Consider the following 57,154-nt stretch of genomic DNA (forward strand, 5'->3'; position numbering starts at 1 on the left):
GCGTCAGCTCAGACAACCCGGCTTTAACTGACACACCGCCATCGCGGGCAAGCCCGCTCCCACAGAATCATTGTCCGCCGCAGGATGTGTGAATGAACGCCAAACCTGTGGGAGGGAGCTCTGCTCGCGAAAGCGTCAGCTCAGACAACCCGGCTTCAACTGACACACCGCCATCGCGGGCAAGCGCGCACCTACAGAATCATTGTCCGCCGCAGGATGTGTGAATGAACGCCAAACCTGTGGGAGGGAGCTCTGCTCGCGAAAGCGTCAATTCAGACAACCCGGCTTCAACTGACACACCGCCTTCGCGGGCAAGCGCGCTCCCACAGAGTCGTGACTAACCGCAGGTTGTGTGAAACGACGCAATCTGTGGGAGGGAGCTCTGCTCGCGAAGGCGTCAGCTCAGATAACCCGGCTTCAACTGACACACCGCCATCGCGGGCAAGCCCGCTCCCACAGAATCATTGTTCGCCGCAGGATGTGTGAATGAAACGCCAAACCTGTGGGAGGGAGCCCTGCTCGCGAAAGCGTCAATTCAGACAACCCGGCTTCAACTGATACACCGCCTTCGCGGGCAAGCGCGCACCTACAGGTTTCCGGGGGGACGGTGATTGATAAACCAAACGCATCAATCGATGAAAACATAGCACTTATCGTTTCAAAGTGTGTCGAGCAAACTCCGCGGTCATAAAGCGCTGACAAGCACAATTAACAAGATCGCTGGAGACACAATCATGCATGGCTCACCCCATCCACGGGCGGCGTCCGCCACCTCCAAGGCCGGTGCCGTTTTTCGGGTCACCTCGGGCAACTTCCTCGAACAGTTCGACTTCTTCCTCTTCGGCTTCTACGCCACGCACATCGCCGCCGCGTTCTTCCCGGCTTCCAGCGAATTCGCCTCATTGATGCTGACCTTCGCCGTGTTCGGTGCCGGGTTCCTCATGCGCCCGCTGGGCGCGGTGATTCTCGGGGCCTACATCGACGACGTCGGTCGCCGCAAAGGGCTGATCATCACCTTGTCGATCATGGCCAGCGGCACGCTGCTGATCGTGCTGGTGCCCGGTTACGCCAGCATCGGCCTGTGGGCGCCGGCGCTGGTGTTGCTCGGTCGCCTGTTGCAGGGCTTCTCGGCCGGTGCCGAACTGGGCGGGGTGTCGGTGTACCTGGCGGAAATGGCCACGCCAGGCCGCAAAGGCTTCTACACCAGCTGGCAGTCCGGCAGCCAGCAAGTGGCAATTGTCGTCGCCGCCGCGCTGGGCTACGCCCTGAACCAGTGGATGACCTCGGCGGAAGTCGCCGATTGGGGCTGGCGCATTCCGTTCGCCGTGGGTTGCCTGATCATCCCGTTCATTTTTCTGCTGCGCCGCAGTCTGCAGGAAACCGAAGAATTCAACGCCCGCGTCCACCGTCCGACCATGGGGCAGGTGATGAGCACCCTGTTGCAGAACTGGCGCGTCGTCGTCGCCGGCATGCTGATGGTGGCGATGACCACCACTGCGTTTTACCTGATCACCGTTTATGCACCGACCTTCGGCAAGACCGTGCTCAACCTGAGCACCGCCGACGCGCTGCTGGTGACCCTGCTGGTGGGCGTGTCCAATTTTGTCTGGCTGCCGATCGGCGGCGCCCTGAGTGACCGTTTCGGCCGCAAGCCGCTGCTGCTGGCGATGACCCTGCTGACCATTGTCACTGCCTACCCGGCGTTGTCGTTCCTGGCCCAGGCGCCGAGCTTCGGCCACATGCTCGAAGTGCTGCTGTGGTTCTCCTGCCTGTATGGCTTGTACAACGGCGCGATGATCCCGGCCCTGACCGAAATCATGCCGGTGGAAGTGCGCGTGGCCGGTTTCTCGCTGGCCTACAGCCTGGCGACGGCGGTGTTCGGCGGCTTCACCCCGGCGGTGTCGACCTGGCTGATTCACCTGACCGGCGACAAGGCCGCACCCGCCTACTGGATGACCTTCGCTGCCATCTGCGCGCTCGGCGCAACTCTGGTGCTGTACCGCAACATCTCCGCTCGCCCGCAACTGGCGGTCTGATCAATCCCTCGTCTTTCAAGGGCAATAACAATGAAAAACCTGCTTAAACCCCTGGCAACCTTCAGCTTGGCCTGCCTCGCTTTGCATGCCACCGCCGACGCTGCCGAGCTCAAGGTGATGACCTCCGGTGGCTTCACCGCCGCGTACAAACTGCTCGGCCCGCAATACGCGGCGTCGAGCGGCGACACCCTGGAAACTATCCTCGGCCCGTCGATGGGCAAGGCCCCGGAAGCGATTCCGAACCGCCTGGAACGCGGCGAGCATGCTGACGTTGTGATCATGGTCGGCTATGCGCTGGACGAGCTGATCAAACAGGGCAAGGTCGATCCGGCCTCGCGGGTGGAACTGGCGGATTCGCGGATCGGCATGGTGGTCAAGGCGGGCGCCGACAAGCCGCAGATCGGCAGCGACGCCCAGCTCAAGGACGTGCTGCTGAAGGCCGATTCCATCGCCTATTCCGACAGCGCCAGTGGCGTGTACATCGAGAAGGAGCTGTTCAGAAAGCTCGGCGTGCAGGACCAGGTCGGCCCCAAGGGCAAGATGATCGAGCGCATCCCGGTGGCGTCGGTAGTTGCCAAAGGTGACTATCAGGTGGGCTTTCAGCAGGTGGCCGAATTGTTGCCGGTGCCGGGCGTGATCTACGTCGGCAAGATCCCGGAAAACGTGCAGTCGGTGACCCGTTTCGCCGCCGGTATTCCGCGCAACGCCGAGCACCCGCAGGAAGCGAAGGCGCTGCTGGAGTATCTGTCTTCGGCCAAGGTGCAGCCGCAAGTGCAGGCCACCGGGCTGGACTCAGTGCCCCGTTGAACGGTGCGGCATTGACCTGACCAGTTGCTGCAATTCGATGGCCGCGGGCGTCAATGTCCGTCCGCGGCGCTGGATCAGCCCGACACTGCGCATCACCTCGGGCTCGATCAGCGGCACGCTGGCCAGGATCGGATGATCAGCGCCGGGCATGGCAATCGACGGCACCGCCGCCACGCCCAGCCCGGCTTCGACCAGGCCGATCATGGTGGTGACGTGGCGGGTTTCGCAGATGCCCGGTTTTTTCGGGTGCACGCGCATCAGCGCCTGATCCAGCATCAGCCGGTTACCCGAGGTCTTGTCCAGGCTGATGTAATCGTGCTCGTACATCTCTTCCCAACTGACGCATTCGCGGCCCGCCAACGGGTGATCGCGACGGCAGGCCACCACGTAGCGCTCCTGCAACAGCAGCTCGAAATCGACTTCCGGCGCCAGGGTGCCGCTGAAGCTCACGCCAAAATCCGCTTCGCCCGACGCCACCGCGCTGTTGACCTCGTTGGCGCTGGCGTCCAGCAGCTTGATTTTGATTTTTGGGTACAGCCGGTGAAACGCGCTGACCACCTGCGGCATGAAGTAATACGCGGCAGACGGCACGCAGGCGATGGTCACGCTGCCCATACGCGTGGAAGCGACTTCGCTGATGCTCATCAGGGCGATGTCCAGATCGTCGAGCATGCGCTCCACCTGCGGCAGAAAGGCCAGGCCCACTGTGGTCAGGCTGACCTTGCGCGTGGTGCGCTCGAACAGTTTGACGTTGAGCGCCGACTCCAGCTTTTCGATGCGTCGGCTCAAGGCCGGCTGGGTGATGCGAATGGCGTCGGCAGCCTTGCGGAAGCTGCCTTTTTCGACGACGGCACGAAAGGCCTGCAGGTCGTTGAGGTCGAAATTGATGCTCATCGGAACGCACCGGGCATTGATAGGAGGTGTGCATCAATAGCATGATCCGTCAGCGAATTCATCCGCAGGCCGCCCGGGCCCTTGATACGTGACGGAGCAACGCGGCAATGAGCATCAACCTACAGATACGCGACCTGGCCTATTTCATGAAGATTGCCGAACTGGGCCATCTGGGCCGCGCCTCGGAAGCGCTGCATATCTCGCAGTCGGCCCTGTCCAAGTGCATCGACCGGCTGGAGGAGGCCTACGGCGCCGAGCTGTTCGAGCGGGCAGGGCGCGGCATTCGTCTGACCAGCGCCGGGCAGCTGTTGTGCGAGCGCTCGCAACTGGTCGAGCGGGTGCTGGATGAAACTCGGCGGCAGACCTCGACCATGGGCAAGGGGTTGTCCGGGGTGATCCGCGTCGGCGCCGCGGCGACCACTGCCGAGTTCGTCTTGCCCCGTGCCTGTCGCATCCTTCAGGAACAGGCGCCGGCGGTGCTGCTGGAAATGCAGATCGGCATGAACGACGTGCTTCACGATTCCCTGCGCAAGGGCGCGCTGGATATCGTGGTCGGCCCGCTGGGTGCGTTGCCGCCCGGTTCCGGCGACGAAGAGCTGACTGAGTTGCCGGTGATGGACGACGAAGTGGTGGTCGCGGCCAGCGCGCAGCATCCCTTGGCCGGTCGCGAGGTGCCGATGGCGGCGCTGTGTGAATACCGCTGGATGCTGTCGCCGCCGTCCGTGGCGACGCGGCAATGGTTGGAAGCGGCGTTCAAGGCCAACGACCTGCCGCCACCGGACGTGGCGATCGTCTCCAGCTCGCTGGCATCGATGCGCAATCTGATCGTCGAAACCGGTCTATTGAGCTTTGTTTCCCGGCGCAATCTGACGGGCGCCAGCGGCGAAGGCCTGGTCGAAGTACACAACCCGAAAACCACCATGCCCCGGCGATTCGGCATCGTCCACCGCAGCGACGCCTACCTGTCCCCGGCCACACGGCGGTTTATCGACATCCTGCAGGAGCAGGGTGGGGTTTGACCGGCGGATGCGGTTCAAACCGTGGGAGCGAATTCATTCGCGAGGGGCCAGTCCGGTCGATAGAGATGTGTCGCCAGTAATACCGCATCGCGAATGAATTCGCTCCCACAAGGTTCCCGGTTATCGCCCACCCGTGCCAATCTCCGTGGGAGGGAGCCCTGCTCGCGAAGGCATCAGGCCAGTCAATATTGTGCTGATTGATCCGACGCCATCGCGGGCAAGCCCGCATGGCCGGTGTCGGGCTGAGATATAGCTGACACCACAAAACCTGTGGGAGGGAGCCCTGCTCGCGATGGCGTCAGGCCAGTCAATGTTGTGTTGACTGATCCATCGCATTCGCCAGCAAGCCGGCTCCTACACACCGGGTTTCAACCGAAAAATATCAGCCACCACAAAACCTGTGGGAGGGAGCCCTGCTCGCGATGGCGTCATACCAGTCAATATTGTGCTGACTGACCCGACGCCATCGCGGGCAAGCGCGCTCCCACATGGCCGGTGGCGGGCCGAGATATACCTGACACCACAAAACCTGTGGGAGGGAGCCCTGCTCGCGAAAGCGTCAGGCCAGTCAGTGCTGTGCTGACTGACCCATCGCATTCGCCAGCAAGCCGGCTCCTACACACCGGGTTTCAACCGGAAAATATCAGCCACCACAAAACCTGTGGGAGGGAGCCCTGCTCGCGATGGCGTCAGGCCAGTCAATGTTGTGTTGACTGATCCACCGCCATCGCGGGCAAGCGCGCTCCTACAGGTCTTATCCAGCACGCCAACTCATTCCTCAGAAGAATGATTGGTTGAAAATTCGCTAATGGATTCAAACATTCCCGGCCGTGATACTGGCGCCGCACCCCGAATGGGGAGGCCCACAATAAAAAGCCGGAGATCACTCCATGAAACTGTCCGCTGCGCCGCTGTTGTTTCTTGCGCTTCAAGCCCCGCTGTTTGCCCATGCCGCCGATGTGCTGCCGCCGAATCTGCCCACCGTTGAAGACAGTCGCCTGTTGCCGGTGGCGACCTCCGCGCATATCTGGAACGGCGTGACGGTTGCGCCCGATGGCCGCACCTTCGTGTCCCTGACCCAATCCGAAGGCCCTGGCGTTTCGCTGGCCGAGCTGGGCAAGGACGGTCAGTTGCATCCGTATCCCGACGCGCAGTGGAACAGCTGGGACAAGAACGATCCCGCCCACCATTTCCTGCATGTCAACGCGCTGCGTATCGGTCTGGACGGCAAGCTCTGGGCGGTCGATGCCGGTAACACGGGCATCAACACTGGTGCCCATGCGGTGCCCGGTGCCGGCAAGCTGGTGAAGATCGACCTGGCCAGCGACACCGTCGAGAAGGTCTATCCGCTGCAAGGCGATGTGCAGAAGGACAACAGCTATTTCGACGACATCCGTTTCCATGGCGATCTGGCCTATCTGACCGATCCCGGCGCCGTGCGCCTGGTGGTGCTGGACCTGAAGACCGGCAAGGCGCGCACGCTGCTGGAAGGCCATGAACTGTCGATCGACCACGTGCCGATGTACGCCGACGGCCAGAAGCTGTTTATCCCTAATGGCGAAGAAAAACGCGTCGGGCTGGACCAGCTCGAAGTGTCGCCGGACGGCAAATACCTCTATTACCAGGCGATTCCAGGCCCGCTGGCGCGCATCGAAACCCGTTATGTCGACGACGCCAGCCTGGCGCCCGCCGAAGTGGCCCGGCATGCCGAACGCTGGCTGGACACCTGGAGCACCGGCGGTACGGCCATCGATGCCGCCGGCAACCTGTACGCCTCTGACGTGAACACCCGCAGCATCAAACGCATCGCGCCGGACAAGACCGTGACCACGGTGATTGCCGACCCGCGACTGATCTGGGTCGACGCGATGTGGATTCACGACGGTTACCTGTGGATGCCGGCGGCGCAGATCAACCGCACGCCTGCGACCACGGCGGGCAAGCCGTCCACCGTGCAGTACCCGGTGCACCTCTACAAAATCAAGATCGACGCGCAACCGTCGCCCATCGACCATTCCTGAACCGGGGTGAGCGCCCCGGTGCCGTGCGCCGGGGTCGCGTCTCCTCTCTGACTGAAGGCTTGACCCATGCCCCATACCATTCTGGTCACGGCGCCGAAACTGGCGGCCGCGGGCCTTGATCTGCTGCACGCCGAAGACTGCCGCGTGCTGTTCGTTGCCCAGGATAAGGGCGCGCAGGAGATTGAACGGATTCTTGCCAGCGAGCCGGTGGATGCCGTGATTTCACGCACCCTGGACCTGACCGCCAAGGCCATCGACGCCTGCCCGACCCTCAAGGTCATTTCCAAGCATGGCGTGGGGGTCAGCAACATCGACGTCGCGGCGGCTACTGCGCGCAATATCCCGGTCTATGTCACGCCGGGGGCCAATGCCCAGTCGGTGGCGGAAATGACTCTGGCGCTGATGTTCGCCGCCGCTCGCCGGGTGAGCTGGATGGACCGCGAGATCCGCAGTGGCCGCTGGTCCCGCGCTCAGGACGGTCTGGAACTGTGCGGGCGCACCCTCGGCCTGGTCGGTTTCGGCCAGGTGGCACGGCGCGTGTCTCTCGCCTGTCAGGCCATCGGCATGAGCGTGGTGGTCTACGACCCGATGCTGCCAGCCGACAGCGATCTGCAAGGCGCCGAGCGCTGCGAGTCGCTGGACGACCTGCTGCCGCGCGCTCAGGTGCTGAGCCTGCACGTGCCGCTGACCGCGAAAACCCGTGGCTTCATCGGTGCTGAGCAACTGGCGCTGCTGCCCAAGGATGCGCTGCTGATCAACACCGCGCGCGGTGAAGTGGTCGATGAAACGGCGCTGATTCAGGCCCTGCGTGACGGCCACCTGTACGCCGCCGGGCTGGACACCATGGCCGTCGAACCGCTGCCGGCCGACAGCCCGCTGCTTGAGCTGGCCAACGTCGTGCTGACCCCTCACGTCGGTGGTTCGACCCCCGCAGCACTGGCCGCCATGGCCGCAGGTGCGGCACGCAACGTTCTCGGTTTTCTCAACGGTACGCCGGTGGCGCCTTCCGCCTGCGTCAATCCCGTCGTTCTCGGCCTCTGATCAGGAGTTTTTCATGAGCACTTCCACGCATACCGAATGGCCCGTCGGCTATCGCATCAACCCCCGCGTCAACGCGATTCCGGCAGAGCTGATCGAAGCGTTCCGCGCCATTCCCGTCGCCGTGGCGGGCGACTGCATGGGCCGCAGCATCGGTGCACGCGGCCTGAAGATCTATCACGGCGATCTTTCACTGAAACTTTGCGGCCCGGCGTTTACCATCCGCGTCCGCCCCGGCGACAACCTGATGGTGCACAAGGCGCTGATGATGGTCGAGCCGGGTGACGTGCTGGTCATCGACGGCGGTGGCGACGTCAGCCAGGCGGTGATCGGCGGTCTGGTGCGGACCACGGCGCTGCGGGTGAAGCTCGGCGGCATCGTCATCGACGGTGCAGTGCGCGACCTGGAAGAACTGGCCGAAGGCATCGTGCCGGTGTTCGCGGCTGGCCACACCCATCGCGGCCCGAGCAAGGACGGTCCTGGGGAGATCAACGTGCCGGTGGCCTGTGCCGGGCTGTGCGTGTTGCCGGGTGATCTGGTGCTGGGCGACGCCGACGGGGTGATCGCGGTGCCGGCGGCCGACGTGGCTGCGCTGCTGCCCAGAACCCTGGCGCATCTTCAGCGCGAGGCGGGCATCCGCGAGACCAATGAAAAGGGCACCGCAGACCCGGAGCGCTTCAATGCGCTGCTGCGGGCCAAGGGTTTGCCTGTCTGAACCGAACCGCGTCCTCCCCGGACCGCGAGCGTTTCGGGGAGGACGTTGCAACCCTGTACAACTATAAAAAACAGGATTTGCCATGCTCATGCTTCTCAGCTGTTTGATGTTGGCCTGCTTTATCTACTTTTTGATGAGCAAGCGTCTGTCGGCTCTGACCGCGCTCATACTGATCCCGACCGCATTCGCGCTGATCGGCGGCTTCCAGGCCGACCTCGGCAAGTACGTGATCGATGGCTTGAAAATGGTCGCACCCAACGGCGTGCTGATGATTTTCGCCATGCTCTACTTTCTCACCATGACCGAAGCGGGGATGTTCGATCCGCTGGTCAGCAAGATCGTCAAGGCCGTGCGCGGCGATCCGGTGCGGATTTTCGTCGGCACCGTGCTGCTGGCGTTCATCGTCGCCCTGGACGGTGACGGGGCGACCATCTACATGATCGTGCTGTCGGCGTTCCTGCCGATCTACAAGCGTCTGGGCCTGTCGCTGCCGATGGTCTGCTGCCTGCTGTTGCAGGTGTCGGGGCTGGGCAACATGGTGCCGTGGGGCGGGCCGACGGCGCGGGCGGCCACCGCGATGCACGTCGATGTCGGGCAGATGTTCGTGCCGATGCTGCCGGCGATGCTCGCCTGCGTGGCCTGGACCTTCGTGCTGGCCTGGCTGTTCGGCCGTCGCGAGCGGGCGCGTCTGGGCGGCAGCATCGACCTCAACGGTGATTTCGCCGAGCACAAGGAACACCGTGGCGACGGCTGGCGTTTCTACTTCAACTGGGTGCTCACCGGCCTGTTGATCCTCGGCCTATGCCTGGAACTGTTCCCGCTGAGCTATATGTTCATGGTCGCTGCGTGCCTGGCGCTGGTGGTGAACTTCCCCGGTCTCAAGGACCAGCAGGAGCAACTGGCCCTGCATGCGCCGCCGATTCTTGCGGTGTCGAGCCTGATTTTTGCGGCCGGCGTGTTCACCGGCGTGCTGTCCGGCACCGGCATGGCCAACGCCGTCGCGACCGGTCTGCTGCAGGTGATTCCGGCCAGTTTCGGGCCGTACATGGCGGTGATTACCGCCTTGCTGAGCATCCCGGTGACCTGGCTGGTGTCCAATGACGTGTTCTATTTTGGTATCCTGCCGATCCTCGCCGAGACGGCTCAGCACCACGGCATCACTGCGGTGGAAATGGCAAGGGCCTCGCTGATCGGTCAGCCGGTGCATATTCTCAGCCCGCTGGTGGCATCCACCTATCTGGTGGTGAGCATGCTCAAGCTCGACTATGCCGAGAACCAGCGTTTCACCCTGAAGTGGTCGGTGATCAACTGCTTCATCCTGCTGATCGTGTCGCTGGCAACCGGGATCTTCCCTCTATTCGTTCAATAAGGTTTACCCATGAGTTGGCTTTCCGACCCTTTCATCTGGACCGCCCTGGCCCAGATCATCGCCATCGACCTGCTGCTCGGCGGCGACAACGCGGTGGTCATCGCCATGGCCTGCCGGCGTCTGCCAAGGGAGCTGCAGACCAAGGCGATCTACGGCGGCATGGCCGGCGCCATCGCGCTGCGGGTGATTTTGCTGTTCTGCGCGGTCCACCTGCTGGCGCTGCCATTCCTGAAACTGGTCGGCGCGCTGCTGCTGGTGTGGATCGGCATCAAGCTGGTGGCCCATCAGGATGACGGGGACGAGGAAATCGACGGTGGCACGCGCCTGTGGACCGCGATCAAGACGGTCATCGTCGCTGACGTGGTGATGTCGCTGGACAACGTGCTGGCGGTGGCGGCGGCCGGTGACGGCAACGTCTACCTGGTGACCGCCGGGGTGTTGATCAGCATCCCGATCATCGTGCTGGGCAGCCGTCTGGTGCTGACCGCCATGGAACGCATGCCGTGGCTGGTGCCGGCCGGTGGCGCGCTGATCGGCTGGATATCCGGCGGCATGGCGGTCGGCGATCCGATCCTGCAACCGTGGCTGCCCCAGGCCGAATGGCTGCACTGGGTCGCCAGCGCGGTCGGCGCGGTGCTGGTGTTGCTGGCAGGCTGGTGGCTGGCGCGGCGCGATCAGCAGCAGGCGGTCGCCGAAAGCCGCTGATTCAACCCTTCACAAGCGTCCCGCTGCCGAGCCCATGAGCGGCATCAGCGGGGCGTATTCAGCATGGCTGACCGGCACGATGCTGGACGCTTCCTGGGAATCGAGGAAGTCTTTCAGCGCTTCCTGATGGGTCAGCATCGCGGTGCGGATTCGCGCTCGCAAATCGCTGCACAGCCCGCCGCGAAACACGAACGGATCGTAGTAGATCGGCTCCGAGCGCCACAGCACATTGAAAGTGTCGCGGTTGATGCGGCCGCTGGTGAGGTAGGCGTCGGCGCGCACGCTGGAGACGAAGGCGGCGTCGACTTTGTGGTCGAGCAGGGCATCCAGGGACTTGTCGTGGGAGCCCGAGTAGACCACCGAGCCGAAGAAACTCGCCAACGGCATGCCGACCTGGCGCGAGAATTCGGCGTTGGGCACGACGCTGCCGGAAGTGCTCGCCGGGTCGGTCATTGCCACCCGTTTGCCACGCAGAGCGGTGAGGTCGGTGCCTTTGGTCGTCAGCAACAGGGCCTGGTAGTGGTGGCCGGCCGGAGTGAAGAAGCCGTGGCTGATGGTCAGGCTGGCGAACGGTTCGATACGCGGGTCACGCTGGTAGGCGAGGATGTACGACGCCGGGCCCAGCCACGCGATGTCCACACCGCCGGAGACGATGGCGTCGACCACGCTCTCGTAAGATGACGACGGCACGATTTCCACCGGGATGCCGGTCGCGGCGCTGAGCCTGTCGATCAGCGGGCGATGCTCCTTGAGCAGTTCTTCCATGCTTTTTTTCGGAATCACCGCGATGCGCAGGCTGCGCTGGGTGCAGTCGGCGAATGCGTTGTCGGCGAGGGAAAACAGCATCAGCAGGACAACAAAAAACTTCAGGACACGCATGCGTTTTCCACGAGATTCATGAACGGAGGGTATTCGCGCAACTGCGCGGCGGAGAGTGGCCGGCTGAAGTGATAACCCTGGGCGATGTCGCAGCCGGCCAGCTTCAGGCACACCACTTGTTCGCGGGTTTCCACGCCTTCGGCCACCACTTCCAGGCCCAGGCGCTTGGCCAGGATGATGGTGGAGGAGACGATGGGGCTGTCGTCCGGGCTGTTGGACAGCGGCGCGATCAGCGAGCGGTCGATTTTCAGTTTGGTCAGCGGCAGCGATTGCAGATGGGCGAAACCGGCGTAGCCCTTGCCGAAATCGTCGAGGCTGATACGCAGGCCGGCGTTGCGCAGCAGGCGCAGGTGTTCGATGGCCTGGCCTTCCTGGTCGAGCAGGGTGGTTTCGGTGATTTCCAGTTCCAGATGCCGCGGTTCGACGCCGTGCAGCGCCAGCTCTTCCAGCAGTCGGCTGCTGAAATCGGCCTGATGCAACTGGATGGCCGACACGTTGATCGCCATTCGCACCTCGCGATCCTCGGCATGCCAATGCGCCAGACTTTCGCAGGCCAGGCGCAGCACCTCCCAGCCCAGGGCCGTGATGAAACCGCTGCGTTCGGCCAGGGCGATGAAGCGGTCCGGGTAAACCAGTCCGAATTCCGGATGTTCCCAGCGCACCAGCGCTTCGTAACTCTCGACGCGCATCGAGTCGAGGCGGATCTGCGGCTGGTAATGCAGGCAGAACTGACGTTCGTTGAGGGCGTTGCCAAACGCCTGTTCGAGGATGAATTCCTCGACATCGGCGACGTTGAGCGATGGATCGAAGAAGCGGTACTGCCCGCGACCGGCGCGTTTGGCCGAATACATGGCGGCGTCGGCGCCGCGAATCAGTTCTTCGACGTCCTGACCGTCCCGGGGGCAGATGCTGATGCCGACGCTCGGGCTGGTGGTGACTTCCTGTTCGTTGAGCGAGTAGACCGCCGACAGCTTTTGCACCAGTGCCTTGACCCAACTGTCGATCTGTTCTTCGCTGCGCTCGCCGGCCAACAGCACGACGAATTCGTCGCCACCGAAGCGCGCCGCCTCGTCGCCGGCTTCCAGCATGCGGCTGATCCGCCCGGCGACGGCTTGCAGCAGCATGTCGCCGATCTTGTGGCCGAGGGAATCGTTGATCGACTTGAAGCGGTCCATGTCGATGAACAGAATCGCCAGCAGGCGGCGCTGGCCGCGCTGACGGGACAGCACGCGGGTCGCCACTTCAAGAAACTGGCGGCGGTTGTGCAGGCCGCTCAGGTGATCGGTGGCGGCGGCATGGCTGCTGCGGCGGTGTTCTTCTTCCAGACGTCCGATCAGTTGCTGGTTGATCTGCTGCGCTTGCTCCAGCGCGTTGAAGGCTTCCTGGCGCTTGCGCAGCACGCGCAGGGTCCAGATCAGGCTGCCGAGAATCAGCAGGGTCATGCACAGGTTCAGCCATAGCTGGCGCTGGTTGGTCAGGCGCGAGGTGGCGAGGATTTCGTCGTTGGCCTGGCTGACCAGCACGCTGAAGCCGCGCTGCGGCACGCGCAGGTACATGCTCTGGTAAAGCTCGCTGGCAGCGTGTTGCGCGAGCATGCCGACCTGTTCTCCCTGGCTCGGCAGTTCCGGGGCGAGCGGGGCGCCGGAAAACACCACGCCGCTGCTGCTGATGCGCAGGCGTTCCTGGCTGTCGCTGTCGAGCAGGCGCAACATGCCGCTCTGGCCCAGGTCGATGTGTTCGAACAACGCGGCGAGGTAGCCGACATCCAGTTGCACCACCAGAATGCTGTCCATCCTGCCGGTCGATGCGTCGATCAGTGGCAGCAGGAACGGCAGGCGCCAATTGGGCACCAGCGAACTGCCGGTGCTCTGCAGGGCGCGTGGCAGCATCGCCTTGAAGCCGAATTGCGCGGCATGGGCCTGCAATTGTTCAAGCCACGGCGCGGGCAATTGGTCAGGCTCGTCGGAATGGCTGGCGGAGAGCAGATGGCCGTCGGCAGCGTACAGGCTCATGCGCTTGAACACCGGGTCTTCCGCCAGCATGCGCACCAGCCCCTGATGGCGCAGCCCCAGGTCTTGCATGTCGCCACGGGTTACCCGGCCGATGGCCTGGGCACGGTCGACCAGCTGACGCAGGTTTTCCGCGGCGATGGTCGCCAGGTTCAGGTGCTCGGCGGCCTTAGCGGTCAGCGCTTCATGGCGGGAGGTGGCTTTCTGCTGAAAATACAGCGCCCACAGAAACACCAGCGTCGCTGCGCACAGCGTCAGCAGGAGCAGTTGGAGGAAGCTTAAGGAAGACAACGATCGGCGGATCATGGGGCTCATTCCTGCCGCAAGGTGGTGGCAAATTACTACCACTGTGTGACTGAATGATGACTGCCATGTAGAACGATTGCCAGCCTCAGCGACGGAATTCGGCGATCAACCAGTCCTGCAGGCTGCGGCAGGCCGGCTCGTTTTCCTTCTCTTCATTGACGATCAGGTATTGCGTGGATTCCTTCAGGGTCATCTCTTCCTTGACCGGCCGTACCAGACGCCCCTGTTTGATCAGATGCCCGATCAGGTGATCCCAGCCCAGCGCCAGGCCCTGATCGTCCAGCGCCATCTGCACCAGCAGGCCGTAATCGTTGCTGCTCAGGCAATGCGGGCGGTCGCTGTTGGCCGGCGGCAGGTGCTGGGCGTGGAAGGCGAACCAGACATTCCAGTCGACCTGCTCCGACAGTTGCGCGCGGCCATAGGGGTTGAGGTCCAGCAGCACGCTTTCGCGCATGCCTTCCACGGTGCGCAGCTCGGGGTGTTGTTCCAGATAGCGTGGCGTGCAGACCGGATAGACCACTTCCTGAAACAGCGCGGTGCGGCGGTAGCCCGGCAGCAGGTCCATGGTCTTGGTGATGAAGATGTCCGGCTTTATTCCCGGCTCCATGGCGAGAAAATGCTGGGTGGTGATGATGTTGAGGTCGACGCCGGGGTGGGCGCTGAAAAAGTCTTTCAAGCGGTGCGACAGCCACAGCGCCGACAGGGCCGGCGAGCAGCACAAGGTGATGCTGTGTTTGTCGGCCTGTTCGCGGCGAATGCGTTCGGTGGCCTGGAAGATATTCAAAAACGACAGCTGCGCGGCATCGAATAACGCGGTGCCGGATGCGGTCAGCCTGATCTCGCGGCCTGCGCGCATGAACAGCTCGGTGCCCAGCGACAGTTCCAGTTCGCGAATCTGCCGGCTGATTGCCGCCTGAGTCACGCACAGCGCCTCGGCGGCGCGGGTGAAGCTGCGGTATTTGGCGGCAGCGACAAACGAACGCATGGCCTTGAATGACGGCATGTTGATCAGCGGCAGATCAGGCTGGGGGCTTTTAGGCATAACAAAAACTACCTGTTTTCACGAAAAAAAAGTCGGTTCTAAAGCGCGGTACACGGCCCGTACACTGCAAGCCATGATGGACCGTGATACTGCTGGCTCCGGCACTCAAGCCTGGCTGGGCCGAAGGCCTGTGGGAGGGAGCCCTGCTCGCGAAGGCGTCAGTCCTGACGAAACAGCATTGTCTGAAATGACGCCTTCGCGAGCAGGGCTCCCTCCCACATGAGTTGCCTCATCTGCCTGGGTTCGACCGTCAGGTCCGGAAGCGGTGTCTCAGCTTACCCGAATGCATGCCGGCAGATAGCAGGGCCGTCAGAACAAAAAATACAGGCATCACCAGGAACCTTCACATGGCCTACCGAACCGCGACCGAAGCCTTCATGCAAGGCGTGCGCGCCTTGCTGCCGCTGACCCCGGGGGTGATTCCCTTCGGGTTGATCACCGGGGTGATGGCCATCGAAATGGGCATGGCGCCCGGCACCACCATCGGCATGACGCTGCTGTTTTATGCAGGCTCCGCGCAGATGGCGGCGCTGGCGCTGTTGCACCAGGGCGTGGTGCCCGTCGCCATTCTGGTCACGGCGCTGGTCATCAACCTGCGTCTGGTGATGTACAGCGCCGCGTTGGCGCCGCATCTGCACCATTTGCCCCGGCGCTGGACCTGGCCGCTGTCGTATCTGCTGTCCGATCAGTCGTTCGCCCTGTGCCATCTGAAACTATCGACAGGGGAGCTGGGACGCTTCGCTCATCATTTCTACGCTGGCACGGCTTTCAGCATGTGGCTGGTCTGGCAGCTGTCGGTGGTGGCCGGGGTCTGCCTGGGGGCAAAAGTGCCAGAGTCGTGGTCGCTGGGTTTCGCCGTGCCGCTGTCCTTTGTGGCCCTGCTGATTCCCGGTCTGCGCAACGCCGCCAGCCTGGGCGCCGCCGTGGTTGGCGGGTTGATCGCAGTGCTGGCGGTGGACCTGCCGTACAACCTCGGGCTGATCATCGCCTCGGTGGGCGGCATTGTCGCCGGTTTGCTGCTGGAGCAGGCCGGCAAACCGACGCTGTCCGGCGCCGTGACCGAGGGAGCGAGCCATGGAGAGTAGCTGGGCGTTGTGGGGCCTGTTTCTGGCCATCGGCCTGGGCACTTTTGTGCTGCGCCTGTCGTTCGTCGAACTCTATGGGCAGTTGCGCATACCGCCGTTGCTGCGTCGGGCGTTGATGTACGTCCCGGCCAGCGTACTGGCAGCACTGATGCTGCCCGCCGTGGTCTATCCCGGCGGTCATGGCGCATTCACCCTGAGCAACCCGCAGATCCCGGCGGCAATCGTTGCGGCGGCGGTGGCCTGGCGCACGCGCAACACGACACTGACGCTGGCGGCGGGCATGGGCGTGTTGTGGGCACTCAAATACTGGGGCGTCTGAGCCGACGGGGTGGACAGCAAAAACTCGCCATTCTGATGTGCAGGCGTTGCACATGACTTGATGTCAGTGGAGCGCATGGCGAAATTTTGATACTACACGTCGGGTTGGCGGGAGCGCTGCGCAGGCCCTGAAGATTATTGTTTTCCCACTCATGCAGGAAAACAATAATCATGCCGCCGCCGATCAGAAGAATTGACAGTCACGTTCATTTTTACACTTCGCGGGATCTTTCCCGGGTCGCAGGTTCGCTGCCTTATACATTGCCCGAGCCGCACCCGCTGACAACTTATCTGGATCAATTGATCGATAACGGTGTTGTGCCTGCGCTGATCAACAATGTTCACCTGAGCATTCTTCCTGATTCGGAAAATGTGTTTGCCTCGTTCGAAGAGTTGAAACAACTTCAGGCAGCACATCCGCAGCGTTATGCCGGTATTCGGCTGGTCGGCACGATCAAGGCCGATCCGCAGTACGCCACTGCCGAGCGTCTGAACCATCCACAAGTGATCGGCGCACGTATCGTGCTGCACGATGCCAGGCCCGAAACTGTTGGCGACAACGACTTCAGCGATGCTGCCTGGACTGCGTTCTATAACCGTCTGCAACCCCATCAACACCTGCACATCTATGCCAAAGAGGCGCAAACCAGCCTGCGCGTGTTGCGGCAGATTCCCGAGACCGTGCGGGTGGTCATCGACCATCTGGGCAGTTGCCACAGTGAGCGCGGCACGGCCGAACCTGCCTATATCGCCTTGCTCGCCGAAGCGCAGCGACGCGGCAATGTGTGGTTCAAGGGGCCGGGTTATCGCACTTCGATCCATCCTGAAGTCACCGCCGGCTTTGCCATACAGATCGTCCGTAGTGTGGGCGCCGACAAGTTGATCCTGGAAGCCACCGACGCGCCCCATGTCGGCACGGACAATAACGCCGTGGCCTATGCCTCGGTGTTCGATTCAAACAGCGTCTTTGCATTCGTCGACGCTGTTGCACAGCAAGTTTCTGCAGAAACACAAGTTCCCGTTGACCGCTTGCTTCGCGGAGCAATCGAGCAATTGGCAAGTTGATTAACGCCCACGCTTCAATATCGAGACAGACTGCAATGACTGATATCACAACAAAAGACATACAGTTCGCCGTTCACTATGCCGACCAGACCCTGAACCTCAAAGGCACGGTATTCGAACCCGTACCCGGCAGCGCCAATGGCGAAAAACTGCCACCGGTGGTGTTCAACTCCGGCTTCACCGGCGGGGTGAGCATGTACGGCCAATTATTCGGTCGGGCGCTGGCAGCACGCGGCTATCGAGTGATGACCTACGACGTGGCCGGCTTCTTCACCAACAAGGCCATCCGCAACACGTTCAAGGCCGGCGATCTGGTGGTCACCAACGTCTCGCTGCAAGACCAGCAGGACGAAGTGCTGGGCGCGGTGCAGTGGGCGCGGGACAACTTCGGTGAAATGCCGGTAGTGGCGTCCTGGGCCATGGGTTCGGTCGCCAGCCTGGGCGCGGTGGCGGCGCTGGCAAAAGCCGGCGGTGAGCAGATCCGCTTCTGGGTGCCGATGAGCTACACCACCCTGCGTGACCTGCAAGGGCTGCGCGCTGACAAGGCCGCTGCCGATGCCGCCATTCTGGCGCTGGACGACAACGCGCCGATCCCGCCATTCGACACCGGCACCGACGCGACCCGTCTGGGCTACTACCCGCTGGATCCGGACACCCAGGCTTATGTCGATCAACAACTGGGCGGCTACACCGAAGCCGGTGGCGCCGACCGCTGGCCGGGCTGCAGCCATGTCACCGCGAAATCCTACAAATCCTACGTGGCGTTCGACCCGGAGCCGGGCATCGAAGGCGCCAAGGGCTTCCCGCCGGCGCTGATCATCCACGGTGCCGACAACACCCTGCACATGCCGTCGGAGTCCCAGCGTCTGCACCGTCTGTACCCCGGTGACGCCGGCGCCAGCGCCCTGATCGTGCCGAACATGCAGCACGGCCAGCAGAACCAGGTCGACAGCCCGGTGTTCCAGTCGATGATCCGCAGCATTGATGAGGCGATCCGCGCTCGCGCTTGATGCCCTGACGCCGAAAACCTGTAGACGCCGGCGTGCTGGCGAACGCGGCCGGCCATCTGATGCCAAGGTGACTGTGGAAATGCCTTCGCCAGCAAGCCGGCTCCTACAGGAAGGTGGTGTTTGACGCTGAACCCGTGGGAGCGAATTCATTCGCGAGAGGCCATGTCAGGCGACAGAGATGTGTCGGCCGTTACGCCGCATCGCGAATGAATTCGCTCCCACGGGGTTTGGGCGTCAACCCGCAAGCCCCCTTATCTGTCACGAAAATCCCGTCTGGCTGTAATATGCCTGCCCACGCTGCGCAACCCTGTGTCGCCGGCGGCAGGCATGACCCACGACAAGGATCCGGCGATGACAAGCCCTGTTGAACCTCCCGCGCCCGGCAATGGCCAGGCCACCAAGCGCATCGGGCTGCTGATTCTTCCGCAATTTTCGATGATGGCCCTGGCCGGTGCCAGCGAGCCGTTGCGGGCGGCCAACCGGTTGGCCGGCAAGGCGCTGTACGAATGGACGGTGCTGTCGGAAGCCGGTGGCATGATCAGTTCCAGCAGTGGTTTCGAAATCCAGACCCTGCCGGTGGAGCAGGCGCCGGAACTGGACAGGGTGTTCGTCCTCGCCAGCCTCGATATCGAAAACCAGAAGCCGCCGAAAATGCTGCGCTTTCTCCAGCGTCTGGCGGGCAAGGGCAGGACCGTCGGCGCGCTAAGCACCGGCACCTTCATTCTGGCCCGAGCGGGCTTGCTGGACGGCAAGCGCTGCACCTTGCACTGGGAATCCATCGGCCAGTTTTCCGAAGAGTTTCCCGCCATCGAAGTGACCAAGGAACTCTACGTCAACCACGACAATCGCTGGACCTGCGCCGGCGGCACGGCGGCCATCGATCTGATGCTGGCGCAGATCGCTCTGGATTTCGGCAACCCCCTGGCGGCGAGCATTGCCGAGCAATTCCTGCATGCGCGGATTCGCGCCCCGGAAGAACACCAGCGCATGTCGATCCAGTGGCGCTTCGGCATTCATGACCGGCGCCTGACTGCGGCCATCGCGTTCATGGAGGACAACCTGGAGAACGTGGTCGGCATTGAGCAGATCGCCGACAAGTGCAACCTCTCTCACCGCCAGCTGGAACGCCTGTGGCACCAGCATTTCGGCATGACGCCGAAGAAGTTCTACCTGGAACTGCGCCTGAACGAGGCCCGCCGCCTGCTGCGCGAAAGCACCCAGCCGATTGCTTCGATTGCCTACAGCTGCGGCTTCGTTTCGGCGTCCCATCTGGGCGCGGCCTATCGTCGGGTGTGGGGCTGCACGCCGGGAGAGGAACGGCGGAAATTTGATGAGGCGCACTCCTGATCGTCAGCGCCGGGCCTGTGTGTGTGCGCCGATATTTCGCTATGGCGGGCCTGTTCCGAACCACCTGACAAACCCATAGCAAGCTAATGACCTCAGGCCCGTCCCGGCGGCGGCCTGTCTGCCGTGGACGGCTGCCTGCCGCGAGGACGGCAGGCTCTGCGACTTCTCGCTGAAAAGACACGTGACGTCGATTTTTTGATAGAGATCGTCGAACTCGAAGGGCGGGCCGGCGAGCCGGGCAGGGTAAGGTTTCCTACAAATCCGGCGTTCAATTCCAGATGTACAGCCGGAAAAAATAACAACGACATGAAGAAGGCATAACAACGATGGAAACCTTGAGTTTCATTCTGGAAAACGCGCGGCTGGTCGGCCTGCTGCTCGGTCAGCATCTGCTGATCGTGCTGGTGGCGGTTGGTCTGGCGATCCTCACGGGCGTGCCGGTCGGCGTCGCCATCTCTCAGCACCCGCGAACACGCCGCTGGGTCCTGGCGTTTGCCGCCGTGCTGATGACCATTCCTTCCGCCGCGCTGTTCGGCCTGATGATCCCGGTGTTGTCGCTGATCGGCTACGGCATCGGCGTGGTGCCGGCGGTGATCGCGCTGTTTCTCTACTCGCAGTTGCCGATCATCCGCAACACCACCACCGCCATCTCCAACCTCGACCCGTCATTGCGTGAAGCCGCCATCGGCATGGGCATGTCCACCGCGCAGCGGCTGTTCAAGGTCGAGTTGCCGATTGCGGTGCCGCTGATCATGGCCGGCGTGCGCATGGCCACGGTGATCAACATCGGCATTGCCGCCATCGCCGCCTACATCGGCGCGGGTGGCCTGGGCAGCCTGATCGTGCGCGGCATCGCCCAGTCCGACCCCCGCCAACTGCTGGCCGGGGCCATCGTCATCAGCATCATTGCCATTGCCGCCGACTACGCGCTCTACGCCCTGCAGCGCGTACTGACGCCCAAAGGCCTGAACAAACTGGCCGCAGGCCAACTGAAGGAAGCCACGTCGTGATCCAGATCAATCACCTGAACAAGCAATTCGGCACCACCACCGCCGTGGAAGATGTGTCCTTCAGCGTTGAAGAGGGGCAGATCTGCGTGCTGCTGGGGCCGTCGGGCTGTGGCAAGACCACCACCCTGAAAATGATCAACCGCTTGATCACGCCGACCTCCGGCACCATCCGGATCGGTGGTCGCGACACCGCCGAGATGGACAGCGTGACCCTCAAGCGCTCTATCGGTTATGTGATCCAGCAGGTCGGCCTGTTCCCCAACATGACCGTCGAGGAAAACATCTGCGTGGTCCCCAATCTGTTGGGTTGGGACAAGGCCAAGAGCCGCAAGCGCGCCGCAGAACTGCTGGACGTGGTGGCGCTGGAGCCGTCGAAGTTTCTCAAGCGCTACCCGTGCGAACTGTCTGGCGGCCAGCAACAGCGGGTCGGCGTGGCCCGTGCCCTGGCCGCAGACCCGCCGGTGATGCTGATGGACGAACCGTTCGGCGCCATCGACCCGATCAACCGCGACGTGATTCAGGATGAATTCATGCGCATCCAGCGGCAGGTCGGCAAGACTGTGCTGTTCGTCAGCCATGACATCGACGAAGCCGTGAAAATGGCCGACTGCGTGGCGTTGTTCCACAACGGCCGGATCGAGCAGTTCGGCACCCCGGATGACCTGCTGGCGCGGCCGAACAGCGAGTTCGTCGCCAACTTCATGGGCGGCGACCGCATCATGAAACGCCTGCGCCTGCTGCGCGTGGCCGATGTCGTCACCCACACCGCGCCACGGGAGCAGATGCAGGTGGTCGGCGGCAATGGTGCGGTATCCGGCGTCTCGCGGCTGGTGGTCAAGCCCGGCGATGACTTGCGGCAGGTATTTTCGCAGCTGCTGGGGCAGGGCCAGGACTGGGCGCTGTGCAACGACAGCGATGGTCGCTTCGTCGGTTACGTGCACCAGGCCGACATCCTCGCCCGGCTGGTGGAAAACACCACGGCAGTGGGGCACTGATCATGTCCGACTTGATGATGAGATTCTGGGAAGGGCTGCAATATCACTGGGGCGACATCAGTTTCCTCAGCGTGCAGCACCTGCGCATCGTCGCCATCAGCGGCGGGCTGGCCTTGCTGGTGGCGCTGCCGCTGGGTGTGTGGATGAGCCGCCCGGCCAACCAGCGTTATGCCATGGCCGCGATGCAGGTGCTCAACGTCGGCCAGGCGATTCCCAAGCTGGCGCTGCTGGCATTGGCCATGAGCCTGCTGGGCGTGGGCGGTGGTGCGGCGATCTTCGGCTTGTGGGTCGCGACGCTGTTGCCGGTGGCGGTGAACACTTACGAAGGCCTGCGTGCCGTGCCGCCGCACCTGATTGAGGCCGCCGACGCCATGGGCATGACCCCACGGGAAATTCTCTGGAAGGTGGAAATCCCCAACGCCATGAACGTGATCTTCGCCGGTGTGCGTACGGCGCTGGCGATCAACGTCGGCACCGCACCGCTGGCCTTTCTGGTTGGAGGCGGGGGCCTGGGCGAGCTGATTTTCACCGGTATCGACCTGAACGACTTCGGCATGATGCTGGCCGGCGCGATTTCCACTGCGCTGCTGGCGATTGCCGTGGACATGGCCTGCGGCGTGCTGCAGGTGCTGACGGTGTCGCGGGGCCTGCGGCTGGCCGGTCGCTGACCGGGCTGACGTCCATTCATAACAAGAACAGCTAACAAGAGGTGCATGATGATTCTACGGACACTCGCCAGCCTGGCACTTGCGATGGGCCTTACCCTGGGCTCTGCGGCCAGCGTTTCCGCCAACAGCACGATCGTCGTCGGTGGCAAGAAATTCACCGAGCAGCAACTGGTGGCAGAAATGACCGCACAACTGCTGCGCGCCAATGGCTACGGCGTCGACAAGCGCGCTGACCTGGGTTCCTCGGTGCTGCGCGCCGCCCAGGAAAACGGCCAGGTCGACGTGTACTGGGAATACACCGGCACCTCGCTGGTGATTTACAACAACGTCAAGGACCGCCTCGACGCCGACGAGACTTACAAGAAAGTCAGCAGCCTGGATGCGCAGAAGGGCATTACCTGGCTGAACCCGTCGAAAGCCAACAACACCTACGCGTTCGCCATGCGCAAGGAAGAAGCCGACAAGGAAGGCATCGTTTCGATCAGCGATCTGGCGAAAAACGTTGCCGGCGGCAAGGAATACAAATTCGCCTCCAACGCCGAATTCTTCTCCCGCCCCGACGGCCTGCGCCCATTGCAGGAGATGTACCAGTTCGAGTTCGAGCGCAAGAACATCATCCGCATGGACGGCGGCCTGACCTATCAGGCCCTGCGCGACGGCCAGGTCGACCTGGCACTGGTGCTGTCCACCGACGGCCGCATTCCGGCGTTCGGTTTCGTGGTGCTCAAGGACGACAAGGGTTTCTTCCCCAGCTACGCCCTGACCCCGGTGATCCGCACCAAAGTCGTCGAAGAAAATCCCAAGGTCGGCGAACTGCTCAACGCGCTGTCGGCAACCCTGGACGACGACACCATCGCCAGACTCAACTCCCGGGTCGATGTAGGCCGTGAATCCATCGAAAGCGTCGCCAAGGAGTTTTTGCAGAACAACAAGCTGATCTGATTGCCTCACCGTAACCTGTGGGAGCGAATTCATTCGCGAGGCGGGCTGGCAGCCGACACATCACCGTCGTCTGGAATGGCCTCTCGCGAATGAATTCGCTTCCACAATGGCGCCCGGTTGAGCCCATTCTCCTGTAGGCGTGAGCTTGCTCGCGATGGCGTCTATTCAGTCGCAGTGGCGCTAGCTGAAAGAACGCTATCGCGAGCAAGCTCACTCCTACAGGGGTAGGCCGTCACACGGTTAATGAACATCCCCATACCCTGTGGGAGCGAATTCATTCGCGATGCGGGCTGACAGCCGACACATCACCGTCGTCTGAATGGCCTCTCGCGAATGAATTCGCTCTCACAATGGCGCCCGGTTGAGCCCATTTTCCGTAGGAGAGTGGCTAGCCGTCAGATCTGCTCCAGCAGCCACGCACGAAACGCCCGCAGCGATGGCAGGGTTTCGTTGCGTGGCGGGTAGGCCAGGTAATAACTGCGCTGGCTGGCGAAGGGCAGGTCGAGGTTGATCAGTTCGGCGCTAGCAAGTTCGTCATCCACCAGAATGCGCGGCACCAGACCGATGCCGATACCGGCGCGCACCGCCTGGATCAGATGGGAGGTCAGCTCGAAACTCGGCCCCAGGCGCATCATGCGGTGGGGCAGGCGGTGATGGCTGAACCATTCGCCCCAGGCGTTGGGGTTGTTCACCACAGTGAGCAGCGTCTGCCCGGCGATCTGTTCCGGCGTCCACTCGGTATGGGCTTCAGCAGCCTGTGGCGAGATCACCACCACCAGTTCTTCGGCGTGCAGGCGATGGCTGATCAGGCCCGGCAGGTCGCTGTTGCCGACCACGATCGCTGCATCGATGCCACTGGTTTCGAAGTCGATGGCGTCGATCCGCGAGTTGATGTGTACCAGCATGCCAGGGTGGGTCTTGTAGAAATCATGGAGGCGCGGCAACAGCCATTTCGAGCCAAAGGTCGGCAGGGTCGCCAGACGCAAGGTGCCGCCGCCGGACTGATAGGCCATGGCCTGCAGGGTGGCGCTGCGGATGCGCCCGAGAGCCTCGCTCAGCTCGCGTTGGTACAGGCGGCCGACGTCGGTCAGTTGCACCTGTCGACCCTCGCGACGAAACAGGGTCAGGCCCAATTGTTGTTCCAGCGCCTGCACCTGGCGGCTGACCGCGCTCTGGGTCAGCGACAGTTCTTCGGCGGCGCGGGTGTAGCTTTCATGGCGGGCGGCGGCTTCAAACGCCAGCAGCAGCGACATGGAGGGCGTGAGGTGACGGTAATTCATTCAGAAAAGTCATCGATAGCGGCAGGAATATCCGTTTGTCCTGCGCGCAAACCTGCAGGATCATTGGCATCACCAAGAGCCCGAGGCTGACCTATTAATGCCCGGGCGACAAGTATTTTGCTTTTTCCGTGATCAGACCGACAAGAGGCCATCCGATGATGATTGCCCAACTGCCTGCCGCCACCCCTGCGGCCGGTTACCCAGAATTTCTCGACGCGCTCGCTGCCAGCGGTTTCCGCGGCCAGATCAGCGCCGACTACGCCACCCGTACGGTACTGGCGACCGATAACTCGATCTATCAGCGTTTGCCGCAGGCGGCGGTGTTTCCGCGGGATGCCGATGATGTGGCGCGCATCGCCACGCTGATGGCCGAGCCGCGCTTTCGCCAGATCAAGCTGACCCCGCGCGGCGGCGGCACCGGCACCAACGGCCAGTCGCTGACCGACGGCATCGTCGTCGACCTGTCGCGGCACATGAACACCATCCTTGAAATCAATGCCGAAGAGCGTTGGGTACGGGTCCAGGCCGGGGTGGTCAAGGACCAGCTCAACGCCGCGCTCAAGCCCCACGGGCTGTTCTTCGCGCCGGAACTGTCGACCTCCAACCGCGCCACTGTCGGCGGCATGATCAACACCGACGCCAGCGGGCAGGGCAGTTGCACCTACGGCAAGACCCGCGACCACGTGCTGGAACTGCACAGCGTGCTGCTTGGCGGCGAGCGTCTGCACACGCAGCCGATCTCCGATGAACAGCTGGACGCCGCCTGCGCCCAGAACGGCCGGATCGGCGAGGTGTACCGTACCGCGCGGCAGATCCAGGAAACCCAGGCCGAACTGATCGAGTCGATTTTCCCCAAACTCAACCGCTGCCTGACCGGTTACGACCTGGCGCACCTGCGCGACGAGCAGGGCCGTTTCAACCTCAACAGCGTGCTGTGCGGCGCCGAGGGTTCGCTGGGGTACATCGTCGAAGCCAAGCTCAATGTGCTGCCGATTCCGAAATATTCGGTGCTGGTCAACGTGCGTTATTCCAGCTTCATGGACGCCCTGCGTGACGCCAACGCCTTGCTGGCGCACAAGCCGTTGTCCATTGAAACCGTGGATTCCAAGGTGCTGATGCTGGCGATGAAAGACATCGTCTGGCACAGCGTCGCCGAGTACTTCCCGGCCGATGCCGAGCGTCCGACCCTGGGCATCAACCTGGTGGAGTTCAGCGGCGATGACGTCGAGGAAGTGAACGCACGCGTCGCGGCGTTCGTCTCGCACCTGCAAACCGACAAAGGCGTCGAGCGTCTGGGCCATACCCTGGCCGAAGGCGCGGCGGCGGTGAACAAGGTCTACACCATGCGCAAGCGTTCGGTGGGCCTGCTGGGCAACGTTGAGGGCGAAATCCGTCCGCAGCCGTTCGTGGAAGACACCGCCGTGCCTCCGGAACAACTGGCCGATTACATTGCCGAATTCCGCGCCTTGCTCGATGGCCACGGCCTGGCCTACGGCATGTTCGGCCACGTCGACGCGGGCGTGCTGCACGTGCGTCCGGCGCTGGACATGAAAGACCCGGCCCAGGCCGCGCTGGTCAAGCCGATTTCCGATGCGGTCGCCGAGCTGACCCAGCGTTACGGCGGCTTGCTGTGGGGCGAACACGGCAAGGGCCTGCGTTCCGAATACGTGCCGGCGTTCTTCGGCGAACTGTACCCGGCGCTGCAATCGCTCAAGGGCGCGTTCGATCCGCACAACCAGCTCAACCCTGGCAAGATCTGCACGCCGCCGAATGCTGCCGAAGGCCTGCTCAAGGTCAACGAAGTGACCCTGCGAGGCGACCTCGACCGGCAGATCGACGAGCGCGTCTGGCAAAGCTTCGGCAGCGCGGTGCACTGCAACGGCAACGGCGCCTGCTACAACTTCGACCCGAACGACGCCATGTGCCCGTCGTGGAAAGCCACCCGCGAACGTCAGCACTCGCCGAAAGGCCGCGCTTCGCTGATTCGCGAGTGGTTGCGCCTGCAGGGTGCGGCCAATATCGACGTGCTCGAAGCCGCACGCGGCAAGGCCTCGTGGCTGAAAGGGCTGCCGGCGCGACTGCGCAACAACCTGAAGCGTTCCCGTGGCGAGGCGGACTTCTCCCATGAGGTCTACGACGCCATGGCCGGTTGCCTGGCCTGCAAATCCTGCGCGGGGCAGTGCCCGATCAAGGTCAACGTGCCGGAATTCCGTTCGCGTTTCCTGGAGCTGTACCACGGTCGTTATCAGCGCCCGCTGCGTGATTACCTGATCGGTTCGCTGGAATTCACCATCCCGTACCTGGCCCATGCGCCGGGGCTGTACAACGCGGTGATGGGTTCGAAGTGGGTCAGCGGCCTGATGGAGCGGCATGTCGGCATGCAGGACAGCCCGCTGATTCACCGCTACAACCTGCAAGCCACGCTGCGCGCCTGCAACGTCGGCGTCGCCAGCGTACCGGCCCTGCGCGAACTGAGCGCGGAGCAGCGCGCCCGCAGCGTGGTGCTGGTGCAGGACGCCTTCACCCGTTATTTCGAGACGCCGCTGCTGGCGTCCTTCATTCAGCTGGCGCATCAACTGGGTTATCGCGTGTTTCTCGCCCCGTACAGTGCCAACGGCAAACCGCTGCATGTGCAGGGCTTCCTCGGTGCGTTCGCCAAAGCGGCGATCCGCAATGCGAAGCAGCTCAAGGCGCTGGCCGATTGTGACGTGCCGCTGGTGGGCCTCGATCCGGCGATGACTCTGGTTTACCGCCAGGAGTACCAGAAAGTCCCGGGCCTCGACGCCGCGCCGAACGTGCTGTTGCCACAGGAATGGCTGATCGACGTGCTGCCGGAACAGAGCCAGCCGGCGACCCGGACCTTCCGCCTGATGGCCCACTGCACGGAAAAAACCAACGCCCCGGCCAGCAGCGGCCAATGGGAAAAAGTCTTCGCCCGCCTGGGCCTGAAACTGGTCACCGAAGCCACCGGCTGCTGCGGCATGTCCGGCACCTACGGCCACGAGTCGCGCAACCAGGAAACCTCGAAGACCATCTTTGAACAATCCTGGGCCGGCAAACTGGACAAGGAGCATGAAGCTCTGGCCACCGGCTACTCCTGCCGCAGCCAGGTCAAACGCATGGCCGACAAACAACTGCGCCACCCGTTGGAAGTGGTGTTGGAGCAGGCTTTGGCGGGGTGAAAGAGGGCTTTGCCCGGCTTGCTGGCGTCAACGTTGGCGAGCCGGACGGCTACAGGGCGAGCGCTGAGGTTTGTTTTTGTGGGAGGGAGCTCTGCTCGCGATGACGGTGGGTCAGTTGACGCAGCAGTGTCTGGACTGACGCTATCGCGAGCAGAGCTCCCTCCCACGGCCTTCGGCCAGAGTCAAAAGCAGCAGCGCACACCGCCCTGTAGCACCGGTCTACCGTGGGAGCGAATTCATTCGCGATAATCAACCAGGCGACACGAAACCATCGTCGGGAACACCGCATCGCGAATGAATTCGCTCCCACAGTTATTCAGGGGGCAGGCAGGCTTCAGTAGGCCGCCTAAACCCGTAGCAGTCCGGCTTGCTGGCGGTGGCGATTTCAAGGACGCCTTCGTCCGAGTGCGGCCCAGACCAAGCCCGCTCCCACAGGAAGTGTGTGTTTCGCCGGCTTTTGATCTGGCTTTTGATGTTGGGGCCCCGTTCCAGAAGGCCGAACGCAGGCGATGCGCAGTGGCGCCGAGCGGCATGGATGCCGCGAGAGCCGAGTGGGCCATGGATGGCCCATTCGCGGCGTGCCCACGGAGCATTGCCGGAGTGCGGGCACATCGAGCCTAGGCGAGATGCCGTATGGCGGGGATAAGAGCCCTTGGTTACTTGGGGCTTTTCCAAGTAACTCGCCGTCAGGCGAAACCAAGCTGCGTTAGCAGCTAAAGGCGTCATGCCAGACAAACAGAGTGCACAGGATTTACGACGACTGCGTCGCCGGTCGCAGGGCAAGCCAGCTCCTACAAGGGACCGCGTAACTCGCCGTAGGCGAAACAGGGCTGCGTTAGCAGACTCGGCGGAGTGTCAGACAAGCCAAGGACACAGGTTTTACGACGACTGCGTCGCCGGTCGCAGGGCAAGCCAGCTCCTACAAGGGATCGCGTAACGTGCTGGAGGCGATTGAATCAATGGCCCCGCACCGACCACGCCACCAACCGTGCCACGATCGGCCTGACGACCAACACACAGACAAACGCCGAAGGCATCGCCACACGGTAAGCATTAATCACATTCTTCAGGTAATGTTCGTCCAGACCAAACTCCGCGAACGTGATCACCAGACACATCAGAAACGCCATGATCGTTGCCATATACAGCGCAAACACATAAGGCGTGGTGTGCTTGGGAAAACGAAAACGGGCAGTTTTCAACAGGTTTGTGTCAGTCATTGAGTCACCCCCTGGCCAGTGGCCGCAAGAAAGAGTGGCTAACCTACCAACGCGCCAACCCGGTCGGTAGACAGGCTTGGCTTAAATCACTATTAAGAAAAATCAACGAATAGGCCGAGGCTCAATGGACATCCTGGGACTGATCAACACCTACATCCGCGTGGTCGAACACGGCAGCATCGCCGCAGCCGCCCGTGCTCAGGGCATGAGCGCCGCGGCCGTCAGCCAGAGCATCGGCCGTCTCGAAACCCACCTGGGCGTGCGTTTGCTGTCGCGCACCACGCGCACTATGGCGGTGACCGAAAGCGGCGCGCGTTACTACGAGAAGGTGCGACATATCCCCCGGGACATCGATCTCGCCTCCCAGGCCGCCGCCATCGCGACTACTCCCCAAGGGCGTCTGTGTATCGCCACCAACCGGGCGTTCGGCCGTCATGTGCTGGCGCCGCTGCTGCCCGCGTTCAAGCAGGCTTATCCGCGGATCGACATCGAACTGGTCAGCACCGAGCGGCGGGTCGATCACCGCCTGGAAGGCATTGACGTGAGCATCCGTATCGAAGCGCAGTTGAGCGATCAACTGATCGCCCGGCGCATCGCCTCACGACCCTTCGTGTTCTGTGCGTCACCGGATTACCTCGACCGTGCCGGCGTACCGGCCGCGCCGGAAGAGCTGCAACAGCACGCCTGTCTGGTGCTGCGTTACCCCACGGACGGGCGTTTCTTGCCGTGGGCGTTCGTGCGCGATGGCCAGCGTTTCGAGGCGAAAACCCAACCGGGCTTCATCTGCGACGACATTGACACCATTGCCCAGATCGCCGTCAACGGCGGCGGTATCGCCCGGCTCGCAGACTTTGTGGCCCGGCCTTTCATCGACAGTGGACAGTTGCTGCCTTTGTTCGAGCCGGACAAAAGCAGCGCCGCATGGGCAGAACCGGTGCCGATGCACATCTATGCCTGCGTCACCGAACAATCGGCGCTGAATGCGCGGGTGCGGGCATTCATCGACTTTCTCCAGGTCGCGCTGGTGAAGCAGGAACAGACAGCCAATCTGAGCCCTGACAACTGAGCGGCCTTGTCGCCACCTGCGTGCCGATATTTTTCGCTGAACATGTGCCGAACGTCCTGCTGCTGCCGTCTTTTACCGCGCGATCTTGCCCGTTAAGATGCGCGCCCCCGCGTTTGCCCGCCGACAATTCCAACAATGCCCCGCCTGCAACGCCTGTCTGTTCGATCACTTGAGGTTTTTATGTCTGTGCAATTGTTGGCGATGGCGCTGGCACCGCTATTGGGTCTGTTCATCATCAGCATCGGCAGCGCGTTGATGTCGTCGCTGACCACGCTGCGTCTGGATGCCATGGGGTTTTCTGCGGAGATGGTCGGCGTGGTGTCGTCGGCCTATTTCATTGGCCTGACCCTGGGCTCGATTTTCAACGAGCGGCTGATCGCGCGTATTGGCCACATTCGTGCCTACAGCTGTTTCGCCGCATTGATTGCAGTGACCATTTCCCTGCAAGGCATGAGCAGCGACCCGTGGATCTGGTTCGGGCTGCGCCTGATCGGTGGCTGGGCCAGCGTCGGCGTGTACCTGGTGGTGGAAAGCTGGCTGTTGCTGGTGGCCGAGCCGAAGATTCGCGGGCGTTTGCTGGCGCTGTACATGATTGCGCTGTACGGCGCGGGCCTGTTGGGGCAGATGAGCCTGGGCACGGTGATGGGGGCGGGCGAGACGGTACCGTTCACCATCGCTGCGATGCTGGCTTCGTTGTCGCTGGTGCCGATCGTGATGATCCCCAAGGTCACGCCGCTGGTCGAGCGCGCCGAGCCGTTGCACCCGGGCCAGTTGCTGCGCATCACCCCGACCGGCGTGATGGGCTGTTTCGGTTCGGGTGTCGCGATTGCGGCGGTCTACACGCTGCTGCCGCTGTACCTGCAACGGGTCGGGCTGAGCGTGACTGAAGTCGGCCACATGATGGCGGCGGTGATCTTCGGCGCGATGGTGCTGCAGTACCCGGTAGGGCGCTGGTCGGACCGCAAGGACCGGCAGACCGTGTTGATCTACCTCGGTGCTGTATGCGCAGTGCTGTCGGTTGTGGCCTTGCTGTTGCCGCCGTCGGGCTGGCCGATGCTGGTGGTGATGTTCCTGCTGGGCGGCGGTGTTTTCGCCGTGTATCCGGTGGCTGTCAGTCACGCCGCCGACAGCGCGCCGTCCGGGGCGCTGGTGCGGATGATCCAGGGTCTGCTGCTGATCAACTCGCTCGGCTCGGCCATCAGCCCGCTGGCGATTTCGCCGGTCATGAGCTGGGGTGGGCCGTCCGGCTTGTTCTGGGCGTTTGCCGTGATCAATCTGGCGCTGGTGGCGTTTTTCGTCTGGCGTCGTCGTGAGCACCCGGTCCCCGTCGCCGCTGCACCGTTTGCCGCTGCTGCGCAGTATTCGCCCACCGGTGTCGAGCTGCGCATGACCGAAGACCTGACCCAGGCAGCCCAGGCCCATGATGCCGTCTGAACTGACGCTTTCGCGAGCAGGGCTCCCTCCCACGGCCTGCGGCCAGAAGCAAAGCAGAGTGTGATCACCGACCCGTAGCAGCCCGGCTTGCCGGCGGTGGTGATCTTGAGGACGCCTTCGCGGGCGAGCCCGCTCCCACAGAGAGTGTGTGTATCGCCGGCTTTTGATCTGGTTTTTGATCTGGCTTTTGATCTTGGGGCCCCGTCCCAGAAGGCCAAACGCAGGCGATGCGCAGTGGGCCGAGCGACAGGATGTCGCGAGAGCCGCGTGGGCCATGGATGGCCCATTCGCGGCGGGCCCACGGAGCGTCGCCGGAGTGAGGGTACACCGAGCATTAGCGAGGTGCCGTATGGCGGGGATAAGAGCCCTTGGTTACTTGGGGCTCTTCCAAGTAACTCGCCGCCAGGCGAAACAGGGCTGCGTTAGCAGACTCAGCGGAGTATCAGACAAACCAAGGACACAGGTTTTACGACGACTGCGTCGCCGGTCGCAGGGCAAGCCAGCTCCTACAGTTGATCGCGGACAAGCGCGCTCCCTCCCAGGGCCTGCGGCCAGAATCAAAACCGGAAGGTGCCCACCCACCCGTTTAAGGACGTCGACGCTGGAACCGAATCCATCATTGTTGTTGTCGATAGTCAGCATCACGCGTTTCAAGTTCTGTTATGGCGCCTGAAATGGAGAATGGCCGATATCGAAAATCCTGATGACGGAACCGCACATGCGCCAATTACTGGCTGTCACCGCCCTGATCTCTACCGCGCTTCTGGCCGGTTGCGCGACCGCGCCGAACGAACCGACCCAGACGCTGGAAACGAAAAAGTCGCCCGAGCAGTACACCGCCTGTGTGGTGCCCAAGCTGCAGGACCGTCATCTGACCCCGGTGCTGTCCCAGGCCCAGCGGCATTACCGGATCACCGTGTCGAGTTCGGTGGCAGCCGATAACGTCATCGAAGCCTACAAGGCTTCAAGCGGTGGCAAGGTGTTCATTTATGAGCGCAGCCTGCTGACTTCCGGTTTTGGCCAGGCGGCCAAGGACTGCGTGTAAGAGGCGGGGGTGCGGAGCGTCGCCTGGCAGCGAACGCTCCGGTATCAGCCGAGGCTGATTATTCCTTCACATCCATGAATTCTTCGGCCCAGGCCACGTAGTCCTGCGGCTGGGTGTAGGTGTGGGTGAGTTCCGTGGCACTGAGGTTCTCGGTGCTGTGGGTCACCTGGCGCTGCGCCCGGAGGCTGTCGTAGGTCGCCTTGATTGCGGCGAAATAGGCAGCATGGCCCTTTACCACAATACGCACACCCAGATCGGCCAGACGTTTCTGGTCGGAGAGCTTCGGGTTGCCGTAGGTCACCAGCATCAACGGGACGGTCAGGTTGGCGGAAATCTGCTCAAGGTGTTCGAAGTCCTTGATGCCGACGATGCAGATACCGTCCGCGCCGGCTTTCTCGTAGGCCTTGGTGCGTTCGATGATGTCCTCGACCGGCAGCACGCCGGCATTGGTGCGGGCGATGATCGCCAGCTCCGGATCGATCCGCGCTTCCAGCGCCGCCTTGACCTTGCCGATGCCTTCCTCGATGGAGATCAGGTCGGTGGATTTGCGGCCGAACTGCGCCGGCAGCAGGGTGTCTTCAATGGTCAGCGCGGCGACGCCGGCACGTTCCAGTTCTTCCACGGTGCGCATGACGTTCAGCGCGTTGCCGTAGCCATGGTCGGCGTCGGCAATGAACGGCAGCTGGGCAACGCGGCCAATCCGGGTGGCCTGCTCGACGAACTCGCTCAGGGTGATCAGGGCAAAGTCCGGCGCAGCCAATACCTGCAGAGAGGCCACAGAACCACCGAGAATGCCGACTTCAAACCCGAGATCCGCGGCGATGCGGGCGGACATGGGGTCAAACACGGAGGCGGTTTCATAGCACGACTGTGAAGTGAGCAGGGCTCTGAAACTACGCCGCAAAGCGGTGTGGGACATTCTGGACATGGACTTACCTGATTTCTGGTCATTTTCAAAAGTGCGCTGAGACTACCATGCCGCAAAAACGCCAGCTTATGTCGTTTGGGAATGGCCCATGCAGGAAGCACATAAGTCATAGTCGCCGGTTTGTCGGTTTGCACCGGCGGCCGACGAAAAGCGCCCGCTCATCCGAGCAACATCCGTACCCGTTCAGGTTGTCGTCGAGGCGGTCTGGAGCGGACGCACAGTGGCGACGGAGGATGGATAGCCGCTCGACCGGCACAGGCCGAGCGGCGATGGGCCCTCTGTACAGCGGGCCCGGAAGAGACTCAGAGCTTCGGCAACTGACCGACGCGGGCCATCATCTCGGTGACGATCTGCAGGTCCAGCAGGAACTGCCCGGTGGTCTTGAACTCGTTGTCGTTATGGCCGGTGTACTTGACGTTGGGCATCGCCAGCCCGAATTGCACGCCGTTGGGCAGCTCATGCACCGAGGTGGCGCCGGCGGACGTGCCGAACGTGTGCGCCATGCCGAGGTTTTCAGTGGCCACGGCCAGCAGCGCCTTGACCCATTCGCCGTTGGGATTGCGGTACATCGGTTCGGCAATCGAATAATCAAACGTCGGCGCGATGTGGGTCTGCTTGCTCCAGGCCTCCAGTTTGCCAGCGATCTCGGCCTTCAGCGTGTCCGGCGACTTGCCCTTGGGCACGCGCAGGTTGACCGCCAGCTTGAACACCTTGTCATCCAGGGCGACGTAGGTCAGCGAAGTGGTCAGCGGCCCCATGAAGTCATCGGCGAAGCCCACGCCCAGTTTGCCGCCCAGGTAATCCAGGCCCCAATTGTCGGCGGCGTAGCGCGCGGCGTCAGTGATGTGGTTGTGCTTGAGCGCAACCTGACCGTCGAGACCATTGATGAAGTCGAGCATGCGCGCCACCGGGTTGACCCCCGATTGCGGCTCGGAGGAGTGGGCCGACACGCCGGTCACGGTCAGCTTCACGTCCTTGCCCGCCACCTCGGCGGCGATCTCGAAATTGCCGCCGTTGCGTTTGACGTACTCGGCACCGGCTTTTTGCAGGCTGGCGGCCAGTTCTGCCGGTGTGTCGCTGAGCAGCGTGGCGACTGACTTCGACGGAATCTGGTTGGTGGCCAGGCCTCCGGTCATCGAGATGATTTCCGCGCCGCTGCCCTCGCCATTGCGGCGGGCAAAGCTGGCCATGACCGTGCCGTAGCCCTTTTCGGCGATCACCACCGGATAGCCGCCGTCCAACGCCAGGTTGTAGTCCGGCGTCGGGTTGCGCTCGAAATAGTAGGGGATGGCATCGCCCGAGGTTTCTTCGGTGGTGTCGATCAGCAGCTTGAAATTACGCGCCAGCGGCAGCTTCTCGTCATGGATGATCTTCATCGCGTACATCGCCACGACGATGCCGTTCTTGTCATCCTCGGTGCCACGGCCGTACATGCGGTCGCCGATCAGCGTGACCTTGAACGGGTCGAGGCGGGTGCCGTCCTGCAACACCCAGTTTTCCGGTGTTACCGGCACCACGTCGGCATGGGCATGGATACCCACCACTTCCTTGCCGCTGCCCGGCAGGGAAATCTCGTAGACGCGGTTGTCGACGTTGCGGAAATTCAGGTTGAAAGTCTGCGCCAGGGTTTTGATCATGTCGGCGATCTTGAGGAACTCGGGGTTCTCGTGCTGAGGCACGCCGTCGACGCGGAAGGTCGGAATCGCCACCAGCTCACGCAGGGTTTCAGTGGCCGCAGCGCCGTACTTCACCCGGGCATACAGACCGAGCAGTCGATACACCTCGTTCTGCTGATCGACGGTAAGGGTCTTGTTGCCGAGGAAACCCTTGATCGCCGGCGCAAGATTGGCGGTCCGCGCCACATCGGTTTTGCCCAGCGTGGTGAGGAACTGACGGAAGTCGCCGACCGAGGCCGCACTGAACGACTTGACGATGGCCGCGCTCTGTTGCGGGGTGATGTTGGCGTGGGCGAGGGTGGCGAACGACGACAGGCTGGTCAGCATCAATGTGGTGACAGCCAGGTGCTTGAATGGAAAGTGCATTGCCGGAGGCATTCCTTTGCAGAGGGTGGGTGAAAAGTATCTGTTTGTTTCAGCAGAGGATTTTCAAGGTAACACCGTGCCCCGGCGATGCGGGAGGGCTTGTGAGGAGATGTGTCGCACCTGTGGGTGAAAGCGGCGCAGATCTGAAAACACCGGGCGCTCGCCTTGCGGGGTGCAAGCGCCTGATCGATGAATCAACCGTCAGCCCTTGATGATCGACTCAAGCGTCGGCGGCTGGGCTTGCGATTGTGCAGCGTCGGTGCCGGTCATGGTGCAGTACGGGTCGCGGATGCAGGTCCAGATTTTCAGCGGTCGTTGCACGAACTCGTTGGTTTGCGGGTGGCGGTAGCGGTTCAGGGGTTGCAGGTGCTTGGCCAGGCTCCAGAAGAATTCCGGCGCCACAGTGTTTTGCGATGCGCTGGGGGCCAGGTCGATACCCGCAGCGGAATAGGCCATCTGCACGTAGGCCGCCGAATGCATGGGATGGCCTTCGGTGAGCGGGTTGCGCACTTCGCCCTTGTCGCTGAGGTAGTGAAACCACAGCCCGGCCAATGCGGCCAGGCCGAGCTGCTGCCGGGCCCTTTGCGGTTCCAGCGCCACCTTGCGGATGGTGGCACGTTCTTCGGCAGTCAGGCCCAGCGAGATCACGGCAAAATTGGCGACGCTGGCGAGGCGATGCCAGTCGAATTCGGCCGGCGCATATTCGGCCAGTCGTCTGGGCATGACGCCATCGGAATAGAGGGCATCGCTCAACGTGGCCGACGGTCGCAAGGTGCATTCCAGCAACCATGGGCTGTCAGGGCCGCGCAGCAACTTGGGGTCGTTCTGCAGGCCGCCGGTGAACAGAAAGGCATGGCTCCAGTAGGACGGTCCACGGTCAAAGCGGACGATTTCCTGGCTGCGTCTGAGGCCATAGCCAAACAGGCCATACGAACCGATCAGGCCGATGGCCATTTCACCGTCGGCGGCATGATGGGGCAGGTCGTCCTTGCCCGGCTTGAGCTTCGCCAGCTGTTTGGCGACCTCGGCGAGGAAGGCGGCGTTGTCCTTGTTCTGGAAGCGTTTGCTCAGATCGACAGGCGGCTCGGGCTTCTCGGACGGCTTTGACGGTTCGACATCAAAGTACTGGGGCGAATAGAAGAGGCGATTGCTCATGGGACGCTCCTAGCTCAGGTCGAGGTTGATGAACATCTGTTGCCTTGCGTTGCTGCCCAGCGTCTCTGCCGTATCCACCGGAATATGTTTGCCGTCGCCGTCGATCATCCACCAGCGGGCAACGCAGCGCAGACCGAAGCTGTGGTTTTCGAATTCCAGAATCGCGTAGTTGTTGCTGGCGAAGGTTTCGCCGGTGCGGACAAACCTGATCGTGGAGCCACCACCTTCGATCTTGTTGGGTGATTCGGGGGGGCGACCGGTACCGTACGCGATGCGCGATAGCGCAGAGGACACGATTTCGTAGTCGTGAACGTCCTGGTCGCTGTTGGCTTTCGTGATTTGCTGAGCGCGACTCCAGTGAATATCTCCGGTCAGCAGCAAGGTTGAATGTTTGCGACTCAGAAGCGCGAGCCACAGGGCGTCGAATTGCCTCTTGTAGTCGTTCAGATTGCTGTCTGTAGCGTCGCCGCCTTTATCCAGCATTGACTGCGATGTCACCAACAGGACGGGGGCTTCACGCTGCTGGACGCGTTGGATGGTGGTTGCCAGCCAGGCCGGTTCACTGAACTGCCCGGTCTGGACGCCAGCAGGCGGTGGGTCGCTGCGTTGAGTTCGTGTGTCCAGCACCAGCATGGAAAATGTCTTGCTCAGGCTGGCGGGGGCAAGCTTTCCGGGGAATTCAAAGCAATGCAGCTCCTCCTCTGTCAACGGGCCACCAGCGGCCAGCGTATCCGGATCGGCATTGAGCACCGCCTGATAAATCATGAACGCACGGTTCATGTCATCGGCAATCGCCTGAGGTGGCCGCTTGAAGATGCCGCTCAGGATGCCGGCGCGACGGCTGCTGGGGTAGTTGTTCCAGAATTCGTGATCGTCGGCGATGCACAGATTGCCCCCCCGTGACATCCACGCCAGAAAACGAGATTCGTACCATTGCTCCTCATAGCGCTGCCAGGTGTTGTCCAGCGGTGCTGGAACCAGACCCCAGAATTCCAGATCAAGATAGATCTGATCGCCGCTGAGCACTTTGACGTGGGGAGTATTTTGAATATTCAGATAGGTCTGCGGCAAAGGCGCGTTGGCCAGCAGCCGGTTGTTACCGTCGTAATAACAGCTGGCGACCACCACCTTCAGTCCGTCGGCCGTGCTCGGCAGCGTTCGTGAATAAGCCAGATTGCCGGGGCTGTTTTTGTAGAACACCCGCAGTGTATGGGGCGCTCCGGGGGCGCCGTCATTGTGGGTAGTGACCGCCAGAAAGGTACGCTGCGCCACCTCGCCAGCCTTGCCGGTGACCATCCCCAGTACCGTACCGACATTGAGAATGCGCGGCACCGGATTGAGCGGCTTGCCATCCAGTTCGAAGCGATAGTCGGCGAGATTGGCCGAAGGGCCCTGAAACCACCAGAGCAGCGCATTGAAGCCGGGCCGGCCGGGAACGACGATGGCCTGACTCAAGATGAGCACTCCGCAGGATGATTGCCGGAGACGGGAAGAACATGAAGTGACGACTCAACCGCTGGAAACGAAGGCATGATTGCCCTCCCTGGCAAGGTATGCGCCTGACTGCCTGCTAAGCGTTGAATGGGGCTAACTGTAGTTGTGCCGTCCGGTTGTTTCCAGAAACGACACGGTCATTTCTCCGCCGACTGTCGCTACGGGACAGGTGCGGGGAGTTGCACCTCGGAGAATGGCTCTGGCACGTGAGCATCGTAGCCTGCAAGCTTTTCGACCAGGCCGCGATAACGCTGAAGCGGGATGGTCCGCGCCGGCTTGTCCAGGTCGTTGCCAAAGAAGTTTTCCCAGTGCCCGAGCAACACCATGCGCGGCCGCGTGACCCGCAGCAAGCCGGTCGGGTAGTAGCTGACCTTGTCCCAACTGGCGGCACAGAGGATTTCCACGTCATAGCCGCGACCGTCGGCCATCAACGGTGGAAAGCCCCACGGCGGCTCGGCGGCACTGTCCTGGTAATGAATCCGGTAGACCGGCTTGCCGTCGTCGCTCAACAGATCGATGACCCAAGCCAGCGTCACGTGCCCCAGCTTCCAGTCGAAGATCGAGGTGGGTGTTTCGGTCAGGTCCTCGTCGTAGGCGCCCGGCAGGAAGTTGCGCCCGAATAAATGCGGGGCATGCATGCTTTCCACCGGCATGGCGCGGATCCGGCCTTTCGGGATTCTGTTTTTCAGACGTTTCGGGTCATCGCCATCGGTGAGGTACTCGCCAGACGAATAGAACCAGGTGCCACGCCAGCCAGGCTGTTTGCGGTAACTGATCTGCGCGAGGCGGGGCACGACGGTTCTGACGGCATCCGGTGCTTCGGCCTGGAGAATATGCCGCACCGTTTCCGAACCGTAGACGACGGCATTGGGGGCCTTGGTGCGCACGACATGGCTGACGTCGAGCAAGTGATCGTAATGGGCGTGACCGACCAGCAACATGCGCACGTCCGAGGCGTCCGGCATATGGCGATCGATCACGGAGTGATTGGCCTCCACGGTCAAGGGCGGAAGGCCACGGATACCCAGCGAAGCCGGGTTGCTGAAAGAGGGGGCCAGCAGCAGGCTTTCACCGTGCCAGTGCAGCAGCCAGCCGCCGACCCCGAGAAACTGGATCTTCGGCTCGTTGAGGTGGTGGTCGTCCGAAACTTTCAGACCTTCGTCTGTCGGCTCATGGGTGCAGGCAGCCAGTAACAGTGCGAGCAGCAACACGATCCTGTGCATGAGCGGCCCCTCCGAAGCGACTCTCCAAGCATAGTGGAGCGTGAGTGGTGGCTGCCGGGTCATCCGTCGTCCAACCGGCGCATCGCTATCGCTGGCAAGCGCGCTCCTACGGATGCGGGTGCGGTGGCATGCCGCAAAACGATCGGCTATCACGGAACCGGTGGGAGGGAGCCCTGCTCGCGAAGGCGGTGTATCAGTCACCACTGTGTTGTCTGAATCGACGCTTTCGCGAGCAGAGCTCCCTCCCACGGCCTGCGGCCAGAATCAATAGCGCATGGCACGCAATGGGCTGTAGCAGTCCGGCTTGCCGGCGGAGGCGATCTTGAGGGTGTCACCGCTGGCAAGCCATGCTGCTACGGATGCGGAGGACACCGCCAAAACCGTTGGCTATCACGGAACCTGTGGGAGGGAGCCCTGCTCGCGAAGGCGGTGGATCAGTCACCACTGTGTTGTCTGAACCGACGCTTTCGCGAGCAGAGCTCCCTCCCACGGCCTGCGGCCAGAATCAAAAGCAAGAGTGCCCACCGTTCAGTAGCAGCCCACAAACCCTGTGGGAGGGTGGCTTGCCCGCGATGCATTTTATCTGACGCTACTAGGGTGACTGACTCAACGTCTTCGCGGGCAAGCCCGCTCCTACGGCCTTCGGCCAGAGTCAAAAGCGGGCGGCACGCAATGGGCTGTAGCAGTCCGGCTTGCCGGCGGAGGCGATCTTGAGGGTGTCACCGCTGGCAAGCCATGCTGCTACGGATGCGGAGGACACCGCCAAAACCGTTGGCTATCACGGAACCTGTGGGAGGGAGCCCTGCTCGCGAAGGCGGTGGATCAGTCACCACTGTGTTGTCTGAACCGACGCTTTCGCGAGCAGAGCTCCCTCCCACGGCCTGCGGCCAGAATCAAAAGCAAGAGTGCCCACCGTTCAGTAGCAGCCCACAAACCCTGTGGGAGGGTGGCTTGCCCGCGATGCGTTTTATCTGACGCTACTAGGGTGACTGACTCAACGTCTTCGCGGGCAAGCCCGCTCCCACAGGGGCGATGGCGAAATCACTCCGCCGACTCATACAGGAAACACGCATCCTCATACCCGCGCGCGGCGTATTTGCCGTAGAGGTTGTCCACGTCCAGTTCGCCAAAACTCTCGGCGAGGAAGTCCAACAGTTTGCGCACGGCGGGCATCAGGCCGCGGCGGGAGGGGAACAGGGCGTGGACCACGCCGCCTTTGGGGCGCCAGTCGGGCAGGACCGGGGCGAGCAGGCCGTTGCGCAGGTCCTTGAACACCACCAGTCGGGGCAACTGCACGATGCCGCCGTCCTCCAGGGCGACCCGGCGCAGGGTGATCATGTCGTCGGTCACCAGCCTCGGCGTGTATTGCACCTTGGCCTGCACGCCTTCCGGTCCTTGCAGGCTCCAGCTGTAATGCCGGGTGCAGGGGCCATTGGACAGGCTCGGGAAACGCTGCAGATCGGCCAGGGTCTGCGCCGACCCCAGTTGCTGTAACAGACGCGGGCTGGCGACCAGTTCCTGCGGGCTCTGCGACAGCACTTTCATGGTCAGGCCGCTGTCGTCGAACGGCGGAAAACCCACCCGCAGCGCCACGTCAAAACCCTCGCGCAGCGGGTCGACGGTGCGGTTGGTGCTTTCCACATGCACCTCCACTTGGGGATAGCGCTGCATGAAGCGCGAAATCATGCCGGCAACGAGGAAGTTCAGCAGTGCCGTGGGGCAGGCCAGGCGCACGATGCCCCGTGGCGCCGAGGTGTTGCTTTCGATCACCGATTGCGCAGCCTCGGCCGAGGCCAGCATGGCCAGGCAATGCTGGTAATACTCCATGCCCAGCTCGGACACCACGAACTGCCGGGTCGAACGGGTGATCAGCCGTACCCCGAGGCGGGTTTCCAGCGCCGACAAGTGCCGGCTCAGCCGCGATTTGGGGATGCCCAGCGCTTCGCTGGCGGCGCCGATGCCCTGATGTTCGACGATCTGGGCATAGAGATAGAGTTCGTTCAGGTCATACATCGGCTGACTGTTCCATATATGAAAAGGTCCGTTCCGGGCATCGGTCTACCGGGGTGGCCGACCGGGGCCTAAGGTGGCAGCACATTTGAACGCCGACAGAACGAGGTGTGTTGTGAAAAAGAAAATACTGGTAGTGCTGACCAGCTTTGCCAAATACCCGACGATTCCCCGTGCCACCGGTCTGTGGCTGGGCGAGGCGGTGCATTTCGTCAAGGAAGTGCAAGCCGCGGGTTACCAGGTCGACTACGTCAGCCCCAAGGGCGGCTACACGCCCATCGATCCGCACAGCCTGGCCATGGCCGATGAAACCGACTGGCAGTGGTATCAGGACGACGCCTTCATGGCGCGTCTGGGCTCGACGCTGAAGCCATCCCAGGTCAAGCCTGCCGACTACGCGGCGATCTACTACGCCGGTGGTCACGGTGTGGTCTGGGACTTCCCGGACAACACCGAGCTGCAGGCGATCAGCCGCAACATCTATGAAAACGGCGGTGTGGTGTCGTCGGTCTGTCATGGCGCGGTCGGCCTGCTCAATATCAAGCTGGCAGACGGCAACCTGCTGATCAAGGGCAAGGAAGTCACCGGCTTCTCCAACAACGAGGAAAAACTGGCCGAACTGGACCAGTACATGCCGTATCTGACCGAAGACGAGCTGGTCAAGCGCGGCGCCATCTACAAGTCGGCCGCCGAGCCGTGGCTGGAATTCGCCGTGGCCGACCAGCGCGTGGTCACCGGGCAGAATCCGGCGTCGGGCAAGGCAGTGGCCGAGTTGGTGGTCAAAGCACTGGCCTGATCTGGCCGACCGAGCGATCCCGACGGCCCGTATTGCCTCCACGCAAGGCAGCGGGCCGCCGGTTTTTATCCCTTTATTCACCTCGGGCTGCACCGAAACCGGTCGCGGCCTGTTGGCGTATGTCTCGATCAGGAGAGTGTTGTCGATGTCGAGTTTTTTGCATGTGGCGGCGGTATTCAAAGTCAAACCCGAAGGGCTGGAGGCGATGCTGCGGTTGCTGACGGCACTCACCCGGGCGACCCAGGAAGAGCCGGGCTGTGTGGATTACGGTTATCTGCAGGCGGTGGATGATCCATTGCTGTTTTCTTCGTTCGAGATCTGGCGTAGCGCGGAAGATGAAGCGTTGCACTGGCAGACCGAGCACCTGCAGCAGGCGCTCGCTCAGGCGGCCGACCTGTTGCAAGGCGTGCCGCAGATCAACCGTTATCAGCGGGTTTGTTGAACCAGAGCGCACCGTCAACAGCCTGGAGATCACAGAACCTGTGGGAGGGCGTGCTGCTCGCGATAGCGGTGGATCAGTCACCACAGCATCGTCTGAGCCGACGCATTCGCGAGCAGAGCTCCCTCCCACGGCCTGCGGCCAGAATCAAAAGCAAGAGTGCCCACCGTTCCGTAGCAGCCCACAAGCCCTGTGGGAGCGAGGCTTGCCCGCGATGCGTTCTATCTGACGCTACCAGGGTGACTGGCACAACCCTTTCGCGGGCCAGCCCGCTCCCACGGTTTGTCCGCATTCAGCCAGCAATGTCCGTAGCAGTCCGGCTTGCCTGTCTCGTACAAAAACTGTGGGAGGGAGCTCTGCTCGCGAAAGCGGTGGATCAGTCACCACAGCATTGTCTGAGCCGACGCCTTCGCGAGCAGAGCTCCCTCCCACGGCCTTCGGCCAGAATCAAAAGCAAGAGTGCCCACAGCCGGCAAGCCGGACCGCTACAGAGGGCGTGCGGCAGGCTGTGTTCAGTCAATCAACCCGTACAGATCCGCACTCCCGGCCCGGGCTGCAATTGCCAGGGATTCGATGCGCGGCAGCAGGCGGTTGAAGTAGAAGCGCGCAGTCGCACGCTTGGCGGTGTAGAAATCGCCGTCCTTGCCCTCGGCGGCCCGTGCCATGCGTGCCCACATGTAGGCGTAGGCGGTGTAGCCGAACAGGTGCAGGTAATCCACCGACGCCGCGCCCGGTGCAGTTGGGTCTTCAGCGGCGGCGCGTTGCAGGTGGGCGGTGAGGCTTTCCAGCTGATCGAGCGCCTGCAGCAGGCGGACGCTGAAGCTGTCGTCTGCGCCTTTGGCGAAATCGCGAATCTCCTCGGCGAACAACGCCAGCGACGCGCCGCCATTGCCCAGAACCTTGCGCGCGATCAGGTCCAGCGCCTGGATGCCGTTGGTGCCTTCGTAGATCTGTGCGATACGCACGTCGCGCACCAGTTGCTCCTGGCCCCACTCACGGATATAGCCGTGGCCGCCCAGCACCTGCTGGCCGAGAACGCAGCTTTCCAGGCCCGTGTCGGTGAAAAACGCCTTCGCTACCGGCGTGAGCAATGCCACCAGGCTCTCCGCCCGTTGACGCTCCCGGGCGTCGTCGCTGTATTTGCCGATATCCAACAGTTGCCCCAGCCAGGTGGCGAAGGCACGACCGCCTTCGGTCAGGGCCTTCATGGTCAGCAACATGCGCCGTACGTCGGGGTGGACGATGATCGGGTCGGCGGCCTTGTGCGGCTCGACAGCACCGCCGGCTGCGCGGCTTTGCAGGCGCTCACGGGCATAGGCCATCGCCGTCTGACCGGACATGTCGGCGCAGCCGATGCCTTGCAGGCCGATGGACAGGCGTTCGTAGTTCATCATGGTGAACATCGCCGACAGGCCTTTGCCCGGTTCGCCGATCAGCCAACCCTGGGCGCCGTCGAAGTTCATCACGCAGGTGGCCGAAGCCTTGATGCCCATCTTGTGCTCGATGGAGCCGCAGCTGACGGCATTGGCACCCGCCAGCGCGCCGTGCTCGTCGACCAGCACTTTCGGCACCAGAAACAGCGAAATACCCCGCGAGCCGGCGGGTGCGTCGGGCAGTCGGGCCAGCACCAGGTGGATGATGTTTTCGGTCAGGTCCTGATCGCCGCCGGTGATGAAGATCTTGGTGCCACTGATGGCGTAGCTGCCGTCTGCATGCGGCTCGGCGCGGGTACGGATCAGGCCCAGATCGGAGCCCGCCTGGGGCTCGGTCAGGCACATCGAGCCGGCCCACTGCCCGGCGTACATGGCCGGCAGGTATTTCGCTTTCAGCGCGTCGCTGGCGTGGGCATCGATGGCCAGGCAGGCGCCGGCCGACAACGTCGAATACAGGGCGAAACTGGCGTTGGCGGCGTACATCATTTCTTCGAATTGCACCGACAGCATCTTTGGCATGCCCATGCCGCCGAACGCCGGGTTGCCGGCCAGACCCACCCAGCCGCCTTCGGCGTAGGTGGCGTAGGCCTCGGCGAACCCGGCCGGAGTGATGACATTGCCGTCCTGCCATTGCGCGCCCTGTTCATCGCCGCTGCGGTTGAGCGGGGCGATCAGGCCGCCGGTGATCTTCGCTGCCTCTTCGAGAATGGCATCGGCGGTGTCGCCATCGATACGCTCGGCAAGCGCCGGCAGCCGTTGCCAGAGGGCAGGGGCGTCGAATGTTTCGTTGAGCAGAAAGCGCATGTCGCGCAGCGGGGCCTTGTAGTCAGGCATGGAATGACAATCTCCCAGGAAAGGAAAAACGACAGCAAGAAAAAACCGCCACGGCTTGCGTGGCGTGTACGTCAGTGGGCGTTCGCGCTGGCGACCCCGAGGCCGGTCTGAGCGCGGACCAGTTGATCGGCAAAACCGGCGCGGTCCTGCGCGGCTCGGGCGCTGCGGTCGAAGCGCGACACCAGCACGATCACGGCGAACGACAACGGCATGGAGAACAGCGCCGGGTGGTCGTAAGGGAAGAGGGCGCGCTCATGGCCGAGTACGGTGACCCACACGGTCGGCGACAGCACCACCAGGGTCAGCGCCGACACCAGCCCGGTCAGCCCGCCGTAGATCGCGCCGCGGGTGGTCAGGCCTTGCCAGTACATGGCCATGAACAGCACCGGAAAGTTGGCCGACGCGGCAATGCCAAAGGTCAGCCCAACCAGAAAGGCGATGTTGACCTGCTCGAACAGAATGCCCAGCGCCATCGCCAGCAACCCCAGTACCGCCACGGCGACCCGCGACACGCGCATCTCCCGGGCTTCGCTGGCGTTGCCGCGTTTGATCACCATCGCGTAGAGGTCGTGGGAAATCACCGAGGCGCCGGCCAGGGTCAAACCGGCGACCACGGCGAGGATGGTGGCAAAGGCCACCGCCGAGAGAAATCCGAGAAACAGGTTACCGCCCACCGCCTGGGCCAGGTGCATGGCGACCATGTTGCTGCCGCCGAGCAACGCGCCGCCGAGCTTGCCGTCGACGAAGTAGGCCGGGTCGCTGCCGACGATGACGATGGCGGCAAAGCCCAGCACGCACACCACCAAAAAGAAGAAACCGATGAAGCCGGAGGCGTAGAACACCGACTTGCGCGCCTCACGGGCGTTGGGCACGGTGAAAAAACGCATCAGCACATGGGGCAGGCCGGCCAGACCGAACACCAGACCGATGGCCATGGACGCCACGTTCAGCGGGTGGCTGAGCATGCTGCCGGGGCCCATCAGCGCCCAACCGGCGCTGTGTGCCTGCACGGCCCGCTGTGCCAGCGTCTCCAGGCTGAAGCCGAATGGCGCCAGCGCCAGAATCATCAGCACCGTGCCGCCGGCCAGCAGAAGGACGGCCTTGGTGATCTGCACCCAGGTGGTCGCCAGCATGCCGCCGAAGATCACGTAGACCAGCATCAGCAGGCCGACCACCACCACGGCCACCGGGTAGTCGAGGCCGAACAGCAGCTTGATCAACTGCCCGGCGCCAACCATCTGCAGCAGCAGGTAGCAACTGACCACGGTCAGCGAACCGCAGGCCGCCAGCACGCGGATACGGCGTGGATCGAGGCGGAACGAGACGATGTCGGCGAAGGTGTAATGGCCCAGATTGCGCAGGCGCTCGGCCATCAGAAAGGTCAGCACCGGCCAGCCGATGAAGAAGCCGGTCATGTAGATGATGCCGTCGTAGCCCTTGGCGAACACCATGCTCGACAGGCCGAGCAGGGTCGAGGCCGACATGTAGTCGCCGGCGATCGCCAGCCCGTTCTGCAGGCCGCTGATGCCGCCGCCGGCGGTGTAGAAGTCCCGTGCCGAGCGGGTCCGGCGTGCGGCCCAGACGGTGATGACCAGGGTGATGGAGACGAACAGCAGGAACATGCCAATGGCACTGAAGTTGATCGCGCCGGGAGTGGTCATGGCTGTGACTCCTCGGCAATCGCGGCGATCTGCCGGTCGAAATGGCGGTTGGCGCGGTGCACGTACCAGCCGGTCAGCAGCCATGGGATGACGACCAGCAGACTGGCGAGCGGAATGCCGACGCTCAGGTGGCTGCCCGGATACAGCGGCGCATGCAGCAACGCCGGCACACCGGCGGCAATCGCCATGAACACGAAATAGGCGCACAGCACCAGCCCACTCAGGCGCCAGCTCAACCGCGAGCGGGCCTGCACGACGGCCTTGAACGCGGGGTTTTCGCGGATCCTGCGGTACTGTTCGCGGATGGAATCGGGGGTGTCGCTCATGGTGCCTCCAGTTGTTTTTGTTGTAGGAAAGCCCGTTGGCCCGTCGCGGCGACGGGCCAGTCAAAGGAATTGGCAGAGCGGCGATTCAGCGCCAGGCGTAGTCGCTGAATTGTTCGCGCAGGGTCTTCTTGCTGACCTTGCCGGTGGCGGTATGGGGCAACTGCTCGACCGCCTCGCTGGCGTCCGGCATCCACCATTTCGGGATCTTGCCCTGGAGGATGGCGAGCAGCGCGGCGTGGCTGGGCGCCTTGCCCGGCTGGCGCGGGACGATCACCAGCAGCGGCCGTTCGCTCCAGCGCGGGTGCGGAATGCCGATCACCGCCGCTTCGGCCACGCCGGGGTGGGCCATCACCGCGTTTTCGATTTCCACCGAACTGATCCATTCGCCGCCAGACTTGATCACGTCCTTCATGCGGTCGGTGATCAGCAGGTAACCACGGGCGTCGATGGTCGCCACGTCGCCGGTGTCGAACCAGTCGCCGTTGCTGTCCAGGCCGAAATAGCCGCTGCGCACCCACGGCCCGCGCACCTGCAAGGCGCCGGCGATCTGGCCGTTGTGCGGCAGCACGGAGCCGCCTTCGTCAACGAGGCGCATCTCGACGCCGAACAGGGCCCGGCCGGATTTGAGCAGTTGCTGGGCGCGGGGTGCCTCCAGCAGTTCGTCGTACCAGGGTTGATGGCGGTTGTAGCTGCCCATCGGGCTCAGTTCGGTCATGCCCCAGCCGTTTTCCAGCGCCACGCCGTGGCGGGCCATGGCTTCGATCAGGGCCAGAGGACAGGCAGCGCCGCCGCTGACGGCACGCTTGAGGGTAGGGATTTCACCGCCTTCGCTTTCCAGATGGCGAGAAATGTTCGACCACAGCGTCGGCACACCGAGGGAGAAACTGACCTGCTCGTCGTTGATCAGCTCGACCATCGCCGCGGCATCACCCACCCTCGGGCCGGGCAGCACCAGCCGCGCGCCGACCATGGCGGCGTTGTACGGCATGCCCCAGGCGTTGACGTGAAACATCGGCACCATCGGCATGACCACATCGAGGGCGCGCAAGCCGACATTGTCCGCCATGTTCTGCGCCATGCCGTGCAGCACGGTGCTGCGGTGGCTGGTCAGCACACCTTTGGGGTGGCCGGTGGTGCCGGAGGTGTAACACAGCCCGCTGGCGCGGCGCTCGTCGAGGTCTGGCCAGTCGTAGGCATCATCGACGCGGTCCAGCAGCGCTTCGTAGCTCAGCAGATTGGGCAGATTGCTGGCGGGCAGTTCGTCGGCGGCACACAGGGCGATGTAATGGCGCACGCTGCCCAGCTCGCCTTGCAGGCTTTCCAGCAATGGGATGAACTGCGGGTCGACGAACAGCAGATCGTCTTCGGCATGACGGATGATGTAGCTCACCTGCTCAGGCGACAGCTTGGGGTTGATGGTGTGGCAGATACGCCCCGAGCAGGGGATGCCGTAGTGCAGCTCGAAATGGCGATAGTCGTTCCAGGCCAGCGTGCCGATTCGTGCATCGGCGGGGCAGGCCAGCGCATCCAGCACGTTCGCCAGGCGTCGGGCGCGGCTGTAGGCATCGGCGTAGGTGTAACGGTGTTTGCGGCCGTCGGCCAGCAGCGAAACGATCTCGCTGTCGCCGGCCACGGTCAGGGCATGCCGCATGATCGCGGTGATGCTCAGGTTGAAATTCATCATCATGCCCAGCACAGGCACCTCCAGCCTTGTTCTTGTAGGAAGGATGGCTGCCTGACCGTCAGGGTGGGGCAGCCCTATGCCAAGGGGTTGAGCAAGGGCTGTGCCAACGGATTTTTCAGGTGAATTTCTATTTTTAAAATGTATTTAAATCAACTAGTTAAAGGTGTTTGTTAAAGCTGTACAAGAAACGTCTTTAACCACGGTGGCAGGTGTTTTTCATTTCATTTGTGCAATGGATTTCACAGTTGAAATGGTCGCTCGCTCACTCGTCCGTGCTGTTGCGCAGACGTCGCCACAGGGTGGTGCGGCTGATGCCCAGGCGCCGCGCCGTTTCGTCCATGTCGCCATTGCACTGCTCCAGCGTCTCGCGCACGCGGGCACGTTCGTGGTCGCGGCTGAGGCTGCGCAGGTCCTGCGCTGCCAGCGGGTTGATCGATGGCTGGGCACGTCCGGGTCGTGACTCGAACAGTTCGTTGAACAGGGTCTGCAGTTCAAGAAGGCTGTCGCTTTGCTGCAGCGCATTGGCCGACAGCGCAGCGCGTTCCACCAGATTCTCCAGTTCGCGGATGTTGCCCGGCCAGTCGTAGCGCTGCAGGTGCGGCAGCAGGCGGTCGAGCAGTGCGTGGCTGGCGCCGGTGTCGCTGACCGGGTGCGGCAGTCGGGCCAGAATCGCCCTGGCGAGCATGGCGACGTCTTCACTGCGTTCGCGCAGCGGCGGGATGGCCAGGCGCAGGATGTTCAGCCGGTAGTAGAGGTCTTCGCGAAAGCTGCCTTCGTCGATGCGGCTCAGCAGGTCACGGTGGGTCGCGGCGATCACGCGGATATCGACCGGGGTCGGTTCGGCGGCGCCCAGGCGCAGCACTTCACGCTCCTGCAAGACCCGCAGCAGGCGGGTTTGCAGGGTTACCGGCATGTCGCCGATTTCGTCGAGGAACAGCGTGCCGGTGTGCGCGTTCTCGATCAGTCCGACCTTGCCGCCCTTGCGCGAACCGGTGAAGGCGCCTTCTTCGTGGCCGAACAGCTCGCTCTCCAGCAGGGTTTCCGGGAATGCCGCGCAGTTGATCGCCACGAACGGCCCGCTCTGGCGTGGGCTGGCGTTGTGAATGCTCTGCGCCAGCAATTCCTTGCCGGTGCCGCTTTCACCGCGAATCAACACGGTGGAGTCGGCCCCCGCATAGCGCCGCGCCAGGTCGAGCATGGCGCGAAAGCCGGGGTTGTCGCCGAGAATCTGCTCGAAGCGGTAACGGGCGGTGAACTGTCGGGGTTTGACCTGGCTGCGGATACGCCGGTCGGCGCGCTGGATGGCATTGGCTTCCTGGCAGGTGATCACCGCGCCCTCGGGCTTGCCGTGCTCGATGATCGGCGTGATGTTGGCCGCCAGGGTGCGGTTGCCGACTTTGACGATGCGGTTCTCTTCGCCTTCACCGCTGACCAGCACGCTGGCGATGTCCAGATCAGCGATGACCTCGGCCAGCGGCCGCTCTCGCGCCCATTCGCTGGAAATGTCCAGCAGCGCGGCCATGCGTGGGTTGAGTGATTGCACGATACCGGCGGCATCGACCGCGATCACGCCATCGGACAAGTTGCGCAGCACGGCATTCAGGCGTTGCTGCTGGATCAAACTCTCCTGGCGGCTGCGACACACTGCCAGTGCGTCCTCCATGGCCCGCCGCACGGTGTCGCTGTTCAGCGCCAGAACGCCTTGCACGCCAGCGGCTTCGGCCAGTTCCACGGCTGTCGATGAGCCGACCACCACCCGGTAACCGTCCTCGGTCAGCCGTTGCACTTGCTGTCGTGCTTCTTCGTAGCGGGTGTAGGTGAGCTGGCGGATATCGACGGTGAACAGCGACGACAGCGCGGCCAGTTCCGGGTGGCCCTGCTGGAAGCTGAGGATGCCGACGCGGGTGGCGCGGGTGCGCGCCAGGTCCAGCGCGCGGATCAGGTCGTACTCGCCCATGCGGATCGACAGCACGGCGGTGGCGATGTGGCGGCGCAGGTACTCGGAAGTCGCCCCCGAACAGATGATCACGTCGATGTCGCCACGGGCCTCCAGCGCGCGGCCGGTGTCGCGCAGCTCGTTGACCGTGGTTTCGACGATTTCGACGCGGGCGCGGGCCTGATAGTCGGGCAATACCTGCTCGACGATACGCGCCATGCGGCTTGGTCCCTCCGGCAAGCGCAGGTGGGTGATCAGGGCGACGACACGAGGCAGATAGGCTTCGGCAGGCATGGAAAAGATCCGACAAGGTTTTTTCCATGCTGAAACGTGCATTTCAATTCTGCAATGTCTGTGTCGCACAATAAGCGATCTTGAGTCTCTGATTCCTATCTCAACTATATGATTTAAAAGGATAAAAATATTTTTTAGATGAGCTGGCGCGGCTCTTGCTCTGGCAAGGGGGTAGATCATTCCCCTTGTGAGTTTGAAACGCCATGCACAGTTTGACTTCTCCAGGCTCTGCCCATCCCCGGATCGCCATCCCGGACGCACACCCCGCGCTGGCGGCGTATCTGCGCCAGCAAATGGGTGCGGACGACGTGGCGATCGACCGCAGCGAGCGCCTGTCCGGCGGTGCCATCCAGGAAAACTGGCTGCTCACTGGCCGGGTCCGCCGGGGCGACCGGCAGACCGCAAAAAGCTGGGTGCTGCGCACCGATGCGGCGTCGTCAGTGGCGGTCAGCATGGGCCGCGCCGAAGAGTTCGCCGTGCTCGCGGCGGTACACGGCGCCGATGTGCGTGTGCCGGAGCCGCTGTGGCTGTGCCGCGACCGTTCGATCATTGGCCGCGACTTCTTTGTCATGGGCAAGCTGGACGGCACCGCCAGCGGTCATCGCCTGACCAGCGACCCCGAACTCGATCCGCACCGCGACGCCCTGTGCCGCAGCCTGGGCAGCAACCTGGCGCGGTTGCACCGGATCACCCCGGACCACCCCGACCTGACGTTTCTGCCGCCGCCGGCCAGCGATCCGGTACAGGCCAGCATCGACCAATACCGCGGCTACCTCGACGAATTGCCCGACAACCACCTGGTGATCGAGTGGGGCCTGCGCTGGTGTGAACTGCACAAGCCGGCCGCGCTGCCGCAGCGTTTGCTGCACCGCGACTACCGCACCGGTAATTACATGGTCGCCGAGGGCCGATTGAGTGGCGTGCTCGACTGGGAATTCACCGGCTGGGGTGACCCACGGGAAGACCTCGGCTGGTTCACCGCCCGTTGCTGGCGTTTCAGCCGCCCGGATCGCGAGGCGGGCGGGGTCGGCGAGTTGGCCGCGTTTCTTGACGGCTATCAGACCATTTCCGGCTTGCAGATCGACGCCGAAGACCTGCGTTTCTGGCAATTGATGGCGCACCTGCGCTGGGCCGTGGTGGCGCTCCAACAGGTGCAACGGCATGTGTCCGGCCAGCAACGTTCGCTGGAATTGGCGCTGACCGGCCATCTGCTGCCGGAACTGGAGCAGGAAATCCTTTTGTTGAGCGGAGAGCGGCCATGAGTAGCAGCAACGTGTGTGCAATCGACCTTCTGGACACCGCCAAAGGCGTGTTGATGACCGAGCTGTTCCAGGACCTCGGCGACAAGCGCCGTTACGAGGGGCGCATGGTCGCCCGGGCGATGTCCATCGCGGCGCGGGAAATCGACATCGGCGCGCAGGTGGCGACCATCGAAGCCCGCGCGCTGGCGGCGGTGCTGGCCCACCATGGCCTGCTGGAACTGACCCCGGTGCACGCGCGCAACCTGCTCGCCGGTTTTATCCGCAACGGTGTGTATGACGCCGACGACAGCGCTCGCGAACAGCTGTTTGCGGCCTTGCTGCAGATCACTCAGGCACGGCTGTCGATCAGCAACCCCAAGGTGATCCGCGATGAGCGTTGAACCTTATCCGCTGCCGCGTCGGCGGCGCTGTTATCTGGTCCGTCACGGCCATGTCGATTATTTCGACAGTCAGGGCCGCCCGTTGGACCCGCGCAGCGTCTGTCTGTCGCGCAGTGGTGCGCAACAGGCCTGGGCGTTGAGTCAGGCCTTGCTGGACACGCCCATCGACCGCGCGCTGTGCTCCGACTATCCACGGGCGTTGCAAACCCTCGACCTGCTGCTGGTGGGCCGCGGCATCAGCGCCGAGCCGAATGCTGCGCTGCGGGAAATTCGCGCCGGGCGCCTGCGCGAGATTCCCGCCGAGGCCATGCATGGACAGGTGGTCGACGCTTACCGCAACGCCGGGCGCGAGGGCGCGCAGTTTCTCGGCGGCGAACGCTGGGACGATTTTCGCCAGCGGGTGTTGGGCGCGTTCTTCGAACTGGTGGCCGATCCGTGCTGGGACAGCGCGCTGATCGTCAGCCACGACGCGGTCAATCGCATCCTGCTGAGCTGGGCAACCGGTGCGGGGCTGGCCGGTATCGCCGCGTTCGAGCAGGACACCGCGTGCCTGAACATCCTCGACATCGACACCTGCGGCCAGCAGGTGCAGGGCGCGATCCTGCGCACCGTCAATTTCACCCCGTACAACCCGCAGAAGACCGGTATCCACGACACCGTCATGGAAAACCTGTACCGCGACATCCAGCCGGCCGGGCCCCGCGCCTGACCGTTAACCAGAAGGCATCGACTTATGAACTTCGCACTCTCCGCCGATCTGACCGCGCTGCAGGCGCGTGTCCGCGACTTTATCGCCACCCAGATCATCCCCATGGAAAACGACCCCCGGCAGACCGCCCACGGGCCGTCCGCCGAACTGCGTCAGGCGCTGGTGGAAAAAGCCCGTGCCCACGGCCTGCTGACGCCCCATGCCTCGCGGGAAATGGGCGGCATGGGCCTGGACCACATCGCCAAGGCGATACTGTTCGAAGAGGCGGCGTATTCGCCGCTGGGCCCGACCGCGCTGAACATTCATGCGCCGGACGAAGGCAACATTCACCTGCTGGAAGTGGTCGCCACCGAAGCGCAGAAAGACCGCTGGCTGCGCCCGATGGTGCAGGGCCACATCCGCTCGTGCTTCGCCATGACCGAACCTTCGCCGGGCGCCGGCTCGGATCCGTCGATGCTGACCACCACGGCAGTGCGCGATGGCGACGATTACATCATCAATGGCCACAAATGGCTGATCACCGGCGCGGAAGGCGCCAGCGTGGCGATCATCATGGCGCGCACCGAAGACGGCAACGCCACCATGTTCCTCACCGATACCGACCAGCCGGGGTTCATCCTCGAACGCATGATGGACTCGCTGGACACCTGCTTCACCGGCGGCCATGGCGTGTTGCGCTTCGAAAACCTGCGGGTGCCGGCGGCCAACGTGCTCGGCGAAGTCGGCAAGGGCTTTCGCTACGCTCAGGTGCGTCTGGCGCCGGCTCGCTTGACTCACTGCATGCGCTGGCTCGGTCAGGCCCGTCGCGCGCATGACGTCGCCTGCGCGTACGCCGCGCGGCGCGAGTCGTTCGGTCAACGGTTGGGTGAGCATCAGGGCGTCGGTTTCATGCTGGCCGACAACGAAATGGACCTGCTGACCACGCGCCTGACCATCTGGCATTGCGCCTGGGTGCTGGATCAGGGCGGACGCGGCAACGTCGAGTCGAGCATGGCCAAGGTCATCAGCTCCGAAGGCATCTGGCGGGTGATCGATCGCAGCGTGCAGATTCTTGGCGGGCAGGGCGTCACCAGTGAAGCCATTGTCGATCGGATCTTCCGCGACGCCCGTGGCTTCCGCATTTACGACGGCCCCAACGAGGTGCATCGCATGAGCCTGGCGCGCAAGATCCTGTCCCGCGTCGATGGCGGTGCGCAATGAACGCCTTTGTCAGCCGGTTGTTCGATCTGAGCGGTCAGCGCGTGCTGGTCACTGGCGCTTCCAGCGGCCTTGGGCTGCACTTCGCCCGCACCCTGGCGGCGGCCGGTGCGCGGGTGGCGGTGGCGGCCCGGCGGGTCGAGCGCCTCGACGAGTTGGTCAGTGAATTGAGCGCGGCGGGGCATGAGGCTCGCGCCTACGCGCTGGACGTTACCTCGCGGCAATCAGTGGTCGCGTGTCTGGAAGCAATAGAGGCAGACTTCGGTGGGCTGGATATCGTGATCAACAACGCCGGGGTCAGCGATACGCGCCGGGTGTTGGATTACGACGATCAGGCCTGGGACAGCATCGTCGACACCAATCTCAAGGGCGCGTGGCGAGTGGCGCAGGAGAGCGCGCGGCGGATGATCGCGGCGGGCAGGACCGGCAGCATCATCAACGTCACCTCGATTCTGGCCAGCCGGGTCGGCGGTGGCGTGGGGCCTTACAGCGCAGCGAAAGCCGGGCTCAGTCACCTGACCCGTTCGATGGCGCTGGAACTGGCGCGTCACGGCATTCGGTTGAATTCGCTGGCGCCGGGCTACATCGCCACTGAAATCAACGACGGATTTCTCACCAGCGAAGCCGGCGAGCGCCTGCGCTCGCGGATTCCCACGCGACGCTTCTGTTCCAGCGAAGACCTGGACGGTGCCTTGCTGTTGCTGGCGTCCAGTGCCGGGCGCGGCATGACCGGCACGGAAGTGGTGGTCGACGGCGGGCATTCGTGGGTGGGGTTGTAGACGACGGAGCGATCCCCTGTAGGAGCGCGGCTTGTCCCGCGACCGGCGGGGAGCCCATCGTAAAACCTGAGAATGCGGTATGTCTGTCACACCGCATTCTCCGGATTTACGACTGCTGCGCAGCCGGTCGCGGGACAAGCCGCGCTCCTACAGGGTGTGTGTCGATCACACCGGGTTGGTCAACACCACCTTGCCGATGTGCTGGCCGGATTCCATCAACGCATGGGCCTGGGCGGCGTCGGACAGGGCGAAGGTCTTGAAGATCAACGGCCTTATCGCGCCACTTTGCACGTGCGGCCAGACCTGCGACTGCAACTCGGCCAGAATGCTCGCCTTGTCGTCGTGGCTGCGCGAGCGCAACGTGGAGCCGATGTGGGTCAGACGCTTGACCAGCATCGGGAACAGATCGACCTGGGTGGCAGGGCCCTTGACCACGCCAATCTGCACGATGCGGCCGTTCATGGCGGCGGCCTGGAAGTTACGCGACACGTAGTCCCCGGCAATGATGTCGACGATCACGTCCACCCCTTGCTGATCGGTGCCGTCGAGCACCGCTTTGACGAAGTCCTCTTCGTTGTAGTTGATCGCCGTGTCGGCACCGAGGGCCAGGCTGGCGGCCTGCTGCTCGGGGTTGGCAACGGTGGTGAAGATGTTTGCCGCGCCCAGCGCTTTTGCCAGCATGGTCGCGGTGGTGCCGATACCGGAAGCGCCACCGTGGATCAGCACCGATTCGCCGGCCTTGCACTGGCCGCGCTGGAACAGATTGACCCAGACAGTCATGAAGGTTTCCGGCAGGGCGGCGGCCTCGACCATCGACAGGCCGTGGGGCAGGTTCACCGTGGTGCGCTCGTCGACCACGGCGTATTCGGCATAACCGCCGCCGGGCACGAGGGCGATCACCTGGTCGCCGACGTTGAAGCGGGTGACGTCGCTGCCGGTCTGCACGATCTCGCCGGAGATTTCCAGGCCCGGAATGTCGGAAGCGCCGGGTGGCGGATCGTACAGGCCCTTGCGTTGCAGCAGGTCGGGGCCGTTGACGCCGGCAGCGTGTACGCGAACCAACACTTCGCGTGGGCCGGGCGTCGGCGTGGGGCGTTGCACCGGCTGCAGCACATCGGGTGTGCCGGGCCGGGAGATTTCAATGGCCGTCATGACGGCAGGAATACGATGAGTCATGGGATAGCCCTGATAAAGACCTGATAAAGAAAGGCAGCAGCCGTTCTGGCTGGTGCCGATCAATCTACGCAAGCGCCTTGCAGCGCACGTGCGGCGATTTTGCGAGGCTGCGTTGCAGTAATTCTTCGAGGAAAAGAGTGGATGAATTGGGATGATGCACGGGTGCTGCTGGCCCTCGGTCGCGAACAGAGCCTGCGCAAGGCCGGACGGGTGCTGCGGGTGGACCAGGCCACGGTCGGGCGGCGCATCGCCGCGATGGAAACCGACCTGGGCTCGACGCTGTTTCTGCGCACCTCGACCGGCTTTCAGTTGACGGCCATCGGCGAGGCGGCCTTCGAGGCTGCGGAAAAGATGGAGCAGGCGGCGCTGGAACTGACCCGGCGTGTCCGTGGCGCCGACGATGAATTGTCCGGCGAGGTGCGCATTTCGACCACCGATTCGCTGGCCTGCGATTACGTGATTCCGGCGCTCAAGGCGCTGCGTCTGAGCCATCCGGGCATCTGCGTGCTGCTCGACAGCCGTTCGGAGATCGTCAACCTGTCGCAGCGGGAAACCGATATCGCCATCCGCAACCAGCGCCCGGACAACCCGGACCTGATCCTGCGCAAGCTGGCGGCGTGGCCCATGGGGCTGTTTGCCGCTGAGGAGTACCTGCAACGCAAGGGCCTGCCGGTACCGGGCGACGGTTTCGCCGGGCATGACGTGGTCATGTACGAGCCGTACTGGCGTGACCGCGAAGTGCCGACTCTCATCGACGAGCCGATGGACAAGGCGACCGTGGTGGTGGCCGGCAACTCCAGCATGCTGGTCCGCCGTTCGATTGCCGAGGGCCTGGGGATCGGTGAGATTCCGCTGGATGTCGGCCTGCGCGACGGGCTGACCCGCATCT

General features: G+C 63.1%; 47 protein-coding genes (1 of these 47 running past the window's edge). 29 read left to right on the forward strand and 18 right to left on the reverse strand.

Going from position 1 to position 57,154, the window contains the following annotated elements:
- Positions 1-734: 734 nt before the first annotated feature.
- Together ACIPL0_RS23060 and ACIPL0_RS23065 are read left to right on the forward strand one after the other, a co-directional pair.
- Positions 735-2,036 (forward strand): MFS transporter, encoded by a 1,302-nt coding sequence (locus tag ACIPL0_RS23060; RefSeq protein WP_400599687.1) that lies wholly within the window; start codon positions 735-737, stop codon positions 2,034-2,036.
- A gap of 30 nt (positions 2,037-2,066) precedes the next feature.
- Positions 2,067-2,843 carry a substrate-binding domain-containing protein gene (locus ACIPL0_RS23065; RefSeq protein WP_400599686.1) on the forward strand — a complete coding sequence of 259 codons (777 nt, stop codon included), beginning with the start codon at positions 2,067-2,069 and terminating at the stop codon, positions 2,841-2,843.
- Here the strand turns inward: ACIPL0_RS23065 and ACIPL0_RS23070 are convergent.
- A complete protein-coding gene (locus tag ACIPL0_RS23070; protein WP_400599685.1) occupies positions 2,829-3,737 on the reverse strand; it encodes a LysR family transcriptional regulator in 909 nt (302 codons plus the stop codon). The two genes, ACIPL0_RS23065 and ACIPL0_RS23070, sit on opposite strands and share 15 nt — an antisense overlap.
- Before the next feature lie 107 nt (positions 3,738-3,844).
- Here ACIPL0_RS23070 and ACIPL0_RS23075 point away from each other — a divergent pair, with 107 nt between their 5' ends.
- The 6 genes from ACIPL0_RS23075 to ACIPL0_RS23100 all read left to right on the forward strand — a co-directional run bounded on the left by ACIPL0_RS23075 (position 3,845) and on the right by ACIPL0_RS23100 (position 10,604).
- A complete protein-coding gene (locus ACIPL0_RS23075) occupies positions 3,845-4,756 on the forward strand; it encodes a LysR family transcriptional regulator (protein ID WP_400599684.1) in 912 nt (303 codons plus the stop codon).
- Positions 4,757-5,646: 890 nt separating this feature from the next.
- On the forward strand, positions 5,647-6,777 hold the full coding sequence (locus ACIPL0_RS23080; protein ID WP_400731612.1) for an L-dopachrome tautomerase-related protein: 1,131 nt from the start codon (positions 5,647-5,649) through the stop codon (positions 6,775-6,777).
- A 66-nt stretch (positions 6,778-6,843) separates the two neighbouring features.
- On the forward strand, positions 6,844-7,818 hold the full coding sequence (locus ACIPL0_RS23085; RefSeq protein WP_400599682.1) for a hydroxyacid dehydrogenase: 975 nt from the start codon (positions 6,844-6,846) through the stop codon (positions 7,816-7,818).
- A gap of 13 nt (positions 7,819-7,831) precedes the next feature.
- Positions 7,832-8,530: an RraA family protein gene (locus ACIPL0_RS23090; protein ID WP_400599681.1), complete on the forward strand. Its 699-nt coding sequence runs from the start codon at positions 7,832-7,834 to the stop codon at positions 8,528-8,530.
- An 82-nt stretch (positions 8,531-8,612) separates the two neighbouring features.
- The gene (locus ACIPL0_RS23095; protein WP_400599680.1) at positions 8,613-9,899 is read left to right on the forward strand and encodes a CitMHS family transporter; all 1,287 of its coding nucleotides are present in this window, start codon (positions 8,613-8,615) and stop codon (positions 9,897-9,899) included.
- 9 nt (positions 9,900-9,908) lie between these two features.
- A complete protein-coding gene (locus ACIPL0_RS23100) occupies positions 9,909-10,604 on the forward strand; it encodes a TerC family protein (protein WP_400599679.1) in 696 nt (231 codons plus the stop codon).
- Between the two features lie 9 nt (positions 10,605-10,613).
- Here the strand turns inward: ACIPL0_RS23100 and ACIPL0_RS23105 are convergent, their stop codons facing one another.
- From ACIPL0_RS23105 to ACIPL0_RS23115, 3 genes are all read right to left on the reverse strand, one after another.
- Positions 10,614-11,483: a phosphate/phosphite/phosphonate ABC transporter substrate-binding protein gene (locus tag ACIPL0_RS23105; protein ID WP_400599678.1), complete on the reverse strand. Its 870-nt coding sequence runs from the start codon at positions 11,481-11,483 to the stop codon at positions 10,614-10,616.
- A complete protein-coding gene (locus tag ACIPL0_RS23110) occupies positions 11,471-13,798 on the reverse strand; it encodes a putative bifunctional diguanylate cyclase/phosphodiesterase (protein WP_400599677.1) in 2,328 nt (775 codons plus the stop codon). Before ACIPL0_RS23110 ends, ACIPL0_RS23105 begins: the two co-directional genes overlap by 13 nt.
- Before the next feature lie 85 nt (positions 13,799-13,883).
- Positions 13,884-14,840: a LysR family transcriptional regulator gene (locus ACIPL0_RS23115; protein ID WP_400599676.1), complete on the reverse strand. Its 957-nt coding sequence runs from the start codon at positions 14,838-14,840 to the stop codon at positions 13,884-13,886.
- Between the two features lie 347 nt (positions 14,841-15,187).
- Here ACIPL0_RS23115 and ACIPL0_RS23120 point away from each other — a divergent pair, with 347 nt between their 5' ends.
- The 9 genes from ACIPL0_RS23120 to ACIPL0_RS23160 all read left to right on the forward strand — a co-directional run bounded on the left by ACIPL0_RS23120 (position 15,188) and on the right by ACIPL0_RS23160 (position 23,280).
- Positions 15,188-15,925 (forward strand): AzlC family ABC transporter permease, encoded by a 738-nt coding sequence (locus ACIPL0_RS23120; protein WP_400599675.1) that lies wholly within the window; start codon positions 15,188-15,190, stop codon positions 15,923-15,925.
- The gene (locus ACIPL0_RS23125; RefSeq protein WP_400599674.1) at positions 15,915-16,244 is read left to right on the forward strand and encodes an AzlD domain-containing protein; all 330 of its coding nucleotides are present in this window, start codon (positions 15,915-15,917) and stop codon (positions 16,242-16,244) included. The genes ACIPL0_RS23120 and ACIPL0_RS23125 overlap by 11 nt, the downstream gene beginning before the upstream one ends.
- Before the next feature lie 170 nt (positions 16,245-16,414).
- Complete coding sequence (locus ACIPL0_RS23130) at positions 16,415-17,308, forward strand: amidohydrolase family protein (protein ID WP_400599673.1); 894 nt, start codon at positions 16,415-16,417, stop codon at positions 17,306-17,308.
- A gap of 35 nt (positions 17,309-17,343) precedes the next feature.
- On the forward strand, positions 17,344-18,318 hold the full coding sequence (locus tag ACIPL0_RS23135) for an alpha/beta hydrolase family protein (RefSeq protein WP_400599672.1): 975 nt from the start codon (positions 17,344-17,346) through the stop codon (positions 18,316-18,318).
- Positions 18,319-18,669: 351 nt separating this feature from the next.
- Positions 18,670-19,665 carry a GlxA family transcriptional regulator gene (locus tag ACIPL0_RS23140; protein WP_400599671.1) on the forward strand — a complete coding sequence of 332 codons (996 nt, stop codon included), beginning with the start codon at positions 18,670-18,672 and terminating at the stop codon, positions 19,663-19,665.
- Positions 19,666-19,991: 326 nt separating this feature from the next.
- The gene (locus ACIPL0_RS23145) at positions 19,992-20,675 is read left to right on the forward strand and encodes an ABC transporter permease (protein WP_400599670.1); all 684 of its coding nucleotides are present in this window, start codon (positions 19,992-19,994) and stop codon (positions 20,673-20,675) included.
- The gene (locus tag ACIPL0_RS23150; RefSeq protein WP_400599669.1) at positions 20,672-21,670 is read left to right on the forward strand and encodes an ABC transporter ATP-binding protein; all 999 of its coding nucleotides are present in this window, start codon (positions 20,672-20,674) and stop codon (positions 21,668-21,670) included. The genes ACIPL0_RS23145 and ACIPL0_RS23150 overlap by 4 nt, the downstream gene beginning before the upstream one ends.
- Positions 21,671-21,672: 2 nt before the next feature.
- Positions 21,673-22,338 (forward strand): ABC transporter permease, encoded by a 666-nt coding sequence (locus ACIPL0_RS23155; RefSeq protein ID WP_400599668.1) that lies wholly within the window; start codon positions 21,673-21,675, stop codon positions 22,336-22,338.
- A gap of 48 nt (positions 22,339-22,386) precedes the next feature.
- Complete coding sequence (locus tag ACIPL0_RS23160; RefSeq protein ID WP_400599667.1) at positions 22,387-23,280, forward strand: glycine betaine ABC transporter substrate-binding protein; 894 nt, start codon at positions 22,387-22,389, stop codon at positions 23,278-23,280.
- A 395-nt stretch (positions 23,281-23,675) separates the two neighbouring features.
- Here ACIPL0_RS23160 and ACIPL0_RS23165 read toward each other — a convergent pair whose 3' ends face one another.
- A complete protein-coding gene (locus ACIPL0_RS23165; RefSeq protein ID WP_400599666.1) occupies positions 23,676-24,560 on the reverse strand; it encodes a LysR substrate-binding domain-containing protein in 885 nt (294 codons plus the stop codon).
- A gap of 158 nt (positions 24,561-24,718) precedes the next feature.
- Here ACIPL0_RS23165 and ACIPL0_RS23170 point away from each other — a divergent pair, with 158 nt between their 5' ends.
- A complete protein-coding gene (locus ACIPL0_RS23170; protein ID WP_400599765.1) occupies positions 24,719-27,742 on the forward strand; it encodes an FAD-binding and (Fe-S)-binding domain-containing protein in 3,024 nt (1,007 codons plus the stop codon).
- A gap of 956 nt (positions 27,743-28,698) precedes the next feature.
- Here the strand turns inward: ACIPL0_RS23170 and ACIPL0_RS23175 are convergent.
- Complete coding sequence (locus ACIPL0_RS23175) at positions 28,699-28,962, reverse strand: DUF2798 domain-containing protein (RefSeq protein WP_400599665.1); 264 nt, start codon at positions 28,960-28,962, stop codon at positions 28,699-28,701.
- Between the two features lie 124 nt (positions 28,963-29,086).
- On the opposite strand from ACIPL0_RS23175, the gene ACIPL0_RS23180 reads away from it, so the two are divergent.
- The 3 genes from ACIPL0_RS23180 (at position 29,087) to ACIPL0_RS23190 (ending at position 32,507) form a co-directional block, all read left to right on the forward strand.
- Entirely contained in the window at positions 29,087-30,028 is a 942-nt protein-coding gene (locus ACIPL0_RS23180; RefSeq protein ID WP_400599664.1) for a LysR family transcriptional regulator, read from the forward strand.
- A 180-nt stretch (positions 30,029-30,208) separates the two neighbouring features.
- Positions 30,209-31,462 carry an MFS transporter gene (locus tag ACIPL0_RS23185; protein WP_400599663.1) on the forward strand — a complete coding sequence of 418 codons (1,254 nt, stop codon included), beginning with the start codon at positions 30,209-30,211 and terminating at the stop codon, positions 31,460-31,462.
- A 718-nt stretch (positions 31,463-32,180) separates the two neighbouring features.
- Positions 32,181-32,507, forward strand: a complete 327-nt coding sequence (locus ACIPL0_RS23190) for a hypothetical protein (protein ID WP_400599662.1) — start codon at positions 32,181-32,183, stop codon at positions 32,505-32,507.
- Between the two features lie 58 nt (positions 32,508-32,565).
- Here ACIPL0_RS23190 and ACIPL0_RS23195 read toward each other — a convergent pair whose 3' ends face one another.
- The 6 genes from ACIPL0_RS23195 to ACIPL0_RS23220 form a co-directional block, all read right to left on the reverse strand.
- Positions 32,566-33,435: an oxaloacetate decarboxylase gene (locus tag ACIPL0_RS23195; RefSeq protein WP_400599661.1), complete on the reverse strand. Its 870-nt coding sequence runs from the start codon at positions 33,433-33,435 to the stop codon at positions 32,566-32,568.
- 302 nt (positions 33,436-33,737) lie between these two features.
- Complete coding sequence (locus ACIPL0_RS23200) at positions 33,738-35,477, reverse strand: dipeptidase (RefSeq protein WP_400599660.1); 1,740 nt, start codon at positions 35,475-35,477, stop codon at positions 33,738-33,740.
- A gap of 201 nt (positions 35,478-35,678) precedes the next feature.
- Positions 35,679-36,632, reverse strand: coding sequence for a hypothetical protein (locus ACIPL0_RS23205; protein ID WP_400599659.1), 954 nt, complete (start codon positions 36,630-36,632; stop codon positions 35,679-35,681).
- Between the two features lie 9 nt (positions 36,633-36,641).
- Entirely contained in the window at positions 36,642-38,087 is a 1,446-nt protein-coding gene (locus tag ACIPL0_RS23210; protein WP_400599658.1) for a hypothetical protein, read from the reverse strand.
- Between the two features lie 197 nt (positions 38,088-38,284).
- Positions 38,285-39,349, reverse strand: a complete 1,065-nt coding sequence (locus ACIPL0_RS23215) for an MBL fold metallo-hydrolase (protein WP_400599657.1) — start codon at positions 39,347-39,349, stop codon at positions 38,285-38,287.
- Positions 39,350-40,390: 1,041 nt separating this feature from the next.
- Complete coding sequence (locus ACIPL0_RS23220) at positions 40,391-41,362, reverse strand: LysR substrate-binding domain-containing protein (protein ID WP_400599656.1); 972 nt, start codon at positions 41,360-41,362, stop codon at positions 40,391-40,393.
- Positions 41,363-41,474: 112 nt separating this feature from the next.
- Here ACIPL0_RS23220 and ACIPL0_RS23225 point away from each other — a divergent pair, with 112 nt between their 5' ends.
- Together ACIPL0_RS23225 and ACIPL0_RS23230 are read left to right on the forward strand one after the other, a co-directional pair.
- A complete protein-coding gene (locus ACIPL0_RS23225) occupies positions 41,475-42,155 on the forward strand; it encodes a type 1 glutamine amidotransferase domain-containing protein (protein ID WP_400599654.1) in 681 nt (226 codons plus the stop codon).
- A gap of 145 nt (positions 42,156-42,300) precedes the next feature.
- Positions 42,301-42,597, forward strand: a complete 297-nt coding sequence (locus tag ACIPL0_RS23230; protein WP_400599652.1) for a putative quinol monooxygenase — start codon at positions 42,301-42,303, stop codon at positions 42,595-42,597.
- A gap of 509 nt (positions 42,598-43,106) precedes the next feature.
- Here the strand turns inward: ACIPL0_RS23230 and ACIPL0_RS23235 are convergent.
- The 5 genes from ACIPL0_RS23235 to prpR all read right to left on the reverse strand — a co-directional run bounded on the left by ACIPL0_RS23235 (position 43,107) and on the right by prpR (position 50,762).
- Entirely contained in the window at positions 43,107-44,861 is a 1,755-nt protein-coding gene (locus ACIPL0_RS23235; RefSeq protein WP_400599651.1) for an acyl-CoA dehydrogenase C-terminal domain-containing protein, read from the reverse strand.
- A gap of 71 nt (positions 44,862-44,932) precedes the next feature.
- The gene (gene actP, locus ACIPL0_RS23240) at positions 44,933-46,522 is read right to left on the reverse strand and encodes a cation/acetate symporter ActP (protein WP_400599650.1); all 1,590 of its coding nucleotides are present in this window, start codon (positions 46,520-46,522) and stop codon (positions 44,933-44,935) included.
- Positions 46,519-46,848, reverse strand: a complete 330-nt coding sequence (locus ACIPL0_RS23245) for a DUF485 domain-containing protein (protein ID WP_400599649.1) — start codon at positions 46,846-46,848, stop codon at positions 46,519-46,521. Before ACIPL0_RS23245 ends, actP begins: the two co-directional genes overlap by 4 nt.
- 85 nt (positions 46,849-46,933) lie before the next feature.
- Complete coding sequence (locus tag ACIPL0_RS23250) at positions 46,934-48,535, reverse strand: long-chain fatty acid--CoA ligase (protein ID WP_400599648.1); 1,602 nt, start codon at positions 48,533-48,535, stop codon at positions 46,934-46,936.
- Positions 48,536-48,794: 259 nt separating this feature from the next.
- The gene (gene prpR, locus ACIPL0_RS23255) at positions 48,795-50,762 is read right to left on the reverse strand and encodes a propionate catabolism operon regulatory protein PrpR (protein ID WP_400599647.1); all 1,968 of its coding nucleotides are present in this window, start codon (positions 50,760-50,762) and stop codon (positions 48,795-48,797) included.
- 203 nt (positions 50,763-50,965) lie between these two features.
- On the opposite strand from prpR, the gene ACIPL0_RS23260 reads away from it, so the two are divergent.
- From ACIPL0_RS23260 to ACIPL0_RS23280, 5 genes are read left to right on the forward strand one after another with little or no spacing between them, the layout of a single operon-like run.
- Positions 50,966-52,024: a phosphotransferase family protein gene (locus tag ACIPL0_RS23260; RefSeq protein ID WP_400599646.1), complete on the forward strand. Its 1,059-nt coding sequence runs from the start codon at positions 50,966-50,968 to the stop codon at positions 52,022-52,024.
- Positions 52,021-52,404: a DUF6285 domain-containing protein gene (locus tag ACIPL0_RS23265; RefSeq protein ID WP_400599645.1), complete on the forward strand. Its 384-nt coding sequence runs from the start codon at positions 52,021-52,023 to the stop codon at positions 52,402-52,404. Before ACIPL0_RS23260 ends, ACIPL0_RS23265 begins: the two co-directional genes overlap by 4 nt.
- On the forward strand, positions 52,394-53,113 hold the full coding sequence (locus ACIPL0_RS23270; RefSeq protein ID WP_400599644.1) for a histidine phosphatase family protein: 720 nt from the start codon (positions 52,394-52,396) through the stop codon (positions 53,111-53,113). Before ACIPL0_RS23265 ends, ACIPL0_RS23270 begins: the two co-directional genes overlap by 11 nt.
- Positions 53,114-53,137: 24 nt before the next feature.
- Positions 53,138-54,313, forward strand: a complete 1,176-nt coding sequence (locus tag ACIPL0_RS23275) for an acyl-CoA dehydrogenase family protein (protein WP_400599643.1) — start codon at positions 53,138-53,140, stop codon at positions 54,311-54,313.
- Entirely contained in the window at positions 54,310-55,089 is a 780-nt protein-coding gene (locus ACIPL0_RS23280) for an SDR family NAD(P)-dependent oxidoreductase (RefSeq protein WP_400599642.1), read from the forward strand. Before ACIPL0_RS23275 ends, ACIPL0_RS23280 begins: the two co-directional genes overlap by 4 nt.
- A 165-nt stretch (positions 55,090-55,254) precedes the next feature.
- On the opposite strand, the gene ACIPL0_RS23285 is transcribed toward ACIPL0_RS23280, so the two are convergent.
- The gene (locus ACIPL0_RS23285; protein WP_400599764.1) at positions 55,255-56,241 is read right to left on the reverse strand and encodes an NAD(P)H-quinone oxidoreductase; all 987 of its coding nucleotides are present in this window, start codon (positions 56,239-56,241) and stop codon (positions 55,255-55,257) included.
- Positions 56,242-56,406: 165 nt separating this feature from the next.
- Here ACIPL0_RS23285 and ACIPL0_RS23290 point away from each other — a divergent pair, with 165 nt between their 5' ends.
- On the forward strand, positions 56,407-57,154 hold the 5' portion of the coding sequence (locus ACIPL0_RS23290) for a LysR family transcriptional regulator (protein ID WP_400599641.1). The gene runs 131 nt beyond the window's last position; only the first 748 of its 879 coding nucleotides appear in the window; it begins with the start codon at positions 56,407-56,409; the stop codon falls past the right edge of the window.

The sequence above is a fragment of the Pseudomonas sp. NPDC090208 genome (assembly GCF_044746785.1).
Classification (GTDB): Bacteria; Pseudomonadota; Gammaproteobacteria; order Pseudomonadales; family Pseudomonadaceae; genus Aquipseudomonas.

Excerpts from the sequence above, each read along its gene's own strand:
- ACIPL0_RS23060 (WP_400599687.1), top strand. The coding sequence starts at position 735 with ATGCATGGCTCACCCCATCCACGGGCGGCGTCCGCCACCTCCAAGGCC.
- ACIPL0_RS23065 (WP_400599686.1), top strand. The coding sequence starts at position 2,067 with ATGAAAAACCTGCTTAAACCCCTGGCAACCTTCAGCTTGGCCTGCCTC.
- ACIPL0_RS23070 (WP_400599685.1), bottom strand. The coding sequence starts at position 3,737 with ATGAGCATCAATTTCGACCTCAACGACCTGCAGGCCTTTCGTGCCGTC.
- ACIPL0_RS23075 (WP_400599684.1), top strand. The coding sequence starts at position 3,845 with ATGAGCATCAACCTACAGATACGCGACCTGGCCTATTTCATGAAGATT.
- ACIPL0_RS23080 (WP_400731612.1), top strand. The coding sequence starts at position 5,647 with ATGAAACTGTCCGCTGCGCCGCTGTTGTTTCTTGCGCTTCAAGCCCCG.
- ACIPL0_RS23085 (WP_400599682.1), top strand. The coding sequence starts at position 6,844 with ATGCCCCATACCATTCTGGTCACGGCGCCGAAACTGGCGGCCGCGGGC.
- ACIPL0_RS23090 (WP_400599681.1), top strand. The coding sequence starts at position 7,832 with ATGAGCACTTCCACGCATACCGAATGGCCCGTCGGCTATCGCATCAAC.
- ACIPL0_RS23095 (WP_400599680.1), top strand. The coding sequence starts at position 8,613 with ATGCTCATGCTTCTCAGCTGTTTGATGTTGGCCTGCTTTATCTACTTT.
- ACIPL0_RS23100 (WP_400599679.1), top strand. The coding sequence starts at position 9,909 with ATGAGTTGGCTTTCCGACCCTTTCATCTGGACCGCCCTGGCCCAGATC.
- ACIPL0_RS23105 (WP_400599678.1), bottom strand. The coding sequence starts at position 11,483 with ATGCGTGTCCTGAAGTTTTTTGTTGTCCTGCTGATGCTGTTTTCCCTC.
- ACIPL0_RS23110 (WP_400599677.1), bottom strand. The coding sequence starts at position 13,798 with ATGATCCGCCGATCGTTGTCTTCCTTAAGCTTCCTCCAACTGCTCCTG.
- ACIPL0_RS23115 (WP_400599676.1), bottom strand. The coding sequence starts at position 14,840 with ATGCCTAAAAGCCCCCAGCCTGATCTGCCGCTGATCAACATGCCGTCA.
- ACIPL0_RS23120 (WP_400599675.1), top strand. The coding sequence starts at position 15,188 with ATGGCCTACCGAACCGCGACCGAAGCCTTCATGCAAGGCGTGCGCGCC.
- ACIPL0_RS23125 (WP_400599674.1), top strand. The coding sequence starts at position 15,915 with ATGGAGAGTAGCTGGGCGTTGTGGGGCCTGTTTCTGGCCATCGGCCTG.
- ACIPL0_RS23130 (WP_400599673.1), top strand. The coding sequence starts at position 16,415 with ATGCCGCCGCCGATCAGAAGAATTGACAGTCACGTTCATTTTTACACT.
- ACIPL0_RS23135 (WP_400599672.1), top strand. The coding sequence starts at position 17,344 with ATGACTGATATCACAACAAAAGACATACAGTTCGCCGTTCACTATGCC.
- ACIPL0_RS23140 (WP_400599671.1), top strand. The coding sequence starts at position 18,670 with ATGACAAGCCCTGTTGAACCTCCCGCGCCCGGCAATGGCCAGGCCACC.
- ACIPL0_RS23145 (WP_400599670.1), top strand. The coding sequence starts at position 19,992 with ATGGAAACCTTGAGTTTCATTCTGGAAAACGCGCGGCTGGTCGGCCTG.
- ACIPL0_RS23155 (WP_400599668.1), top strand. The coding sequence starts at position 21,673 with ATGTCCGACTTGATGATGAGATTCTGGGAAGGGCTGCAATATCACTGG.
- ACIPL0_RS23160 (WP_400599667.1), top strand. The coding sequence starts at position 22,387 with ATGATTCTACGGACACTCGCCAGCCTGGCACTTGCGATGGGCCTTACC.
- ACIPL0_RS23165 (WP_400599666.1), bottom strand. The coding sequence starts at position 24,560 with ATGAATTACCGTCACCTCACGCCCTCCATGTCGCTGCTGCTGGCGTTT.
- ACIPL0_RS23170 (WP_400599765.1), top strand. The coding sequence starts at position 24,719 with ATGATTGCCCAACTGCCTGCCGCCACCCCTGCGGCCGGTTACCCAGAA.
- ACIPL0_RS23175 (WP_400599665.1), bottom strand. The coding sequence starts at position 28,962 with ATGACTGACACAAACCTGTTGAAAACTGCCCGTTTTCGTTTTCCCAAG.
- ACIPL0_RS23180 (WP_400599664.1), top strand. The coding sequence starts at position 29,087 with ATGGACATCCTGGGACTGATCAACACCTACATCCGCGTGGTCGAACAC.
- ACIPL0_RS23185 (WP_400599663.1), top strand. The coding sequence starts at position 30,209 with ATGTCTGTGCAATTGTTGGCGATGGCGCTGGCACCGCTATTGGGTCTG.
- ACIPL0_RS23190 (WP_400599662.1), top strand. The coding sequence starts at position 32,181 with ATGCGCCAATTACTGGCTGTCACCGCCCTGATCTCTACCGCGCTTCTG.
- ACIPL0_RS23195 (WP_400599661.1), bottom strand. The coding sequence starts at position 33,435 with ATGTCCAGAATGTCCCACACCGCTTTGCGGCGTAGTTTCAGAGCCCTG.
- ACIPL0_RS23200 (WP_400599660.1), bottom strand. The coding sequence starts at position 35,477 with ATGCACTTTCCATTCAAGCACCTGGCTGTCACCACATTGATGCTGACC.
- ACIPL0_RS23205 (WP_400599659.1), bottom strand. The coding sequence starts at position 36,632 with ATGAGCAATCGCCTCTTCTATTCGCCCCAGTACTTTGATGTCGAACCG.
- ACIPL0_RS23215 (WP_400599657.1), bottom strand. The coding sequence starts at position 39,349 with ATGCACAGGATCGTGTTGCTGCTCGCACTGTTACTGGCTGCCTGCACC.
- ACIPL0_RS23220 (WP_400599656.1), bottom strand. The coding sequence starts at position 41,362 with ATGTATGACCTGAACGAACTCTATCTCTATGCCCAGATCGTCGAACAT.
- ACIPL0_RS23230 (WP_400599652.1), top strand. The coding sequence starts at position 42,301 with ATGTCGAGTTTTTTGCATGTGGCGGCGGTATTCAAAGTCAAACCCGAA.
- ACIPL0_RS23235 (WP_400599651.1), bottom strand. The coding sequence starts at position 44,861 with ATGCCTGACTACAAGGCCCCGCTGCGCGACATGCGCTTTCTGCTCAAC.
- actP (WP_400599650.1), bottom strand. The coding sequence starts at position 46,522 with ATGACCACTCCCGGCGCGATCAACTTCAGTGCCATTGGCATGTTCCTG.
- ACIPL0_RS23245 (WP_400599649.1), bottom strand. The coding sequence starts at position 46,848 with ATGAGCGACACCCCCGATTCCATCCGCGAACAGTACCGCAGGATCCGC.
- ACIPL0_RS23250 (WP_400599648.1), bottom strand. The coding sequence starts at position 48,535 with ATGATGATGAATTTCAACCTGAGCATCACCGCGATCATGCGGCATGCC.
- prpR (WP_400599647.1), bottom strand. The coding sequence starts at position 50,762 with ATGCCTGCCGAAGCCTATCTGCCTCGTGTCGTCGCCCTGATCACCCAC.
- ACIPL0_RS23260 (WP_400599646.1), top strand. The coding sequence starts at position 50,966 with ATGCACAGTTTGACTTCTCCAGGCTCTGCCCATCCCCGGATCGCCATC.
- ACIPL0_RS23265 (WP_400599645.1), top strand. The coding sequence starts at position 52,021 with ATGAGTAGCAGCAACGTGTGTGCAATCGACCTTCTGGACACCGCCAAA.
- ACIPL0_RS23270 (WP_400599644.1), top strand. The coding sequence starts at position 52,394 with ATGAGCGTTGAACCTTATCCGCTGCCGCGTCGGCGGCGCTGTTATCTG.
- ACIPL0_RS23275 (WP_400599643.1), top strand. The coding sequence starts at position 53,138 with ATGAACTTCGCACTCTCCGCCGATCTGACCGCGCTGCAGGCGCGTGTC.
- ACIPL0_RS23280 (WP_400599642.1), top strand. The coding sequence starts at position 54,310 with ATGAACGCCTTTGTCAGCCGGTTGTTCGATCTGAGCGGTCAGCGCGTG.
- ACIPL0_RS23285 (WP_400599764.1), bottom strand. The coding sequence starts at position 56,241 with ATGACGGCCATTGAAATCTCCCGGCCCGGCACACCCGATGTGCTGCAG.